Raw genomic sequence first — 57,671 nt, forward strand, 5'->3', positions numbered from 1 at the left:
AGCCGCTGGGCGCCCTACGGCAAGTTTGCGGCGGTCTCGGTGGAAAGCTCCGACGGCGAGATCACTGCGCACGGCAGAACATTTGAGGCCAACTACGACGGCAAGCGAGTCGAGTTCGGCCTGGGCACGAGCTACCGCATCGACGCGATCAGCCAAGTTTACATCGACTACGAATATGCGAAGGCCCAGTTCTACGAACGCCCCTGGTCCCTAAACCTCGGCTACCGCAGACTCTGGTAACGTGGAAGCGGCGTCCCGCCGCTTCCACCTTGCCGTCCGAACCGCCCCGACTCACCGGGACGGTTCGCCCTGCCGTGAAAGGCCCGAAAGCATAAGGAAGTTGAAGCCAGCTCAGTATTCCTTGTCCGCGTAGTCGCCGTATTTTTCCATGACGAAGTCGATGTCCTTGTCGCCGCGTCCGCTCAGGTTGACGAGAATGTCCTCCTGCGGGCGCTCCTTGGCGAGCTTCACGGCGTAGGCGACGGCGTGCGCGCTTTCGAGCGCGGGAATGATGCCCTCGAGTCGTGAGAGTTGGAAAAACGCATGGATGGCCTCCGCATCCGTGGCGGTCACGGTCTTGGTGCGTCCGATGGATTTTAAGTAGGCGTGCTCGGGGCCGCTCGACGGATAATCGAGTCCGCTGGCGACGGAATACACGGGCGCGGGCTCGCCTTTTTCGTCGGTGAGCATGATCGAGTTGAAGCCGTGCATGATGCCCTCCTTGCCGTAGGTGAGCGAGGCGGCGTGGTCGCCGAGTTTCGCGCCGCGTCCGAGCGGTTCGACGCCGTGGAGTTCGACGGGGTCGTCGAGGAAGCCGGAGAAAATGCCCATCGCGTTGGAGCCGCCGCCGACGCAGGCGACGACGTTGTTGGGCAGCTCGCCGGTCATCTCGATGAACTGCTCGCGCGCCTCGATGCCGACGACGCGCTGAAACTCGCGCACCATGAGGGGGAAGGGGTGCGGCCCCATGACCGAGCCTATGCAATAGATGCTGTTGACGGGGTCGCTCAGGTAGGCGTCGAACGCGGAATCGACGGCCTCCTTGAGCGTGCGGTTGCCGAAGGTGACGGGCACGACCTTGGCTCCGAGGATTTTCATGCGCACGACATTCGGATGCTCCTTGGCAATGTCGACTTCGCCCATGTGGATTTCGACGGGGATTCCGAAATACGCGCCCGCCGTGGCGAGGGCGACGCCGTGCTGGCCCGCGCCGGTTTCGGCGATGAGTTTTTTCTTGCCGAGGTATTTGGCTAGAAGCGCCTCGCCCATGCAGTGGTTGAGCTTGTGCGCGCCGGAGTGGTTGAGGTCCTCGCGCTTGAGGTAGATGCGCCCGCCGCCGACCTTGTCGCTGAGGTTTTTGCAATAATAGACCGGCGTGGGGCGGCCTTGGAAGTGTTTGCGGATGCTTCGCAGTTCGCGGATGAAATCGTGGCTTCGGCAGATGTGCTGGTAGCCGCGATAGATTTCGTCCATTTGCTTTTGGAGTTCGGGCGGGACGAACGAGCCGCCGAACTTGCCGAAGAAGCCGCGCTCGTCGGGCACCTGCAGGTGCATCGGGAGTTTGGGACGTGTGTATTGCGTGGATGTCTGTGTGTTCATGTGTGTGTTTGTTTTCTGTTGTTTGGTTTTGTTGAAACTGAAGCGCCGTGATTAGCCGGATGGAAAAAATAAAAAACCTGCCGGATAATGACGGCAGGCTTCATGTTTAAATGGAATCGGTGCGTTGATATTACAGTGCGTAAGCGTGCGTCATTGTCTCGTTGAGGAGCAACGCCAGCGCCAAGTATTGTTGATGTTTTTGTTCAAACGCATGTCTGAAAATTGAAGTTGCGCGGAAAATGCGCGGTGAGGGTTTGGGGAGTCAAGGGAAAATATTTTTGGGCAAAGGGCGCTTGTGTCGCTCCATCAGCGGCGCGGTTTCTTTCCCCTGAAAACTCCGCGCGCGTGCCAGAGGATCAGGAGCGCGTTGGTCGCGACCATTGGCCACGCGCGCGGGGTCGCGCCCGAAATTATCGCGACCGCAATTATCCACGCATGGATGCCGAGCGCGATTGCCGAGACGCAATAATCCGCCCGTCGCGCCGCCTGTTCGCGCCATTGAATATATGCCACGGCGCACCAGACGGCGAGCGCCACGACCGCGCCGGCCCGGCAGAATTGCGAGGCGCGCGCGATTTTTTCCTGATGCTCCAGCAGGAGCGTCAGCAGCCAGAACAGCAGTTGGTTGAAATAAAGAAAGCCGGTCACGAGCGCCGATATCAGGTGCGCGTTCACGGGGAACTGGCCTTTCTCATCGACCGGCACGCGCGAGAGCAGGGCGCAGCCGGCGCAGCAGAAATGGGTCGCCGGGGATGTCTCGTTCGCCGCGCTCGCGGCTGTCCTGAACGGGGTGCCGCAGCGGCTGCATGTTACGTTTTGCATGGTTGGGTCGTTCTTTGTTGGAAAAGAGGGGGGGAGTTTTTTCAGGGTTCAACGTGCCGGATTATCAATTCCTGCAGGGTGGCCAAAAACATGTAGGCCATGAGGGCGCGGCGCGTGTCGGGTTGCAGCGCGTCGAAATCGCCGATGCCCTGCTCCAATGTTTCGTCGGGGATGTCCGCAAGCTGGCGCAGGCGCATTTGCAGGCGCAGCGCGGTGCAGGCGCGGATTATTTGCATGCTTTCGTCGGTATTGATCGTGACGGTGCCTGTTTCAAAAAACTCGCCGTCGAATAGCGCGAGCAGCACGCCGACACTCTCGTTTTGCGTGGAGAGGAGCGAGTTCCGCCACATTTCGTCCATTTCGGCATCGTCGCCGTTTGCGGGCGGATGCAGTTGCACGGCGAGTTGGGTCTTGAGTTCGTTCGCGGTGGCATTGAGCAAGTCCATCAGCGGCGCGACGATTTTCAGGCTGAGCGTGATCTCGATTCGGCTCATTTGTCGTCGGCCTCCAGGATCGCCCGCAGGTGCCATTCGTGAAGCGTGTAGGCGTAGGCCTCGGCTTTTTCCCTCAGGCCGCACCACACGACGGATCGGCCCTGTTCGTGCACCTCGAGCATGTGCTTTTGCGCCGTTTGGTCGTCGAAGCCGAGAACCTTTTTGAAAACGAGCACCACGTATGACATAAGGTTTACGGGATCGTTGAGCACCACCACGCGCCAGTCGCCGTCTTTTGCGAGCGCGACGTGGGTGTCTGTTTTCGGGACTGTGAGCGTTTGGGCCGCCATGATTGCATTTCATGCAAACTCGCGCATTATTACAGCGCAACATCGCACTTGTCAGCCGCGCGCAAATAAAGCGGAAATGAGTGCCGCACCACGCGCACAACCCTCTTCTTCAACCATGACATCCACCCAACGCACAACCCACCGCTGGAAATTCGCCCGCATCGGCGGACTCGACCAAGTCATCCTCGAGACAGCCGATGATCTGCTCAACCTAGGCCAACTCGACCAGAAACTCTGGGTCGCGTTGAGCTGTCCGGTGAAAAGCCTCGAATATGACGAGGACACGCTGAAGCTGCTCGACACCGACAACGACGGACGCATCCGCGTTGACGAGATCACCGGCGCGATCAAATGGCTTTCCACGCGCCTCGCCGACGTGGGCGTCATCCTCAACCCGCAGCCGCAGTTGCCCCCCGATGCGATCAACGCCGGCACGCCCGAGGGCGCGCTGCTGCTCTCCACTGCAAATCTCCTCATCAGCGAGGGCAAAACCGGGCTCAGCGTCGCGGGCATCGCCGAAACGCGAAAGCAATTTCTCGACGGCCGTTTTAACGGCGACGGCGTCATTTCCGCCGACACCACGGACACGCCCGAGCTCAAGCAGCTCGTCGAAAACATCATCGCCACTCAAGGCGCCGCGCAGGATCTCAGCGGCAAGCCCGGCGTGACGCAGGAAAAAATCGACGCGTTTTACGACGCGGTCGCCGCGCACATCGCGCGCAACGCCGAGGCCGCGGCGACGCAGGTTTTCGTTTTCGGCAAAACCACGCCCGCGGCCCACGCCGCGTTCAAGGCGGTGCGCGAGAAAATCGACGACTACTTCGAGCGCTGTCGCCTGGCCTCGTTTGATCCGCGCACGCTCGCCGCGCTCAACCGCCCCGAGTCCGACTACGCCGCGATCATCGCGCGCGACCTCAAGCCGGGCGATTCCGACCTGGCCGGGTTTCCCCTCGCAAAAATCACGCCCGACAAGCCGCTGTCGCTCGCCGCCGGCATCAATCCCGCGTGGACGGCCGCCGTTGGGGCATTTCTCTCCGACACGATGCCGGTCGCGTTCAACGCGGGCAAAGCCGACATCACCGCCGCCGAGTGGGCGTCGCTGAAAACGAAGTTCGGGCCCTACGAAAACTGGCTCGCGGCAAACGCCGGCTCGCCGATCACCGCGCTCGGCGATGCGCGCATCGAGGAAATCCACGCGACCTCCGCCGCCGACCGCGACGCGCTCGGCAAACTCGTCGCGCAAGACAAGGCGCTCGAATCCGAATCGCTCGCGCTCAACGACATCAACCGGCTCGTGCGCTACTACAGCCAGCTCGGCGTGCTGTTGCGCAACTTCGTGAACTTCGCCGATTTTTATTCGCTGAAACACTCGGCGATCTTTCAGGCGGGCGTGCTTTACCTCGACAGCCGCAGTTGCGAACTGTGCATCCGCGTCGATGATCCCGCGGCGCATTCCGTGCTCGCCGCGCTCAGCCGCGCGTGCATCGCCTACTGCGAACTCAAGCGCGCGGGCGAGGCGCCGTTGAAAATCGCGGCCTGTTTCACCCAGGGCGACTCCGACTATCTGATGGTGGGGCGCAACGGCGTTTTCTACGACATGAAGGGGCGCGACTGGGACGCGACGATCACCAAGCTCGTTTCGAACCCGATCAGCGTGCGCGAGGCGTTTTGGTCGCCCTATAAAAAACTCATCCGCACAATCGAGGAACATCTCGCCAAACGCGGCGCCGCTGCCGAGGCCGCCACCGGCGCCAAGCTCGACAAGGTTGCGGAAAACACCGCCAATGCCGACAAGCTCGCCGCCGCGTCCGCGTCCGCGACACCCGAGGCGCCGAAAAAAATCGACGTCGGCACTGTGGCCGCGATTGGCGTGGCCGCAGGCGCGCTCACCGGCGCGATTGCCGCGATCGCAACCGGAATCGCCCGTCTCGCGCCCTGGCAAATCCTCCTCATTCCGGTGGCGTTGTTGCTGATCATTTCCGGCCCGTCGATGTTCATTGCCTGGTTGAAACTCCGCCAGCGCACACTCGGGCCGATTCTTGACGCGGCGGGATGGGCGGTCAACGGACGCGTAAAAATCAATGTCCCGCTCGGCACCTCGCTCACGGACATCGCCACGCTTCCTGACGGCTCGCAGCGCACGCTTCGCGATCCCTACGAGGACAAGGCGGCCAAGCGCCGCAAGCGCCGCATCGTGCTGGTCCTGGTTCTCGCCGCGCTCGCGGCCTTCGGCGCATGGGCGTGGATCGATCACATCGAGACGAACACATGGATTTGGGACCGGCTGTTGTCGTCGAAATAATCAAACGCGAAGGACGGCGCGGATTTTTTGCCGCGCCGTTTTCAATTTCCAAGTGAAGACCCCGGACCTGCTCAATATACGTTTATACAATCAATTGCTCTCCGGCCATGAGTTGAAGCAGCCGCGAGAGGTCGTGTCCCGGATGGGCGCGATGCAGTCGCAGTCGCTGGATTTGGCGAAGTGGGCGATCGGAACGCGTCTCGAATCAAAGACGGTTGCGGATGTCGAGAAGGCCTTGAACACGGGGAAAATCATTCGCACGCACATTCTGCGCCCGACGTGGCATTTTGTGGCGGCGGATGACATTCATTGGATGCGCGAACTTTCGAACCCGCAAATAAAGCCGATTTATCTCTCCTATTGCCGGATGTGCGGCGCGGACGAGGCGGTCATAGCGCGCGCCGTTCCCATTGTGGAGAAATCCCTGTCCAATGGCGGGCATTTGGAGAAGCAGGAAATCGGGGAGGCCCTGAAGGCGCGAAGAATAAAGGCGGATGCCACCTTGCTGAATCTTATTATACAACGCGCCGAGATGGAGGGGATTCTTTGCAACGGGAAAATACAGGGTAATAAACAAACCTATGCTTTGCTAAACGAATGGGTTCCCCGGAAACGAAACCAAACAATAAGCCGGGAGGCTGCGTTGGAACGCCTGGCGCGGAGGTATTTCACGAGCCACGGACCGGCGACGCTTCTTGATTTTGAGTGGTGGTCGGGCTTGTCGCTCACCGATAGCAGGCGCGCTGTCGAGATGATCAAAAACGATTTTGTATGCGAAAAGGCAAGCGGGCGCGAGTTCTGGATGCGAAATGACATTAAGACTCCGCCGAAAGGAAGCGCGTCGGCATTGCTGCTTCCGCCGTTCGACGAATTTGTGGTGAGCTACAAGGACCGTTCCGAGATGATTCACGATGCTCATTATGGAAAGGTGATGACGAGGAACGGCCTCTTTTCCCCGACCGTGATGCTCAATGGCGAAATTGTCGGCTCATGGAAAAAGACGAGCAGGAAAGGAGCTGTCCGAATAGAACTCTCCTTTTTCGAAAAAACGTCCAAGCGAAAACAACAGCTTTTCGAGCCGGAGATAAGGCGGTTGGAGAAGTTTTATTCGGACAGGGATGAATAGACATGCTTGGCAGCGAAGCGCGCGAACGGTTTGTTGATTATTAAAACCAGTGACACTGGTTCTCCAAGATGAACGATGTGTCGATATGAAATATATACATATTATAATAATCGACTATTCATTCTGTATATTCTGTTAATTCTGTCATGATCCTTAAGACAGGATTAATTGGATGCGCAGGATGCGGACGGGAGTGGAGACACAGACAGGAATGTCTGTGTTACCTTGATTTGAGGTTTCGATTTGGTTGGTAACGTTGGGGTAGGGCGCTGGAATTGCAAAATATCAATTGTCCGGCACACTCTTCCGCCTTCCCGGCGAGCGATTAATAAATTGTAAATTATTGCGAAAAATATAATTGTGAAAACCCGTTTGCGGTGCTGGGATTTCGGATGTTCATTTGGTTTCTTCCGCAATCATAACCCTGAAAATTCAAAAACGCCCACACTATGAATGCTTATGTCGCTGAATTCGTCGGAACCGCCATCCTCGTCCTTCTTGGTAATGGCATCGTCGCAAACGTGAATCTCACCAAGTCCAAGGGCAACGGCGGGGGCTGGATTTGCGTGGCCGCGGGCTGGGCCTGCGCCGTGGCCATCGCCGTCTATGCCACGGGGCGGTTTTCCGAGGCGCATCTCAATCCGGCCGTCACACTCGCGCTCGCCAGCATCGGGAGCTTCGGCTGGGGGCAGGTGGCCGGATACATCGGAGCACAAATGGCCGGCGGCATTATCGGCGCAGTTCTCGTTTACCTGACCTATTTTGCCCATTGGGGCGTGACAAACGACGCCGCCACCAAGCTCGCCTGCTTCTCCACCGCTCCCGCCGTGCGCCGGATGGGGCCCGCCTTTGTCACGGAGGTGATCGGGACCGCGGTTCTTTTGTTCGGCATCCTGGCCTTTGGAAAAGTGGCATTGGGCGCTCCCAGCGGACAGGAGGCGTGGGCCGCGGTTGTGGGCACTTGGTTTGGGCCCGCGTTGGTCGGCCTGCTTATTTTCTCCATCGGCCTTTCGCTCGGCGGTCCGTCGGGATATGCCATCAATCCCGCGCGTGACCTGGGGCCGCGCATCGCCCACGCCGTGCTTCCCATTCCCGGAAAAGGCTCCTCCGACTGGCAGTATTCCTGGGTGCCCGTCGTGGCCCCGATTGTCGGCGGCATCATCGGAGCGCAACTTTTCGTTTTGCTCGGGTTTTAGGGCTAAAAATTTAACCACGGAGAACACTGAGATACACGGAGGGAAAACAAGAATGCCAGAGAGCCAGAGGCCGGAAATCCAGGTCAAGCCCCAGACGTTCAGACGCTCCTCCTCCGTGCCGCTCCGTGCCATCCGTGGTTAAAAATCAGGACACAGTATTTCAGGATAACTTCTTAATCCACTCCACTCATCGTTAAAAAATCCATCGTCATTCAACATCATGAGCTCCCAAAAATATATTCTGGCCCTCGACCAGGGCACCACCAGTTCACGCGCCATCGTTTTTGACCATTCGGGCCGGATCGTTTCTGTCGCGCAAAAGGAATACCGGCAGCATTATCCGAAATCCGGCTGGGTTGAGCACGATCCGTTCGACATTTGGGCCAGCCAAAGCTCCACGGCGGCGGAGGCCGTTTCCAAGGCTGATCTTTCAACCGACGCCATCGCCGCGGTCGGCATCACCAACCAGCGCGAGACAACGGTCGTCTGGGATCGCGAGACGGGCAAGCCGGTTTACAATGCCATCGTCTGGCAGGATCGCCGCACGGCCGATTATTGCGCCGAACTTCAAAAGCAGGGCGTCGAGTCCATGATTCGGGAAAAAACCGGCCTGCGCATCGACCCGTATTTTTCCGGCACCAAAATCCGCTGGATACTTGAAAACGTGGACGGCGCGCGCGCCCTCGCCGACAAGGGCCGCCTGCTTTTCGGCACCGTGGACACATGGCTGATCTGGCAGCTCACGGAGCGCACGGTGCACGTCACCGATGCCACAAACGCCTCGCGCACCCTCCTGCTCAACATCCACACCGGCGATTGGGACGACGACCTGCTCAAGCTCCTTGGCATTCCCCGCTCCATGCTCCCCGAGGTCAAGTCCAGCTCCGAGGTGTATGGAAAAGTCGCCCCCGCGATTTATCCCGGCGGGGTTCCGATTGCGGGCATCGCCGGCGACCAGCAGGCCGCGCTTTTCGGCCAGGCATGTTTCGAGCCGGGCATGGTCAAGAACACCTACGGCACCGGCTGCTTTACCCTGATGAACACGGGGACGGAGGCCGTCACCTCGAAAAACAACCTTCTTACCACGATCGCCTGGCGCATCGGCAACCGCACCGAATACGCGCTCGAGGGATCGGTCTTTATCGGCGGCGCGGTCGTGCAATGGCTGCGCGACGAGCTCCGCATCGTTTCCACCGCGCAGGAAGTCGACCGGCTCGCCGCCACCGTGCCCGATGCCGGCGGCCTCTACATCGTGCCCGCCTTCACCGGACTCGGCGCCCCGCACTGGGATCCCTACGCCCGGGGCATCGCCGTCGGCATCACGCGCGGCACCAATCGCGCGCACTTCTGCCGCGCGGCCCTCGACGCCATCGCCTTCCAAACCGCCGACCTCATCTCGTGCATGGAAAAGGACAGCGGACTGACGCTCTCCGAGTTGCGCGTGGACGGCGGTGCCAGCCACAGCCAGCCCCTGCTCCAGTTCCAATCCGACTTGCTGGGCAGGCCCGTGATCCGCCCGGAATGTGTCGAAACCACCGCCATGGGCGCCGCCTACCTGGCCGGCCTCGCCGTCGGCTACTGGACCAGCCGCGACGACATCACGAAAAACTGGCAGGTTGACCAGGAGTTCAAGCCCGACACCGCGCGCAAGGACATCGACACCCTGCGCACCGGCTGGAACCGCGCCCTCGAACGCTCCAAGGGGTGGGAGAGCGGAAGTTAAGGCATCCAAAATACGCAAGTATTCAAGAGCCGACTCCGCATCCTGTAAATCCTGACCATTCTGGTTTAAATTTTCTGACAGGATTGGCGGGATTTACAGGATGAAGGCAGGAATGTCCGTGCTATTTTTCAGACGATAATCGCCCTTATCTTGACGTCATTTCAACCTGCTCCTGCGAGGCGTTTTCGGACTCAAGACGGCAACTTCTTTAATATTCTGGGTTCGGAAACAATGCGATTTTCTGGCTTCCCATGAAAGGTAGCCATTCCAATCATGGTGTGGCCGTCATTTTGAACACTAAACACATAGGAGCCTGAGTCGAATCCATCTCCTTTTTGATCCTCAAATAGAAGAGTAATTTGGTTATTTTGTATCTTTCCTTGATACACAAAGCTACGATTGGAATCAGTGCCATCTCGTTTTTTCCTTCGAGTGCTTTTCCCTGAAACCCTGTAACCATTTTGCTTTAGATCAATTTGACCAACATGAACTTCAACGCCATTGCGTGTTTCAATAATCGCCCAAGGACCTTCTATTCGAATGCCTTTTGAAAAGAATCGATACTGAGCAGCTGGCCAAACGAATCTAACAAATACTGCGACCGATCCGGTGGCGGTGAGGCTTGAAAAAAAACCGATAATGAAATTAATCACAGAAATTCCTTCTTTTTGGAGTGTAATACTTATCTATATTTCTTCCTAACGGTTACCATGAGTCATGCACGGTAGCGCGTTGCCTCAATGGTTTTGTTCGGTTTTATTTGCTATTCCTTACTAATGTCTAGATGTGACACCATGATAGTTGAATCGACACTAAACTCGCCCTGAATATTGTCATCACTCAAGTCAATAAACTCGCTGAGTCCAGCAGCTCTTAGCACTGCATTCGAAAACATCTCTGCTTCTCTATCTAACGTGTGATCAAATGCATAGACTATTTCACCAATCTGAAAAGATGTCCATGCTCGAATAAAGTCGTGTAAGTCGTGCAGTGTCCGTTGGGACGAAAAAAGAGGCGATATAAGTGAAATCAAAGGAAGGGGAAATCCGCGCTTGTGCCATATGCAAAAAATCTCGTGCAAGATCATAAGATCATCAGACCATGGAAAGACGCATGTATCGTTGCCACGCAAGTGTTGCCCAGCATTACTTGCCCCCGACGCTAGTGCTGTCTTTGTGAAGGATGAAGAGCCATTCAGGGTGTTACTCAAAACTCCAGCATTCACATGGATGAGTTCGCCAGGGGCTTCAAAGAACCCATACGCACCGAGACACATTTGAGTGTTCCGAAACACGACATCCTTCGCCCCTCGGAACATCCCTTTGCTTCCGCTAAACAGAGGAAAATTTTTCAGTAAAAAAAGCTGTTCCTCGTCTATATGAGCTTTGCCATTACGAAGCATCTTATTCTGCACAATACAAAGTTTCTGTAGTAAACGCCGCTTACCATCGGAGACAACTGTAACAAGAATCAAGTCCCCCAGTTCTTTGGAGGTCGGCTTGTTTCGGAAATTGAATGAAACGTAAGATTTTGAGCCGTGTATCTTCTCGCAGTGAATTCGTAGACCATGATATGATTGGCCCTTGAGGGTGTTTGCTATGCGTGTAACCAGTGCAACCTCACCTTCATTGTTCGTGTATCCCTGTCCCAGTTGATCATAGACTTCAGCGATACGGGCATGCTGGAACCTCAAGAATCCGGGATCGGCTAGGAGTGAATGATATTTTTGTATGAGTTTTCTCATTACATTGTATTTTTATTAATCGTTACGGGTGTAATGCCTCGTTGCTTGCGGCGGGGGCCTTTACTAAACACTTACGGGCGAATCTCGTGCAGGCAAGTGCTTTCACGTGGGACTGGAGCTGGTAATGCGGTCGAATGCCACGCACACCTTCACACTTGCACGTAGGGCGGTCAAAATTTGAGACGAAAGATAAAAAGGGATGAATACAACGCGACAGCGCCCGGGAGCGCGGGCATCTTGCCCGCAGATTTGGAGGTTTGTGCGGGCGGGACGCCCGCGCTCCCAGGATGGCGTCGCAATCGAAGCCCTTACAGTATCTGCGCTATGTAGCAAAAGGGGCGTCGTTTGCGACGCCCCTTTGTGTGTGTTTTGGTTGCTTGCTTACTTTTGCGCGGGCGCGGATGGCGCGGCGGGTGTCGGGGCGACGGCCGCTTTGACGTCGCCGCCGTTGTCGGCGAGGCGCTGGTAGAGGGCGAAGCGGTCGTTGACTCCTTTTTGCGCCTCGGCTTCGAACACCGCCACTTGCTCCGGCGACACGGAGCGGGCCACCAGTTTGTAACGGTTTTCGGCGCGGGTAAACGTGCTCAGCTCGCCTTTCGGCGCGGCGCTGTCGAGTTGCATCGGGTTCTTGCCTTCGGCGGCGCGGCGCGGGTCGTAGCGGAAGAGCGGCCAGTAGCCGGTTTCCACGGCGAGTTTCTGCCGGTCGAAGCCTTCATACATGGCCTTGAAGCCGTGCGAGATGCAGGGCGCGTAGGCGAGGATGAGCGAGGGGCCGTCGTAGGACTCGGCTTCGCGGATGGCGTTGAGCGTTTGCGCGTCGCGGGCGCCCATGGCCACGCGGGCCACGTAGACGTTGCCGTAAACGGTGGCGAGGAGCGCGAGGTCTTTTTTGCCAGTGGGCTTGCCGCCGCCGGCGAACTTCGCGGTCGCGCCGAGGGGCGTCGATTTCGAGCACTGGCCTCCCGTGTTGGAATAGACTTCGGTGTCGAGCACCATGATGTTCACGTTGCGCCCGGAGGCGATGACGTGGTCGAGGCCGCCGTAGCCGATGTCGTAGGCCCAGCCGTCGCCGCCGAAGATCCAGACGGATTTTTTCACGAGGTAGTCGGCGACTTTTTCGAGTTCGCGGGCTTGCGGGTCGTTGATGCCGGCGAGGGCGGTTTTCAGTTCCGCAATCTTGGCGCGGAGCGCGGCGATGGCGGGATCGTTCGACTGGTCGGCGGTGAGGATGGCGTCAACGAGCGGCTGGCCGATTTGCGCGGCGAGGGCGTTGAGGAGGCGCTTGGCGCGGTCGGCGCTGCGATCCATCGAGAGGCGCATGCCGAGGCCGAATTCGGCGTTGTCCTCGAAGAGCGAGTTGGCCCATGCGGGGCCGCGTCCGTCCTTGTTTGTCGTGTAGGGCGTGGTCGGGAGGTTGCCGCCGTAGATGGAGGAGCAGCCGGTGGCGTTGGCGATGACGGCGCGGTCGCCGAAGAGTTGACTGACGAGTTTGATGTAGGGTGTCTCGCCGCAGCCAGCGCAGGCGCCGGAGAATTCGAAGAGCGGGTCGAGGAATTGCACGTTTTTCGGCGTGTCGGCCTTGAAGCTGGCGCGGTCGATCGAGGGCAGGTCGAGGAAGAACTTGAAGTTGGCGCGCTCGCGTTCGCGGATCGGGTATTGCTCGACCATGTTGATGGCGCGTTTCTTCGGGTCGGCCTTGTTTTTGACCGGGCAAACGTGCACGCAGAGTTCGCAGCCGGTGCAATCCTCGACGGCGACTTGGAGGACGTAGTTGTTGCCCTTGTATTCCGTGGATTTGAAGGGCACGGACTTGAAGCCCTCGGGCGCCTTGCTGAGGAGCGCGGGGTCGAAGAACTTGGCGCGGATGGCGGCGTGCGGGCAGGCTTGCACGCATTTGTTGCACTGGATGCAGATGGAGGCGTCCCATTCGGGAACCGTGGCGGCCATGTTGCGTTTTTCGTATTGGGCGGTGGCGGAGGGCCAGGTGCCGTCAACGGGAAATGCGGAGACAGGGAGGTCGTCGCCGCGGCCGGCGAGGATCATGCCGGTGACGTTGCGCACGAAGTCGGGCGCGTCGGTGGGCACGGGGGGCTGGCGGAGCGCGGTGGAGTCGGCGGCGGCGGGAATCTTGACTTCCTTGAGCGCGGAGAGGGCGGCGTCGATGGCGCGGAGGTTTTGGTCAACGATTTCCTGGCCTTTTTTCGAGTAGGATTTGATCGCGGCCTTTTTGATGTTGTCGATGGCTTCGTCAACGGGGAGCACTTCGCTCAGTTTGAAGAAGCACACTTGCATGACGGTGTTGGTGCGGTTGGCGGGGAGGCCGGCGGAGCGGGCGACGGCGCTGGCGTCGATCGCGTAAACGCGGAGTTTTTTGGCGATGATTTCCCGCTGCGTCTCGGCGGAGAGGCGGTGCCAGGCGGTTTCGGTGTCGCCGGGGGCGTTGATGAGGAGGATGCCGCCCTCGGAGGCGCAATCGACGACGGGTTGCTGGTCGAGAAGGTTGAACTGGTGGCAGCCCACGAAGTCGGCGTTCTTGATGAGGTAGGGCGCGCGGATGGGGCGGTCGCCGAAGCGGAGATGCGAGACGGTGAAGCCGCCGGATTTCTTGGAGTCGTAAACGAAGTAGCCCTGGGCGTATTTGCCGGCGTCGACGCCGATGATTTTGATGGTGTTTTTGTTGGCGCCGACTGTGCCGTCGGAACCGAGGCCGAAGAAGACGGCGCGGGTGAGCGTTTCGTCGAGGCTTTCGATGTCGAGAGTGTTGTCGTAGGGGAGCGAGAGGCCGGTGAGGTCGTCGTTGATGCCGATGGTGAAGGTTTGTTTCGGTTTGTCCTTGGCGATTTCCTCGTAAACGGCGGCGACCATCGGGGGCGTGAATTCCTTGGAGCCGAGGCCGTAGCGGCCGCCGGTGATCTTGATGCGCGGGCCGGTGAGCGCGCCGTTTTCCTCGCCGTGGCGGACGGCGGCGACGACGTCGAGATAGAGGGGCTCGCCAAACGCGCCGGGCTCCTTGGTGCGGTCGAGGACGGCGATGGCCTTGGTGGTTTTCGGGAGCGCCTTGAGGAAGGCGTCGACGGGGAACGGACGGTAAAGGTTGACGGAGAGGACGCCGGTTTTTTGGCCCTTTTTGTTGAGCCAAGCGGCGGTCTCGGCGGCGGTCTCGGCACCGGAGCCCATGATGACGATAACGTGTTCGGCATCGGGCGCGCCCTCGTAGTTGACGAGGCCGTATTTGCGGCCGGTGGCGGCGGCGAACTTGTCCATCTCGGCCTGCACGATGGCGGGGACGGCTTCGTAGAATTTGTTGCAGGATTCGCGGGCCTGGAAAAAGACGTCGGGGTTTTGGGCGGTGCCGCGGATGGCGGGCGCGTCGGGGTTGAGGCCGCGGGAGCGGAAGGCGTCGAGCGCGTCGGCGTCGATCATCGAGCGGAGGATGTCGTCGCTGATGCGATGCACGGTGTTGATTTCGTGCGAGGTGCGGAAGCCGTCGAAGAAGTGGAGGAAGGGGACGCGTGACTTGAGGGTGGCGGCGTGGGCGATGGCGGCCATGTCGTGCGCCTCCTGCGGGGAGTTGGCGGCGAGCATTGCCCAACCGGTCTGGCGGCAGGCCATGACGTCGGAGTGGTCGCCGAAAATGGAGAGCGCGTGCGTGGCGAGGGTGCGCGCGGTGACGTGCATGACGCAGGGGGTGAGTTCGCCGGCGATCTTGAACATGTTGGGAATCATGAGCAGAAGGCCCTGCGAGGCGGTGAAAGTGCTGGTGAGCGTGCCGCCCATGAGCGAGCCGTGCATCGCGCCCGCGGCACCGGCTTCGGATTGCATCTCAACGACTTCGGGGATGTGACCGAAGAGGTTGGTCTTTTTCTGAACACCCCAGTCATCCATGAATTCCGCCATCGGGGTGGACGGCGTGATGGGATAGATCGTAAAGACCTCCGTCATTTTATAGGCGACATGCGCGACGGCTTCATTGGCGTCGATGGTGGCCGGTTTGGATTTGGTGGTTTCGGAGGCGGCTTGAGTTGCGTTCATTGTTTCTAAATTATGAATTAACCTGTTTGTTTTTAAAAAATTATGAAATTACGTGGAGATGATGAAAAACTGGGCTGATTGATGGCGGGTGTTTTTTGAAATCGGGGGAAAATATGTCGTAATTATTTAAATAGATATTCGGCAGAGTAGCAGAGTCAACCAGTGGGATGGTTTTTGGAAAGATAAAATGAAAAAAAATGAGCTGATTTTGACCAAATCCTGCGCATATATTGCTTTTTCGTTCTCAATGAACACCGAGTGCCTGACGTGCTGCTTAAGATTGGTATACGTGAATATGTATATTTTGTTCAAAATTGCCGGATTTAAGGCAATTTATGCGCAGTTTTCGGTAATTTGTGCTGGTTTTGACGCAGCGGCAGTTTGAGGAGAAATGCACGTGTCGCATCAAATGGGGGAGGGCGGTTTCGCCGTTCCGCGCAACGGCGATATTCCGACAACCGCTGTGTTTGCCACTCGTAATTCTCGGCGCGCTCGGCGAGCACCCCCCCACCTGTTGAAGACCAAGGCTGGTTTGTGAATTGTGTAACCCCAATAGGTTACGCTCCGGATGAAAACAGTCCCATTTAGGCTGTCGGAAATGGAATCCCGTTTTTGGTTGAAATTCGCTATACCTCGTCCAGCGCGGGCAGAATTTCCAGATTGGTGTCGCCGTTGGGAAGGGCGGCGAGATGCCAGCGCTGGCGGGTTATTTTTTTCAGGAAGGCGCGGTCGTGGCTGACGAGCAGCATGGCGCAGGGGCACTCGGCGAGCGCTTCCTCAAGGCACAGGATGCTAGGCAGGTCCATGTGGTTCGTGGGTTCGTCCATCACGATCAGGTGCGGGCCGCGCACGATGCCGAGCGCAAGCAGGAGCTTGCGAATTTCGCCGGGGCTGGGCTGCGCGCTTTCGAGCAGGCGCGCGGGGCGCGAGCCGAGGCGGCTGATCGTTGTCATGATGCGGCCGCGCTCGGCGTTGGGGAGCAGTTTGATTTTTTCCAACAGCGTGCGCGAATCCTCCGCGGAAATTTCCTGCGGCACACGCACGAGTTTGTCCCCGGGGATTTGCAGATTGGAGAGGATGTGCCGGATGAGCGTGCTTTTGCCGGAGCCGTTTGCGCCGGTGAGCGCGACGCGGTCGGCGCCCCCGATGGCGAGCTTGGGAAAATGCAGGTGGCGGTTTTCGTTTTCGCCGAGCGGGAGCTTGCCCGCCGGCAGGCGCAGCAGGAAGTCGCGCGGCGAGTAGGATGCGCCGTCGATCCAGATGCCGGTTTCGTAACGCTTGGTGACTTGGATGGAGGCGCGCTCTTTTTCGACCCGGGCGGCGCGTCCTCGCATTTGCCCGGCGAGTTTGTTGGCGTAGGCATCCTTGCCGGTGAGCTTGGCGAGGCCGCGCATGGCGCGTCCGTCAGGGTCGTTTTTGGTGAGCTTTTTCTGGTGCGAGCCGCGGGCGGCGGCGGCTTTTTGCTCGGCGATGACGCGGCGTCGCTGCGCCTCGGCGCGCAGACGGGCGGCGGCGTGCTTGAGCGCGTCGCTTTCGTTTTGCGCGGTTTGCTCCTCAATGTCCTGCTGGGCGAGCGCCTCGGTGATGTTTCCGGGACGGAGCGTGGCGCGCGGCGGCTCGAGCATGAGGCAGCGGGTGCAGAGTTCGTCGAGGAGCTCGCGGTCGTGGCTGACGAGGATGCCGGCGCCGTGGAAGTTTTGCAGGACGTTGACGAGGAGGGCGCGCGCGTCGGCGTCGATGTGGTTGGTGGGTTCGTCGAGCGCGAGGATGGCGGGTTCGCGCCAGAGCGCGGTGGCGATTTGCGCGCGTTTGCGCTCGCCGTGGCTGAGCGTGGTCCAGCGCTCGGGCCAGTCGTCGCCGATGCGGAGGCGGGATTTGAGCGCGGCGGCGTCGGGCGCCCAGAGGAAATCCTCGAAGAGCGGCGGCGGGTCGTCGGTGCGCTGGGCGACGTAGAGCGCGGCGCCTTGCGCGTGGACGGAACCGTGCGCGGGCGGGAGCGCGCCGGTGGCGATTTGCAGGAGCGTGGTTTTGCCGGAGCCGTTGGCGCCGACGACGCCGGTCCATGTGCCCGAGGGAAATTGCACGGTTAGGTTTTCGATGAGCGGCGCGGCCATGCCGGGCCAGGAAAATTCGATGTCGGTGAGTGTGAGCTGTGCGGAGGACATTGCGGAAAAGATGATCGGCTTAAATCGACTTAAGTCGACTCAAGTCGATTTAAGCCGGGGCGGATGATGAAGCTGGCGCGGAGGTGTTTACGCCGGTTTACAGCATGTTTTCCAAGAAGGCGCGGGTGCGTTTGTGGACGGGGTTTTTGAAAAACTCAACGGAGGTGTTCGTTTCGATGATTTCTCCGTTGTCCATGAAGATGACGCGGCTGGCGACTTCGCGCGCGAAGCCCATTTCGTGCGTGACGACGAGCATCGTCATGCGCTCGTCGGCGAGCTGGCGCATGGTGCGCAGGACTTCGCCGGTGAGCTCGGGGTCGAGCGCAGAGGTGGGTTCGTCGAAGAGCATGATCTCGGGGTGCATGGCGAGGGCGCGCGCGATGGCGAGGCGTTGTTTTTGCCCGCCGGAAATCTGCGAGGGGTAGGCGTCGCGCTTGTCGCGGAGGCCGACTTTTTCGAGGAGGGTCTCGGCCTCGGGGAGGATGTCGGCGCGGGCGCGTTTTTTCACGGTCATGGGCGGCGCGATGACGTTTTCCAGCACGGTCATGTGCGGGAAGAGGTTGAAGTGCTGGAAGACCATTCCCATGCGCGAGCAGATGCGGCGGATCTCGGGCTCGGGCGCGTAGCGGCAATGGCCGCCGGGCTCGGTGCGCGCGAGGGTCGCGCCCTCGATGTCGATGCGCCCGGAGTCGATTTTCTCAAGGTGGTTGAGGCAGCGCAGAAAGGTGCTTTTGCCGGAGCCGGACGGGCCGATGATGGCGACGACTTCGCGTTCGGCGAGGCTGAGCGAAACGCCCTTGAGCACTTGGAGCGCGCCGAAGCTTTTGCGGATGTTTTCCGCGCGGATCATGTTTCGTTTTTCGGGCGCGCTTTCAGTCATAGACGGCGTAGCGTTTTTCGAGGCGTTGGAAGACGACCGTGAGCACGAAGGTCATGCAGAGGTAAAAGACGGCGGCGACGATGAAGGGCGCGGCGCTGAACTCGCGCAGCACGATGCCGCGGACGACCTTCAGCAGGTCGCTGAGCGCGAGCACGTAGATGAGCGAGGTGTCCTTGACGAGCGTGATGGTTTCGTTGCTGAGCGGGGGGAGGATGCGCTTGACGACCTGGGGCATGACGATGTGGCGCATCGTTTGCGGGTAGGTGTAGCCGAGGACCTTGGCGCCCTCATACTGGCCCTTGTCGATCGACTGGATGCCGGCGCGGAAAATCTCGGCGAAGTAGGCGGCGTAGTTCAGCGTGAAGGCGACGACGGCGGTGAGAAAATCGGGGAGGATGATCGGGAGGCCGGGGAGGTTTGGCAGCGCGAAATAGATGAAGAACATCTGGAGCATGAGCGGGGTGCCGCGCATGAGCCAGATGTAGCCGTTGACGCCGGCGCCGAGCGCGCGGAAGCGCGAGATGCGCATGAGCGCGAGCGCGAGTCCGAGCGGCAGCGAGAGGAGCAGCGTGATGAAAAACAGCTTGAGCGTGACCCACGCTCCTCCGAGCAGCGGGCCGAGGTTGTTGATCACGGTGTCCATTCAGGCTGTGCGCGCGGGAAGGTGCGGTGGAATCGGGCGGCGGCGGGCGGGCGCGTTATTTGACGACGTCGGCGCCGAACCACTTCGTGGAGATTTTCGCGGAGGCACCGTCCTTTTTCATGTCGTTGAGCGCCTTTTGCAGTTCGGAGAGGAGGGCGGTGTCCTCCTTGCGCAGGCCGACTCCGTATTCCTCGGTGCCGAAGTCTTCCGTGAGCACGACGTATTCGCCGGGTTTTTTGGAAATGTAATAACGGCCGACAACCTCGTCGAGCACGACGGCGTCGAGGCGTCCGACACCGAGGTCCATGAGCGCGGTGACGTTGTCGGCGAAGGTTTTCATTTCTCGAAATGTCTTGCGTGTGGCGGCGTCGCGCTCGATGGCGTCGACGGCGGTGCTGCCCTCCTGCACGCCGACGACTTTTCCGGCGAGGCCGGCCTTGTTGCGGATGGGGGACTTGGCGGGGACGATGATGATTTGGTGGTTCTCCATGTAGGGGGCGGTGAAGGCGATTTTGGCCTTGCGCTGCTCGGTGATGGTGAGGCCGTTCCAGAGGACGTCGATGCGCTTGCTGGCGAGCTCGGCCTCCTTGGAGTTCCAGTCGATGGGCTTGAACTCGGCGCTGCGGCCCATGCGTTTGAACGCCTCGCGAGCCATGTCGATGTCGAAACCGACGATGTTGTGCTGTTCGTCGCGGAAGCCCATCGGGGGAAAACTGTCGTCGAGGCCAACGACGATTTTATTGGATTTTGGACTGCAAGCCGTGAAGAGGAGGCTGGCGGTGATTGCGACAAGTGCGGAGAGCGCGCGGAATTTCATTCGGGCAATAGGTCTGAAAAGCGGCGGAAAAGGTCAAGACGCGTGTTCAATTTGATATCGAGGAAACTGATGGAAAACTGTTATCAGGCCTGAAAATGATTGTGCGTTAGTAGCTTCTTTATTTATGCGAGCAACGACTTGAGGTCGGAGAGGGTGAGTTTTGCGCTGAGCGTGTCGCTTGCCTCGAAGACGTCGGAGAGCAGCGCGCGTTTGTTTTCCTGAAGCTGGAGGACTTTTTCCTCAACGGTGCCGCTGCAAATGAGTTTGTAGCTGGTGACGACTCGTTTTTGCCCGATGCGGTGGGCGCGGTCGGTCGCTTGCGCCTCGACTGCGGGATTCCACCACGGGTCGAAGTGCACGACGGTGTCGGCGGCGGTGAGGTTGAGGCCGGTGCCGCCGGCCTTGAGCGAGATGAGGAAAACGGGAGGTTCGGGCGCGCCGGCGGGCGGGTTGTTGAAGCGGTCAACCTCGGCCTGGCGCGCGCGAACGGACATGGCGCCGTCGAGATAGGCGAAGGGGATTTGTTGCGCGTCGAGCTCCTCGCGGACGAGCGCGAGGAGTTTTGTGAACTGGGAAAAAACGAGCAGGCGGTGTCCGTCGTCGATGGCCTCGGAGAGGATTTCACGGAAGGCGTTGAGTTTTGCGGAGGCGAAATTGGAGGAGTCAGGAGTCAGGAGACAGGAGTCAGGAGAAAATGCACCCCGGCATACTGAACCCTCTTTCACCGTCCTATCTTCTGAATTCTGACTCCTGACTCCTGTCTCCTTTGCTGCCGTCCTCGGCAGCAGCCTCGGATCGCAGCAGACTTGGCGGAGGCGGAGAAGCTGGGTGAGCGTGGCGAGGCGGATTGCGTTTTCACTGGCGCCGCTGGTTTCGAGGGCGAGGAGTTCGCGCTCGGTGTTTTGCTGCACGTTGCGATAGAGGGCGGCTTGGGCGGGCTCGAGTTCGCAGTAGATGACCTGCTCGATTTTCTCGGGAAGCTCGGGGGCGACGGCGGTCTTGGTGCGGCGCAGGATGTAGGGCGCGGTGCGGGCGCGGAGGCGCTCGTCGTGCCATGCGCGTTCGTCGCCGCGCGTGCCAGGCGGGACGGGGGCGAGGTAGCCGGGCATCAGGACTTCGAAAAGCGAGCGGAGGTCGTCGAGCGAGTTTTCGAGCGGCGTGCCGGTGAGCAGAAAACGCGAGCGGGCGCGAAGAGATCGGAGCGTGCGCGCATTTTGCGTGCGGCGGTTTTTGAGATGCTGGGCCTCGTCGGCGATGAGAATGTCGAATTCGATTTTTGAAAAAAACGCGCTGTCCCGGGCGAGCGTGCCGTAGGAGGTGATGATCAGGTCGTGCGAGGCCGCGTCGGGCGCGCGGGCGAGGCGGTTGTTGCCGTGATGGATGAATGCGCGCAGCCGCGGGGTGAAATGCGCGGCCTCGCGCCGCCAGTTTTCGACAAGGCTGGCGGGGCACACGACGAGACCGGGCGCCGCGCCGGAGTCCGGTGATTCCGAGTGCGCGGCGGCGAGCAGCGCGAGCGCCTGAAGGGTTTTGCCGAGACCCATCTCGTCGGCGAGGATTCCGCCGAGCTTGTGGTTGCGGAGATGCCAGAGCCAGGCGGCGCCGATGCGCTGGTAGGGGCGGAGCAGGGCGTCGAGTTGCGCGGGCAGGGGCGCGGGCGCGAGTTTGGAAAGATTGCGGAGCGCCTCGCTGCGCGCGCGCCAGGCGGCGGGCGGCTGGAAGTGCGGGGCGATTTCCTCGATTATGCTCTCGGCCTCGGCGAGCGCGGCGGCGGGGATGCGATGCGTGCGGCGCGCGGCGGGCGCAAGGCCGGTGTTGTCCGATGCGAGGGCGTTTTGCGCGCGCGCGAGCCGGTCGAGTTGCGCGGGCGGGACGAGGTAGATGCGTTTGTTTTCGGCGTCCTCAAGATAGGAGCGGCTGGAGGCGATGGCGTCGTGTATTTTGTTTTCGGACACACCCTCCGCGCGGAGTCCGAGGGTCAGGTCGTAGCCGCCGGAGGCGGCGGGCGTGGCGTCGCAGGCAACTTCGGCGCGAGTGATGCGGGCGGTGTTCTTCTTGAAGTTGTCGGTGAAACCGGCGTGGTAGGTGTCGCGGAGATCGTCGCCGTGGGCGGCGAGGAAATTCAGGACTTTGTGGCGGTTGCGCAGCCACCATTTGCGATTCGACGGTTCGAGCGCGAAGCCGTTGGTTTTGAGCAAATCGAGTATCGTGTGGTAGGAAACGGATTCGCGGCTTGGCAGCGAGATGGCGAGGTAGTGCTCGGAGCCGTCAACAAGCGGCGGCGTGAGCGCCGCTTGTTGTGAATGCGGAATGCGGAGTGCGGAGTGCGGAATGGGAGGAGGGGAGGGCGGTGGCGGTTGTGATTTTTCGACGAGGTGTTCGTTAATGCCGGGGAGGTTGATGCCGTTCCAGGGGAGTGGGGCGGCGGGTTTGTTTATCCAGAAAAACAGCGGTTGTCCGGCGAGGGCGGCGATGAGCTGGCGGAGTTGGGCGCGGGTGAGCTGGATGAAGGCGGGCGGTTTTTGCGAGTTGCACCACGTTTGGATGAGCGCGAGCGCCGGGAGCAGGGCCGCGGCTGGCGGCGCGGCGAGATCGATTTCGAGTTTGATCGGGATCGCATCGCGCGCGGCGGCGGCGGGAAGATTGGGCGGCAGGTAAATACGGAGCATCAGCGAGAAGAGAATTGGATATCAGGGTTTCCGGGCGAGCTGCCCGCGCCACTGCCGGAGTCAGGGAAAATATTTTTTTCGGGCTTTCACCTGCACGATTCGTTTTTCAGGAAGGATGTAGGCGGTGAGCGCGCCACCCATGACGCACGCGGTGTCGATGCCGAGCGACCATTTGAGCTTGTAGGTTTCAGGGCGCGGAGTGTGGCCGTAAACGACAAAGGGCGGGCCGCTCCAGAGATCGGCCCAAAAGGGCGCGTTGGGCGCGTCGGCGCGCTTGCGGGGTCGGCCCCCGGAGTCGATGACCTGGATGTTGGTGACGGTTTCGGCGGATTGTTTTTGCCAGGGGATTCCTGGAAGAAAACCGCCGTGCACGAAGACGGTGTTGAGCGTTTCCTCGTGGTGGGTGAGTGGCATTTGACCGATGTATTCCCAGTCGGCGGGTCGGAGCTTGGAGAAGGTGCCGATGTCGGTTTCGCGGAGATGCGAGGGATCCTTGGTTTTGTGGTAGGCGAGGAGGCGCAGCTCGTGGTTGCCGAGGAGGGCTGTGGCGTGGTGCTGGCGCGCGAGGTCGATGACCTTGCAGGAGTCGGGGCCGCGGTTGACGAGGTCGCCGAGCAGGATGAGCCGGTCGTCTTTCGCTAGGTTGAGAAGGGCGAGCAGGTCTGAAAATTCTTGGTGGCAGCCGTGGATGTCTCCGATGGCGATGATGCGTCCGGTCATTTTTTTCGATTTGCAGAAATTGACTGGCGGCACGGGCCGCCTCAAGTAAACAAGTTGGGTGATGGAAATATCGATACAGCCTCAGGCAACCGTTTGTTGGGTTTCGCAGCAGCCTTTCGTGGAGGGGCGGCGCGTGGTGAGCGTGCTGCTGCGCGGGCGGCAGAATCCGGATGAGATTATGAGGCGCGACATGCTGGAGTCGGAAGCGGGCAACTTCGTCGCCGACGGGCCGTTGATGTGCCGCTGGGTGCGCGAATACAAGCCGCGCAAAGCCAACGAAAACCCGGAGCGCGAGCTCAAGCTGACTGCGGAAAACCTGTTCATGACGCTGGTCGATCCGGCGACGGAATTGACGCCGGAGACGGGGCGGCTGGTGAAGTTTCTGGCGCTGATGCTGGAGCGAAAACGCGTGTTGCGCCCGAAAGGCCGCTCGGCGGACGGGGGCAAGAATCTCTACGAGCACGCAAAAACAAAACAGATGATCGAGGTGCCGGGCGGCGAGCTGACGCCGGAATTTTTCGTGCAAGTGCAGGAGCAGCTGAGCGTGCTCGTGGGCGGCGGCGAATCGAAGGAAACGGAGCCGGAGGCGGAAGTGAAAGCGGAGGCCGTAGCCGAAACGGAAGCCGAGCCCGCATCGCCGCAAGAACCGGAGGCGGAAGTAGCGCTTTCGCAGGACGTGCCGGAACCGCAGCAGGAGCCGGCGCAAGATTCGCAGGAACAGCAGGACGACGAGAAGCCGGTGACGCAGGAAGGGTAGGGCGTTCCGTCCCGGTGAGCCGCGAACAATGCGGCATATGAAACCGCCTCCGTCTGAGGCTTCTGAGGCTTCGTCCTACCGCGATTGCAGGCTGAATTTGTTCAGGCCGGTTTTGCGGCAGGCGTCCATCACGAATGCGAGTGTTTTGAGCGGGGTGTCCTCGTCGGCGCTGATCAGCACGGGAATGTCGCGGCTGACCTGTTTCACTTGTTGGAGCAGATCGACGAGTTGGGCTTCCGTGGCGGGTTTGGTATTAAAAAGAATGGTGCCGTCTTTCTCAATCGCAATGGTGACGCCCTCGACGTTGAACTGGTTGGAGCCGGCGGTGTCGACTTTTGGGAGCGTGAGGTTGAGCGTTTGCGTGTTGGCGAAACGCATCGTCACAAACGCAAAAAAGACGAGCAGCACGAGCACGTCGATCAGGGGCACCAGCGGCAGTTCGGGCCGGTGGCGGCGTTTGACGCGTAATCCCGTTGCGCTCATGCGGACTTGGTGAGTTGGTTGCCCCCGGAGGCGTCGCCGCCGTCGGTTTTGCGATACTGGAGCACGCGCTCGAGGAGCACGTCGAGCTTGGCGGCCTGCGCGTCGATGCGTCGCTGGAGGTAGCCGTTGCCGATGAGCGCGATGACCGCGACCACAAGGCCGAGCAGCGTGGCCGAGAGCGCGTAGCCGACGCTTTCGGTGAATTGCACCGGGTCGGGCATTTTTGTGACCGGGTCGATTTTGGAAAACGCGGCGAGCAGGCCGGACACCGTTCCGATCAGCCCGATGAGCGGCGCGCCTGTGTAAATGACATCCAGGTAGCTGACGCCGCGCTCCATTTTCATGACTTCGAGGCGGGCGTAGGCCTTGGCACCCTCCATGTCGCCGGGATGCCGTTCAACAAATCCGATGATGCGTCCGAGCGCCGAATGCACGCCGGAGACGATGTTTTGCCCGCCGAGCACGGAGTCGGCGAGGTCGATCGGGATGATGGCGGATTCGCGGAGCGCGATGCTGCGTTCGCAGATGATGAAGATTGCGGCGACGGAACAGAAACCGAGCGGGTAGGCGAGAAGGCCGGCTTCCTTGATGATGCGCATGCCATCAATGGCGGAAAGGAGGGTCGTCATTAACATGTATGTCGTGAATGTATGGCGTGATCTGACGCGGTTTTATAGAAAAATGTTCAGAATATTTTTTTGACCCTTCCCTGCGATAAGAAAAACGGCTTCCGCCAAAATCGCGCGCGACTCGAAATTCCGGCGCGAAACGCGTTTCGCTTCGCAAGCGCGCGCTTGCGCGGGCATCAAGCCGTTCCCGAGCGCATCCATTGTCGCGCTCGGTTCGCCAGAAAATCGACATACGCCGGCTGGTCGTTCAGGCACGGGATTTGTTGGAAGGACTCGCCGCCGGCATCGAGGAAGGTTTTTTGTCCGGCAACCATGAGTTCCTCGAGCGTCTCCAGGCAGTCGGTCACGAAGGCGGGTGAGAGCACGAGCAGGCGCTTGATGCCGCGGGCGGGCAGTTGCGCGAGCGTCTCGTCGGTGTAGGGCGAGAGCCACGGTTCGCCGACGAGGCGCGATTGGAAGGTGATCGAATACCGCTCCGGCGCGATTCCGGCGCGCGCGGCAAATCCGCGCGCGGTCCCGAGCACTTGAGCTCGATAACACGTCGCGTGCGCGGGCGAATCGACTTCGCAGCAGTCTTTCGCACACAGGCAATGCGCGCGCGATTTGTCGGCTTCGCGCAGGTGGCGCTCCGGGATTCCGTGAAAACTGATCAGCAGGTGATCGTGCGGTTGCGCGAGATACGGTTTCGCCGACTCGACAAGCGCGGCCAGATAATCGTCGTCCTTGTAAAACGGCTGCACGCAGTCGATGCGCATTTGCGGCGCGAGCCGCGCGGCCTGCGCATAAACCTCCACGACGAGCGTTTCCCACGACGACATCGCGTAGTGCGGATATTGAGGGAAAAGCAAAACGTGCCCCACGCCGTCCGCGGCCATTTGCGCGACCACCGACGCGATGGACGGCTTGCCGTAGCGCATGGCGAGATAAACCGTCGGTGGCGAGGGTAGGGCGAACCCTCCGGGTGAGCCGTTGCTTGGCGTCTCGATTGGCGCATTCGCATTCGCCGCCGATTCCGGCTCAGCCGGAGGCTTCGCCCTGCCATCGCAGCCCAGCGCCATCGCCAGTTTTTCACGCACCGACATCGAGGTCACGACCAGCGGCGAGCCTTTCTCCGTCCAGATCGATGCATACGCATGGGCCGAGTTTTCGACACGCCTCGGGATGATTATCCGGTTCACAAGCAACGACCGCAGCCATCGCGCGCGCGGACGGTCGATCACGCGCGGGTCGCCCAAAAACTCGGAGAGATACGCGCGCACATCGGCCACGGCGGGCGAATCGGGCGAGCCGAGGTTCACGAGGAGAACTGCGCGTTTGGAAGACATTGCGGATTGGTTTGAAACCATTGATTGGCCGTTGGATTGCCAAAAATGTCAACGGAGCGTCCTAAAAAAGAGTCGGAATTTTGCCTTTTGTTACGGCGGTGGCGTTGTTTTAATGCTCGTTTCTTAAATTCTTATGAGCAAACCACAGAAGCCCGTTGTTCTCATCATCCGCGACGGCTGGGGAAAAAATCCCCACGCCGAGCAGCACGCCTTTAATGCCGTCGAACTTGGCAATTGCCCGACCGACGCCATGTTGCATGCAAAATACCCCTGCACGCTTGTCAAAGCGAGCGGCCTCGACGTCGGCCTCCCCGACGGCGTGATGGGCAATAGCGAGGTCGGCCACGAAAACATCGGCGCGGGCCGCATCGTGGACCAGGAGCTCGTCCGCATCAACAAGCTCTTCTCCGAAAAACGCCTCGCCGAAAACACCGTTTGGAAGGAAGCCCTCGAGCGTGTCAAAACCCGCGGTTCCAACCTGCACTTCATGGGCATCGTTTCCGACGCGGGCGTGCACGGAATGCTCGAGCACCTTTACGGGCTTCTTGCGCAAGCCAAGGCCGACGGCGTCTCGCCGGACAATGTTTTCATTCACGCCTTCACAGACGGGCGCGACACGCCCCCGACCAGCGGCATCGGCTTTGTGAAACAAGTCGGGGACAAGTGCCAGGAGCTCGGCATCGGTCGCATCGCCACGGTGTGCGGACGTTTCTGGGCGATGGATCGTGACAATCGTTGGGAGCGTGTCAGCAAGGCATACGATTTGCTCACGGGCCGCGCCGCCGTCGCCACCGCGCCGGATGCGGTCGCCGCCGTCCAGCAATATTACGACAAGCCCCTCAGCGAAACGCAAAAGGGCGACGAGTTTGTCGCGCCGACCGCCATCCTCGGCGCCGATGGCAAACCGGTTGCCACGATTGCCGACGGCGACGCCGTTGTCTTCTATAACTACCGCGGCGACCGTCCCCGCGAAATCACGAAGGCCTTTGTCCTCGACAATTTCGACGGCTTCGACCGCGGCAAGAAACTCGACCTCTACTTCGCCACGATGGCCGAATATGAAACCGGCCTGCCCGTGCATGTGATTCTCCCTAAACCGCCCAAGCTGAAAAACATCCTCGGCGAAGTCGTCAGCAACGCCAACCTCGCGCAGTTCCGCTGCGCCGAGACCGAGAAGAACCCGCACGTCACCTTCTTCTTCAACAACTATCGCAAGGACCCGTTTCCTGGCGAGGAGCGCGCATGCCCCGCCAGCCCGAAAGTGCCGACCTACGACATGCAGCCGGAAATGTCCGCCTCCGAGGTCACGCGTCTTTCGAAGGAGGCGATTCTCTCGGGCAAGTTCTCGCTCGTCGTGGTGAACTACGCCAACCCCGACATGGTCGGGCACACCGGTTCGCTCCCCGCCGCGATCAAGGCGGTCGAGGCGACCGACAAGGGCGTCGGCGAACTCCTTGAGGCTGTCGCGCAAATGCAAGGCAGCGCCGTCGTCTGCGCCGACCACGGCAACTGCGAGCAAATGTATGACCCCACCGCCAAAGGGCCGCACACCGCGCACACGCTCAACCTCGTTGAAGTGTTTGTCGTCGGCGAAAAATACGCCGCGCGCAAAACCAAGATGCGCACCGGCGGACGCCTTGCCGACATCGCCCCGACGCTCCTCGCGCTCATGGGCCTGCCCAAGCCCGACGAAATGTCCGGCGTGAGCCTGGTTGTGGACGAGGAAACCCGCCCGCCGTATTGATTCGGATTCCGGAGGCGGCCGGCGCGATTACCGCGAGGCCGCCGTCCAAAAACATTTTGAACCGTTCAGTCGTGCGGTTTTCCGGCGATGTTTTTATCACCGAAAAACGCCTTTTTCAGGAGACTAAGCCGCAACATTCCCGGCTCACCGGGACGATGCCAAACTGTCGCTCCGCCCGAAACGCGACTGAACAAACCCAAACAGCCCCAACGGGCGCGAACTAGCGCGCCGGGGCGGCGGGAGCCACTTCAAAAACCTCCTCGGGCTTGAAGAACCGCTTGATTTCGATTTCCGCGTTTTCAACGCTGTCGGAGGCATGCACGACGTTGATCATGCCGGACTCGCCAAAGTCTCCGCGAATAGTGCCCTTGGGGGCTTTTGAGGAATCGGTGGGGCCGAGCATCTCCCGGACGCGGGCGATGACGTTTTCGCCTTGAAGCGCGACCACGACCACCGGACGCGAGCTCATGAACTGCTCGAGTTTCGGGTAAAATGGAAAATGGGTGACGTGCGCATAGTGAACGCGAAGCAGTGCCGGCGTGAGAATCATCATTTTGCAGCCGATAATGGAAAAACCAGCCTGCTCAAAACGGGCAAGGACAGTGCCGACAAGTTTTTTGTCGAGGCAGTCTGGTTTGAATATGATAAATGTTCTTTGCATGTAGGAAAGCCCATCACGCTACGACGCAAATCCGCACAAAGTGAAGCAATATCTGCGTATGTTAAGCCGAAAACCCCTTTTTTATTGCATTATTTGACGTAAAAATGCCCCGGACGCGGGTAATAATAATTCGTTTTCATAAAAGGCATGGTCATTTTCGGCAGGCGGTTGGCGGGCTTGAGCGTCGTTCCAAGCCTCCGTGTCCATTTCGCCAACCACTGTTTTTTTGCGATGTTTATTTGATGCATTGCGCAAGAAAGTCATGTGCGCGGAAGCGGATATGTTTTGGCGGGTCAACATAACCCGCGCCAGGCACACTTAATGGTGGTTTTCTCGAATGTTCTCAATGTGATGGACTTATCGGGGGGCGGCTCATTTTTTGCCCAAATTGGCAATAAATGCGCGGAATGTCGCCATGCTTGACAGGTCCTTGAGCATCTAGAATCTTTACACTCAAACCTCGGAATTGTTTGCGACAAACAAGAGTCTCTCCCGATTGGTTGCCACACCAACCCCGTCAGTCTGTTATTACCATGCTACCAACTACCGCTCGTATAACCCGCATGCTGACATTGGCCGCAATTACCATAGGTTTTGCGGTTTCAGCACATGCCCAAGCAATCAACACCGCGCCGATATCCGGTGTCGTTCGAACAGAGGATGGCCGCGCCATCAGCGGAGCCAAAATCACAATTACCCACAATCCGACCTCATCCGTAACGCGGGCCACCAGTGATTCCACGGGTTATTATGGCCGCGCCGATTTGCGCCCTGGCGGCCCCTATACGGTTTCCATCGCCGCCGACGGTTATGCCTCTTACGAGGTGACGGACGTGTATCTCGCCGCCGAGTCGGGCGCGCATGTGCCGGCCGTGCTTCCATCAGACGTGGTCACGATGGAAAAATATACGGTGTCCGCGAACTCGACATCGGCGCTGTTTGACCCGGGGGCAACGGACAAGAGCTCCTTTATAAGCACCCGCGACATTCAAAACATGGTTGCCGGGGATCGCACGCTGGGCAGCTTGCTGGCCAACGATCCCCGTGTTGTTTACAACCGCAATCCGGAGCAACAATACATATCGGTCAGCGGCATTAATAATCGCTACAATCAGATCATGGTTGATGGTGTGAGCGTGGCGGATCCTTTTGGCCTCAACTCAAACAACCTGGCCGCGCAGAACAATGTCATTCCGATCGAGGCAATCGAAAGCATTGCCGTCAGCACGTCCCCGTATAATGCGCGCAAGGGCGGATTTACCGGGGCGTATGTCAATGTTGTCACAAAGAGCGGCGGCAATGATTTTCACGGGTCGGTTTATTACACATTCCGCAATCAGGATTTGGTGGGCGAGCATTTGGACGGCAAGAGCTCGCCGGTCTCGAATTTCAAGGAGCAAACCTATGGAGCTTCGCTCCGCGGCCCAATTATACCCAAAAAGCTGTTTTTCATGGGAAACATAGAGCGAAAAGACTTCAACAAACCCATGCCCTCGCCCGCCTATCCCCTGGCGAACGACACGATGCGGCAGCTTTTGGACGGTATAGCCGCATTAAACTCAGGAACCGCCGCCAACGGAAACGTCATCAACACAGGCACGGTGCCGTTTGACGTGGGGACGACAGACGGCGAATCCAACAAGATCAAAAACACCGTCGCCACGGCCAAGCTTGAATGGCAGGTCAACAATGACCACCGGATCACGGCCGGTTACCAGTATTCCGAGGGCTCTCGCCCCAGCTTTCCCGGGTTTGGCTCGTCGGGCGGGTCATCCCAGAATAATTTTTCATTTAGTAACTCCTGGTATAACTTGAAAAAGAAAAGCTCCGCCATAACCGGTGCGTGGACGGCCAACTGGTCGGACAAATTATACACGGAGGTGAACGTCGGATATAAAAAATACGATGTTTCAAATGACTATGATATAATTCAGCCGTATGTTCAGATTCAGTATGTTCCCGTATACACGGACCTGACCGCGAGCGGCTCCAGCAACGCCGCCCATGTCATGCTGGGGACGGACAACAGCTATCAAACGAACGAGCTGAGCGTCAAGACGCGGACCATCGAGGCTTTTGCGTCATACAAACTCGGGCACGGGCACACGATTGACGCCGGGTTCCAATATAACACCAATGACGTGTATAACCTGTTCGTCCAGAACACGGCTGGATATTATGTTTTCAACAGCTGGAATCAATTCAACGCCTACGTGAGCGGGAGCGGCACGGATATATACACTTATCGCTACAACAAGATAGACCCGGACGTGGACGCCGCCGCGAATTTCACGGAGGCCAACGTGGGCATGTTTGTTCGCGATGTCTGGCGCGTGGGCAAGAGTCTCACGCTTGATATAAATTTGCGCATGGACATTCCCGTTATCGACGAAAAGCCGGCTTATAATCAAAAATTTTACGACGCCTTTAAAATTCGCAACGATTCCACTTACGACGGCCAAGTGGTGCTGCAGCCCAGACTCGGGTTCAACTGGCAGCCGAAAATCAACAGCGGCAAGCTAAAGACGGTCATTCGTGGCGGTGTCGGCCTGTTTTACGGCGGCATGCCCCGCGTGTGGCTGGGCAACAGCTACTCCAACACCGGGTTCAATTACACCACCTACGAATGCACGACGGCGGCCAACGCGCCCACGCTTTCCTCGGATCCGAACGCGCAACCGACATCGGGTGTGAACGTGCCCGCAACCCAAAGCGTGAGTTATATAAATTCGGATTTTCAGCTGCCAACACGATGGAAGGGCAACATCGCCTTTGAGCAGGAATTGCCATGGTGGGGGATGAAAGCCGCCGTCGAGATTGAGCACACGCGTGTTGATAAAGACGTTTTTTACAGGAATATGAACATTGTTGCCAATACCCACGGGGAGGCCGCGCCTGACGGGCGCCCCATGTATTGGGCAAGATATAACACGGCCACCGGCGTGGGTAATTCCACGCTCAACCGTATCAACACGAATTTCTCAAGCTCATGCATCGAGTTGACAAACAGCGACGAGGGGCAGAGCACCGCAGTCACGCTTTCGCTGGAGCGGCCCATGAAGTCGGACGGCTGGCAATGGATGGTGGCATACACCCACACCAACACGATTGAGGCGGTTTATGGCAATTCGTCTGTGGCGCTGTCCTGCTGGCGCAGCCGCACGGTTTTCGACCCCAATGCCGTCGAGCCGCATCGCGGTGACGGTGAAATCCGCCATCGCGTGCTGGTTAATATTACAAAAAGACTAAATCTGTTTTCCATCGGCGCGACAACCCTGACGCTCACCTATAACGGGCACAGCGGCCTGCCTTACAGTTTGAGAGCCTATAATGACGTGAATGGTGACGGACAATACAACGACATCATGTATATTCCCTCCTTCGGGGATACCAGCGTCGCGGGTGACGGAAACACGGCCAGTAATTACATTTTTGCGAGCGCCGCGGATCGTGACACCTTCTATAAACTCGTAAAGCACTACGGCCTCGCGGAAGGTCAAAAAACCAAGGTCAACGGACAGCGTTATCCGTGGGTGAATCAATTTGATTTGCATATTGCCCAGCAAATCAAGCTGCCCGGGTGGCGTCATAAGCTGGAGCTTGCCGTGGATGTTCTCAACGTCGGCAATATGCTCAATGACAAGTGGGGTCTCATTCGGGGCAGCGACCAAGCCTACGTGAAATCGGAGGCGATGGCCAATGTGGTTTACGACAATAACACAAAAAAATACACATATAGCCGCCCGGTTAACTATTCCCGCCAGGACCCCTGGATCAACTCTTATGCCGGGGAACCTGCCGCGACACGCTGGTCAGTTTTGCTTAGCGTGCGATATCTGTTCTGAGGATTCACGGCGTTTCACAAACAAGGCAGCCTCCGGTGAGGCTGCTTTTTGTTGCTTTGGGCAGGCATTCCGACGCCAGTCCAAATTCCGCCGGTCTGCCGGGAGGCCGGCGCCGGGCGACTCCAATGCCACGGGGCAAGTTTCTGTTTTGGGAGGGGAGGAATTTGCAACCAAAGGCAATGACTTGCCTAATGACGCGCCCCGAATCATTGGTCTCTTTATTTTATGAACTCATCCGCCGCCAGTTTTCGCCGAACCAAGATTGTCGTGACCATCGGGCCCGCCACCGAGAGCGAGGAGATGCTTGAGAAAGCCATTCGCGCGGGGGCGGATGTGTTCCGGCTCAACATGGCCCACGCCAGGCACGATTGGACGCGCGCAATCATCCGCCGCATTCGCGGGGTTTCGCAGCGCGTCGGGCGCGAGGTGGCGATCATGATGGACATCAAGGGGCCGGAAATCCGCACCGGCGATGTCGCCGCGCCCATCGAACTCAAGCCGGGCGAAATTTTCGACTTCACCATGCAGCCGGGCGACGATGGCGGAAGCAGCACGGAGATACGCTCCGTGCATGTGAATTACAAGGATCTCGTCAACGATGTGAAGGTCGGTGACACCGTGCTCGTCGACAACGGACTCATTCGGCTGGAAGTGCTCGAGAAGCGCGACGCGCGCATTCGCTGCCGCGTGCTGATTCCGGGCGAGCTGAAATCGAAGCGCCACATCAACCTGCCCGGCGTGCGCGTCAACCTGCCCTCGTTCACGGCCAAGGACAAGGACGACACGATCGTCGGCATCGAGGAGGGGATCGATTTTGTGGCGCTGTCGTTTGTGCGCGAGGCCAGGGACATCGGGACGCTGCGCGATTTTCTCAAGCAACGGGATTCAAAGGCGGGCATCATTGCCAAGATCGAGGACCAGTCGGCCATCGCGAACCTCGACGAAATCGTGATGGCGACCGACGCGCTCATGGTGGCGCGCGGCGATCTCGGCATCGAGTGTCCGGTCGAGGAGCTGCCGATCATCCAGCGCAACGCGGTGCAGGCCTGCCTCCGCCACGGCAAGGCGGTCATCATTGCCACGCACATGCTCGAGTCGATGATCACGCAGCCGATGCCCACGCGCGCGGAAATCACCGACGTGGCCAACGCCGTTTTCGAGCTCGCGGATTGCGTGATGCTTTCGGGCGAGACAACCGTGGGCAAATATCCGGTCGAGAGCATCGAATACCTCGACAAAATTTCGCGGCGCATCGAGCAATTGGAATCGGGGGATGCCAGCCTGGTCAAAGTCGAGATTCCAGCGATTCCCGAAAAGCTGAAAGTGCTGCGCTCGGCCGCGATGATGGCGGGCGAGATTCCCGGCGCGCGCATCATCACTTTCACGCGACAGGGCGTGATCGCCCGCGGACTGGCGGCGCTGCGTCCGGGCCGCGCGCCGATCATCGCGTTCACGCCGTATGAGGAAACGCTGCGCCAGTTGTGTTTGTTGCGTTCTGTCATTGGTGTGCTGATGCCCTTTGAGGCCGACCCCGACGATACGATCGACCATGCCATCGCGCATTTAAAAAACACCAGGCAAGTGGACATCGGGGACAAGCTGGTGGTGGTCACCGACATCCTTTCGCACGACCGGCTCGTTGACAGCGTGCAGTTGCGAACCGTGCGGTAAGCGCATGCGCTTTTCCCCGTTGCGCGTCCGCCATGCTCCCGTCCATGTTCGCATCTTGCCGTTGCCGCCTCAAAACAAACTCCCATGAAAACAAACCTGCTCAAAAAATTGCTCCTCCCCTCCGCCATGCTCGTGCCGCTCGCGGCGGTGGCCGCGCAGCCGCAGACGCCAAACGTCATCGTCATTTTTATGGACGACATGGGCTACGGCGACATCGGCACCACCGGCGCCATCGGATACGACACGCCCAACCTCGACAAAATGGCCGCCGAGGGCATGCACTTCACCCGCTTCTACGCCGCGCAAGCCGTGTGCACCGCCTCGCGCGTCGGCCTGCTCACCGGGTGTTATCCCAATCGCATCGGCTATTCCGGCGCGCTTGGCCCGTCGTCCCGCATCGGCCTTGGCGAGAAGGAGGAAACCATCGCCGACGTTTTGAGGAAAAAAGGCTACGCCACGGCCGCCTTCGGCAAATGGCACCTCGGACATCTTCCCCACGCTCTCCCCACGCGTCACGGTTTCGATGAATACTACGGCATTCCCTATTCAAACGACATGTGGCCGCGTCATCCCACGAGGAAATTTCCCGACCTCCCCTTGATCGAGGGCGACAAACCCGTCGAGCTGAACCCCGACCAGAGCCAGTTCACCGCCAATTTCACAAACAGGGCGTTGCAGTTTATAGATAAAAATAAAAACAAGCCGTTCTTTATATATCTCGCGCATCCCATGCCGCACGTTCCGCTCGCGGTCTCCGAAAAGTTCAAGGGCAAAAGCAGGCAGGGACTCTACGGCGACGTCATCATGGAAATCGATTGGAGCGTCGGCCAAATACTGGACAAGCTGCGGCGCGAGGGCCTGGAGGAAAACACACTCGTTGTCGTCACATCCGACAACGGCCCCTGGCTCAACTACGGCAATCACGCGGGAACCACCGGCGGCCTGCGCGAAGGGAAGGGCACCAGCTTCGAGGGCGGGCAGCGCGTCCCCTGCATCATGCAATGGAAGGGCGTCATTCCCGCCGCCACCATTTGCAACAAACTCTCCTCAACCCTGGACCTGTTGCCTACCTTCGCCCACATCGCAGGCGCGCCCCCGCCTCCGCACAAAATCGACGGGGTGAATATCATCTCGCTCCTGAGGCACGAACCCGATGCCAACCCGCGCGAGAGTTTTTGTTATTACTACCGCAAAAACAGCCTTGAAGCCGTGACCGACGGAAACTTCAAACTCATCTTCCCCCATCCCCATCGCACCTACGAAGGTTTCGCGCCCGGCGCCGACGGCAAACCCGGCCCTGTGAATGGAAACGCCAAGCTGGAAATCCCGCTCCTCTACGACCTCCGCCGCGACCCGGGCGAACGCTACAACGTCATCGGGCAATATCCCGAAGTCCGCGCCAAGTTGGAGCAAATCGCCGCCGCCATCCGCGAAGACATCGGCGACGACCTCACCGGCGTCGTCGGCAAAAACAACCGCCGCCCGTCCATTGCCTCCCGGTGAACACCGGGCATGATAAAAAAGCCGGGCATGTTGCCTCCTTGCGATTAAGACAATCCAACCATTATTAAAAGGCGTGCAAAGTAATACCGACATGGAAACACGACATTGCGGCTCGCGCATCCCCAACGGGGATGAATCCCATAGCCCGGGGTTGGCGCGAGTTGCGAGCGGCTACCCCGGGTGCTATCAAAAAGAAAACACAACCCCGAAGGGGTTGCGCCCCCTAAAAACGCACGCCGCGCGCACAGGCCGCAACCCCGTTGGGGTTGTTGGTTGCGCTCATTATTCCCAGGGTAGCTCGCTGCGCTCGCAACCCAGGGCTATAGGACGGAAGCCTGTTGGGCTTCAATCAATGGCCCTTTTATTCCGCACTCCTCAATAAATCAAATCACTCATCCATGAAAACCCGCATCATCACCCTTGCTCTCGCCATTACCCTCACGCTCGTTGCCACCGCCGCGCCGGCGCCGGTCGAACGCGATATCGTCATCTACGGCGACAACTCCGCCGCCGTCGCAGCCGCCGTCCAGGCGCGCCGCATGGGCAAATCCGTTGTCATCGTCGGGCACTCCTCCCGCGTCGGCGGCCTCACCACGGGCGGCCTCGGACAGACCGACATCGGCAACCGCCATGTCATCGGCGGCATCTCACGCGAGTTTTACCGCGCCGTCCGCGACCATTATCAAAAACCCGAGGCGTGGAAATGGCAGAAGCCGGAGGAGCTTCGCGCCTCCAAAAACCGCACCGAGGCCGATGTCTGGTGGATTTTCGAGCCGCACGTCGCGCTCGACATCTACAACGGCTGGCTCGCGCGCGACGGCATCGAGTATGTTAAAAACGCCCGCCTCGACCGCTCAAAAAACGGCATCGTGAAAAACGGCGCCCGCATCATCGCCATCCGCGACGAGGCGGGGCGCGAGTATCGCGGCAAAGTTTTCATCGACGCCACCTACGAGGGCGACCTCATGGCGCTCGCCGGCATCACCTACACTGTCGGTCGCGAGGCCAATTCGTTGTATGGCGAAACATTAAACGGCGTGCAAACCGCCATGGACAAATGGCACCAGTTTTTCCCGGGCGTTGACCCTTATGTAAGGAAGGGCGATCCGGCCAGCGGCCTGCTGCCGTTCATTGACCCGACCGGTCCCGGCGTCGAGGGCGCGGGCGACAAGCGCGTGCAGGCGTATTGCTACCGCATGTGCCTCACCGACCATCCCGAAAACAGAATCCCGTTTATAAAACCGGATGGCTACCGCGAGGATTGGTATGAGCTGCTTTTCCGCAACATCGAGGCCGCGCCCGACCTCGCCACCGTGAAAAAGTGGATATGGATAAACTCCCCCATGCCCAACCGCAAAACCGACACCAACAATCGCGGCGGTTTTTCCACCGATTTTATCGGCCAGAATTACGATTATCCCGAGGCCGACTATGCGACCCGCGAGCAAATCGCGCGCCGACACCTGCTATATCAACAAGGCCTCATGTGGTCGCTCGCCTACCATCCGCGCGTGCCCGCCGAAATCCGCGAATTCGTCTCGCGCTGGGGCATGACCAAGGACGAGTTCACCGAAGGCGGCGGTTGGCAGGGACAGTTGTATGTGAGGGAGGCGCGCCGCATGGTCTCCGACTTGGTGATGACCCAGCACCACTGCCAGGGACGCGAAACCGTGAGCGACTCCATCGGCATGGCCGCCTACACGATGGATTCGCACCACGTCCAGCGCTACGTCGACAAAAACGGCCACGTTCGCAACGAGGGCGACGTGCAGGTCGGCAAATTTCCGCCCTATCCCGTCGGCTACCGCTCGATCGTGCCGCGCGAAAGCGAGTGCGTGAACCTCATCGTGCCCGTGTGCATGTCCGCCTCGCACATCGCCTACGGCTCGATTCGCATGGAGCCGGTTTTCATGGTATTCGGCCAGTCCGCCGCCACCGCCGCCGCGCTTGCGATTGATGACAATGTTTCGCTGCAAAAAGTTGATTACAAGAAACTCCGCGCCCGCCTGTTGAAGGACGGCCAGATTCTCGAACGCCCCGCGGATTCAGGCACAAAAACAACCGCCGCGGCTACCGGCAAACTGGCGGAGAACCTCGCCGCGCTGCAAGCGCGCGGAATCATACAACAGCCCGACTACTGGCTGAAAAACGCCCGTCCCGGCAAGACCTGCGCAGGCCAGTCCGTCGCGACACTGATCGTAAACGCCGTCTCGAAGAAAAAGCCCGGCGTGACGCTCGACGAGGCGTGCGATTACCTGCACGCCGCCGGCCTGATGTCCCGTCCCGCCGACTGGAAGCGCTATGCGCAAAAAGGCAAAACCTGCACCGGCGCCAGCACGGAAAAACTCATCGCCGCATTGGAACAGCTCACGCGGCCGGAGAAGTGAGAATCAGAAAGCCAGAGGCCAGAATGCCAGAGAGCCAGCGATCGGAAGGTCTTTCCTCTCTCTTCGGCCTTTCCCGCATGACTAGAAATCAAACTAACATCTATGAAAATCAACAAAGCCCGGGCTGCCCTCTTTTGGCATACTTCCACTTTTATTCTTGGACAATATATTTTGACCCATGCCGTCAATTTTTTGGAAATTTATGCGAGTATTGGTGACGACCTATATAATCAGTTCAATAAGGAATAGCGTATGTTTTCTAAAATCAGTTTTTGGATTGGCACCATACTTGTTGTAGCAGGATGTAACGGGATGGTAATCACTATATTTTATTATACTCCGAAAAAGATTAGAGGATCCCCTACTATGCGCGGGCAAGACGGTGTGATTGCTGTTGCATTTATAATAATAGGAATATGTTTATTATGGTCATTGTATCGCGATAATCGCAAAGAGACCAATTTGCCAACAATGATGAAATGTTTTTTCATAGCTGGTGGACTAGTGTTCTTTCTTGGTATTTTTTTCGGACATATGAAAAGTCTCTATTTTGGAGAAGGTAGTTGGTTGTATGCAATTGTAACTGGATTAATGACGATACTGTTTGGATATTTTATCTTGAGAGGCAAAGGGGGCCGGCGAGAATAAAAGGGGGCGTCCGAGTTTTGTTGTTTTTTCCCTTTAGTCGCAACGCGAACGGACGCTCTTCGCCGGGGTAGTGTCCTATTGAGTCTGTCGGCGGGTTTTACGGGGCGCGGCGAAAGCGGTTTGTGGTCGTGGCGACGATGCTGCCACGGCGCGCGCAGCCCAGAGGGCCAGAAAAAACAAAAGCCAGAATACCAGCCCCGCGAAATGCGACGGCCTGGTTTTCTGGCTTCTGGTTCTCTGGCGCTCTGGCCTCTGGTATTCTGGCCTCTGTTCTTCTGAATTTCCTCAGAGCTGCACGAACTTCGCCATTTTGATGGCGGGGAGGGCCTTGATTTCCTTGCGGGCGGCTTCGCTCGGCTCGGTGTCAACGCGCACGACCATGTAGGCGGTGCCGCCGGGCGTGAGGCGCGAGAGCGACATGTCGGCGATGTTCACCTTGTCCTTGCCGAGGATCGTGCCAATCGTGCCGACCATGCCGGGCACGTCGGAGTTTTCCAACACGAGCAGTCCGCCCTCGGCCAGCACCTCGACCTCGCGGCTGTTGATGTTGACGATGCGCGGTTGTCCGCCCTTGCCGATGAGCGTGCCTTGCGCGGAATAAATTTTCCCGTCCGGCGTGATGACATCGACCGCCATGAGCTCGGTGTAACCGCAGTCGTTGTTGGACTTGATGGTTTCGACCTGCACGCCGAGGCGCTGCATGAGCGAGGGTGCGTTGACGAAGTTGACCTGTTCGCCGCTGATGCGGCGCAGGTAGCCGCGCTGGATGGAGCGCGTGATGGCGTTGGCGTCGAGATCGACGATCTTGCCCCAATAGGTGATGCGGAGCGTGGAGATTTGCTGCGGCGAGATTTGCTGCACGAGCGTGCCGAGCTTGGCGCCGAGGTCGAGGTAGGGCCCGAGAACCTTGATCGCGGCCTCGTCGATCGAGGGCATGTTGACGGCGTTGCGGATGACTCCGCCCTTGAGCACGTCGGCGATTTGCTCGGCGATTTCGATGCCGACCGATTCCTGCGCCTCCGCGGTCGAGGCGCCAAGATGCGGCGTGAGCACAACATTGGGCATGGCGCGCAACGGGCTGTCCTTGGCGAGCGGCTCGTCCTCGAAAACGTCGAGCCCGGCGGCAGCGACCTTGCCGGACTTGAGCGCCTCGACGAGCGCGCTTTCCTTGATGATGCCGCCGCGCGCGCAGTTGAAGATGCGCAGGCCCTTTTTGCATTTTTCAAAGGCCGCCTCGTCGATCATATACTTGGTGTCCTCGGTGAGCGGCATGTGCACGGTGATGTAGTCGGCCTGCGCGAGGATGTCGTCGAGCGTGGCGATTTCGACCTGCATGGCCTTGGCGCGGCTGGGCGCGAGATAGGGATCGTAGGCGAGCACGCGCATGCCGAACGCCTGGGCGCGCTTGGCGACCTCGCCGCCGATGCGGCCGAGCCCGATGACGCCGAGCGTCTTGCGGAAGAGCTCGATGCCGCTGAAAGCCTTGCGGTTCCACTCGCCGTTTTTCATGGACGCGGCGGCTTGCGGAACGGGGCGCGCGCCGCAGAGGATGTGCGTGAAGGTGAGCTCGGCGGTGGCGATGGTGTTGCCCGCCGGGGTGTTCATGACAACGACGCCGCGCTCGGTGGCGGCCTCGACATCGACGTTGTCAACGCCCACGCCGGCGCGTCCGACGACTTTGAGGAGCGGAGCGGCCTCGAGCACCTGCTTCGTGATCTTGGTTTCCGAGCGCACGGCGATGGCGTGCACGTCCTTGACGAGTTCGAGGACTTTTTCCGGAGAAGAACCGTAAGCCTCGATGACTTCAAAACCCGCTTGTTTTCGCAGGTATTCAACTCCTTTTGGTGATATTTTGTCGGCGACCAGGATTTTCATGGGAAAAAATGGAAACGAACAGGCAACAGGCTGGGGCAGCGCGGCGCAAGTGGTTTTTACAGAACAGCGGTTTTCCATTTACGCGGGGCGGCGAATGGTGTGTGTTTCCGCGCATAAATTTTCCTCATGGCCACTTTCATTCATCCCACTGCCATCATCGAACCGGGCGCGCAGATCGGCGCGGATTGCGAGATTCTCGCGGGGGCCGTCATCAAGGAGGGCGTCGTGCTTGGCGATCGCGTGGCCGTGGGTGAATACTCGGTGATCGGCGGCGCGCCGCAATCAATCGGTTTCGACCGGTCTCTAAAGACGGGCGTGCGGATCGGCGCGGACACGGTCATTCGCGAGCACGTCACGATCAGCCGCGCGACACACGAGGGCTGCGCCACCGTGATCGGCGAAAAATGTTTTATCATGGCGACGGCGCACGTGGCGCACGATTGCGCGCTGGCGGACAATGTCATCATGGCAAACGCGGTGCTGCTGGCGGGGCACGTGAGCGTGGGGACGAGCGCGTTTATCGGCGGGGGCGCGGTCGTGCACCAATTTGTGCGCATCGGCGAAAGCGTGATGATAAGCGGCAACGCGTCGATTTCGCAGGACCTGGCGCCGTTTACACTCGTGGCGGAGCGCGACGGCGTCGTGGGGCTGAATCTCATCGGGCTGAAACGGCGCGGCTTTTCGCGCGAGGCGATTCGCGAAATCAAGGACGCGTTTCGCGAGGTGTATCACGCGCGGACCAACATCCGCAATGTGGCGGCGGATGCGCTCGCTTCGGGGCGCTACGCGACTCCCGAGGCGGGGCTTTTCCTGCAGTTTTTCTCGGGCGGGAAACGCGGTTTTGCGCGCCTGATGCGCAAGCACGGCGAGAGCGAATCCGGCGCGCCCGCCGCGGATTAATGTGGAACGCCGGCGCCGAAAAATTTGTCCCAAGAGCATGCACGAAAAACCGCGAAGCCCGATTGTTCCCGCGCTGATCACCCTGGCGCTGATCGGTTTTATGGCGTGGACGCTCGTGAAACACCAGCGGCGCGCGGAGGGGATGGCCGCGGCTGAAAAAGCGCGGACCGAGGCAACGGATGACCGGGCGGCGTTGACCGCGGCGGCGCAAAAAGCCCGCGCAAATGCGTTGACTGCGGAGGCGCGGCGACTCGGCGCGGCGGCGTTTAAGGAGCAACTGGCGGCGCACCTCGACAACGACCATGTCCGGCGAAACGAGGCCGTGCTCGCGTTCAAGGACGCGGGGGCGCTGCAACGTTTTCTGGCGCGGGCGAAAGACGCGGGGCTGATGGTGCTGTCGAGCTCGGAAAAGTTGCTGTCGGCGCGCGTGCGTTATGCGTCGCTCGACGGACTGGCGTCGGAGATCACGGACAACTCATCCGACTACGAGGAGGTTGGCGGCAACTTTATCGCGGAGATTCCAACCGTGCCGGAGACCGAGGCGCGCACGGCGCGCTCGCAGGTTCCCGTGCGCGACAATTTGCTTGGGGCGATCGGCGTCGCGGGCGCGGACAACAGCCAGTGGGGGCGCGGCGTGACGATCGCGGTGCTCGACAGCGGCGTGGCGGCCGACGCGACATTCGGGCAGCGCGTGCGCAGGCTCGACGCCGGCCACGGCGTTTCAATTGAGGCGGGGGAGGGGCACGGCACCGCCGTGGCATCACTCGCCGCGGGCGCCGACGCCGACGCGCCCGGTGTCGCCCCCGCGGCCGACATCCTGAGTCTCCGCGTGACGGATTCAAACGGTCTCGGCGATCTCTACACCATTTCGGAGGCGATCATGCTGGCGGCTGACTCCGGCGCGCAGATCATCAATGTGAGCCTCGGCAGCTACGGGACGAGCGCGGTGTTGTTGCGCGCGATTGAATACGCGATGCAGGGAGGCGCGGTTGTCGTGGCGGCGGCGGGCAACGACCAGGCGGCGCAGCTCATGTGGCCCGCCGCCTATTCGCGGGTGATTTCGGTGGGGGCGACGGACGCGATGCAGCAGCAGCTCATTTTTTCCAACTCGGGCGCGCAGTTGCAGATAACCGCGCCGGGTTACGCCATACTGGCCGCGTGGGCGGATGAGTCGCGGGTTGGTTTCACGGGCACATCGGCGAGCGCGCCGGTGGTGTCGGGCGCGATTGCGGCGCTGATGTCGGCCTATGGCGGAATCAGCGCGCAGGAGGCGTGGGCGATTTTGGTGGCGCACGTCAACGACGCCGGCGCGGAAGGGCGCGACGATGATTACGGCGCGGGCGTGATCGACCTTGGCTGGGCGTTGGAAAGCAACGATCCCACGCGCATGGACACGGCCATTTCGAGCCATTATTACAACAGCAAGGACGGCACGGTCGATGTGGTTGTGCAAAACCGCGGCGCCACGGCCATGTCGGGGATGACGCTTGTGGTGGAGGTCAACGGAGCCGTCTCGAATGTCGCGCTGCCGTGGGTCGACGCCCGCGCAACGACTGTCGTGAAAGTGCCGGTGCCCGAGGGCGCGGAAACAGTTGTGAACACAACGCTGCTCAACGCCGGTGGCGTGACCGACAAAAATCCGTCGAACAATCACAAGGCCAGCGTCGTTTCCCTGGGTGGCGGCGAGTGAGATTTGTTGCGCAAACCGAGAGTCGGCCCGAGGGACTCCTTCGTTGCTTTGCAGACTTGGCATGCGGCGCGAGTTGGTTTTTGTTGCTCGTTTCACGTTTTCAATGAGCACACGTCCAAAACGCGCTTACGACGCATCCTTCAAAGTCACCGACGCCTATCGCGCGTCGCTGCCCGACGTGATGAAGTGTCCGAACGACATCGAGGGCGCGCGGGTCGCCATCCAGCAGGTCGGCATCGACGGGTTCAAGCTGCCCATGCGTTTCGCGTTGAAGGCGGGCGCGGGGAAAAAGGGTGGGGCGGCGGCGAAACATGGCGCCGGCCCGGCCACGCTCGAGGCTCGCGTCACCGGCACCGTTTCCCTCGACGCCGCGCGCAAGGGCATCAACATGAGCCGCATCGTGCGGACGTTTTACGAGCACGGCGCCGATGTGTGTTCGCCGGAATTGCTCGGGCGTATTTTGAAAAAATATCGCCGCGCCCACGCCGCGCTCGAGGCGCGGTTGCGCGTGGCGTTTTCCTTTCCCGTGTGGCAGGCCAGCCTGCGCAGCGGCCTGGGCGGCTGGCAGTATTACGACGCGGCGTATGAAGTGGCGCTCGGGCGTGCCGGCGAACTGCGCCGTTATGTGGAGATTGATTTTGAGTATTCGTCGGCCTGTCCGTGCTCGGCGGAACTTGCGGAGCATGCGCGCGAGGCGCGCGGCGTGTTTGCGATGGGGCACTCGCAACGCTCCCGCGCGCGCGTTCGCGTCGAGATCGCGTCGCGCCGGACGCTCACCGTCGATGTCCTCCTCTCGCATTGCCGCGCAGCGCTCCGCACGGAGACTCAGGTGATGGTGAAGCGCGAGGACGAGCAGGCGTTTGCCGAGCTGAACGGGGCGCATTTGAAGTTTGTGGAGGATGCCGCGCGCCTGCTTTACGCGCGCCTGGCGGCGGATGCGCGCGTGCGCGATTTTCGCGTGATGTGCGCGCATTACGAATCGCTTCATTCGCACGATGCCGTGAGCGTCATTTGCAAAGGCATTCCTGGCGGCATGAACGCCGATTCGCTGAATTTTCGGATGTAGCAACTGCGCGCGCCCGAGGTTGGCGCGCGATTTTGCTCCACGCTTGTCGTGCGCCGGCCTGCTTTTGGATATTGCAACTTGCAATTCAGTGTTGCCCGCGGGCTGTTGCAAATTGCAATGAGCGATGCGGGATATATAAATAGCAAGTTTTGTTTTATGTTAATGAACATGCTCTTATGGATTAAGTGAGAAGTTGGCACGCATGTAGCTTAAAGGGGAGACACATAAAACATCATGAACATTCTAAACGCACTCAGCTTTTTGACCTTCGGGCTTATCATGCGCTTTCTGCCGGTGTTAGTGCCGACATTTGTGGCGCCTGATGCGCTTAATGCCGCGGCGGCCGAGGCGACGACACGTGGAACGCTGCTTGTGGCGGCGGGTTATGCGTTTGGCGCGTTGGGTGCGTGGTTGCTCATAAGAAAAATAACACGCATTACCAAGCATGCGGCGGCGGAGGTTCGCCGCGAACTTCAGGCCGCCCGCGAAACTTGCGAGACCGCCGACGAGCGCAACCCCTGCGCGCGCGGCCTGGCGGGGCAGGTGGAAGTGCATGTGCAATATTGAGTTGTGCGCAATATGCGCATGATTGTCCGGCGAGTGAAGTTCATGAAATTGAGTTTTATCCCGACACGAAATGCTCAAATCGGTTGACCGCGAGCCGCGCGAGGCTACTGTTTTTCGTTTGATCCTCTGCAGTGTTCGAGGTGCTTTTCAATAACCGCTCTCGGCCTTTGAGTCATTACGGGAGCCAAACCCGCCGTGGAAGATGCTAGGCCGCACACCGGAAAGCAGACGCCGCGTAGGAGGCGCCCACCTTAACATAAAAAGGACTAGAGCCTTTGGGCATACGGCACAGGTGGAGGATCAATCCTTTTTAAAAGAATCCCAAGTTTACACGACTTGGGATTCTTTTTTTCATAAAACTCTCCTGCTGTCTGGAGGTCATTCTCGCCTGTTTGACGATGAATCACTCCCAATCAACAAGAAAGCCCTCTCCGATGAGGAGAAGGCTTTTCTGGTAAAATGGTCGGGCCGGAGAGGCACGGCAATTTCCCTATGAAGAGGTGTCTTGGTTGCTGTTTGGTTGCAAAAACTGCGGGCTTTTTCTGATGAACCAACGTAATTTTTGACAAACATAACCAAGCCCAATCGCGAGGCAATCATTCACGAGAAGATGACGATGGTAAGCGAGCAGCAATACGTGGACCTCAAATTTACGGCCCACGACAATCTGCGTTTTCGAGGCTAGGAGTTTTACTTGCGCCCGGCGTTGTATTCGGCGAGCGCGGCTTGCATCGCCAAAATATTTTCGCGCGGGGTGCCGGGGCTGGTGCCGCCACCGACCGAAAGGATTATGTTTTCGCCGCCGCTTTTTTCCAGCACATCCAACGTCGCTGCACGGACTTGGTCGGGCGCGCCTTTCGCCATGACTTCGAACGGGGTCACGTTGCCCATCAGGCAGAGGCGGTTGCCGACGCGGTGTTTCACGTCGGCGATGCTCGTGTGCTTGCCCCAGTTGAGAACGTGGAAGCCGACATCGGGCAAGTATTCCAGGCACTTCTCTATGGAGGCGTCGTTGTGATAGATTTTTATCCAGTCCTTCGGGAACGCGTCGCAGATGCGCTTCAAATACGGGGGGCAGAATTCTTTGCAGTCGAACTGTGTTCACCGATAAGTGATATTTTCATGGTGTAGCTGGAAGTTGTTTCAACGAAGTCACGATATTTGGTTTGGCAGGTGCGATCATATCTTCGCCGAGATAAAAGCTCGGATGCGGGGGTTGATTGTAGCCCGTGTTTTGCCACGCGATAGCCAAACGATACTGGCGGTCATGCATGAGGGTATGAAAGCGATGTTTGGTCGGAATCGTTGTTGTGTAGATACGCAGTTCGCGGTTGTCCTTCGTCTTAAAAATCACCTCCTCGCGCCAGTCGCCAAAAAGGTCGCCGCTGAGTATCGGTGTAGCCTTGGTTCCGTTGCCCGATTCGCACTCGGGATCGGTGAGCAGGGTCTCAGCTTTGTCCCTGTTCCAATTCCACTTCGAGATTGTCACATGGTTGAGCAGTTCGCGCAGGAGATCATCGTCCCACCAGACAAGAAAACTCTGTTGCTTCAGTCGTGCGGTCGAAATGATCTCACCCTTGCAATTATAGAGTCCGCCGACCGAAGCCCACATTTCATAACCTTTGTGACGGGGGTCTATATCGCCGGCGACGCCGCGGCCTATGTCGCCCCATTTCTCATTGGAGTAACCGAATATCAATTCCCCCGTCCGCGCATCGCGAAACTCAAGGCCTGCGTCACCGTAAACTTTTTTCTTCTCGTGCACCATGAAGACCTGCTGGCCCTCGCGAGTCGGGTCCATCACGGTCATGTGCATTGCGTCACCGTGCCCAAGTCCGGTCGAATACAGGCCCTTGCCGTCATCGTCGATCGCGCAAGCGCCATAGATTATTTCGTCGCGACCGTCGCCATCGACATCGCCAACGCAAAGGCTGTGCGCGCCCTGCCCCCGGTATTTTTCATTTCCAGGCGTGCCGTCGTCGCTGTCAAAAACCCAGCGCTGCGTGAGTTTGCCATCGCGCCAATCCCAGGCGGCGAGCACAGAACGGGCGTAATAACCTCGACACATGACAAGGCTGGGGCGTTGCCCGTCGAGATAGGCGACGCACGCAAGAAACCGATCAACGCGATTCCCGTAATCATCGCCCCAACCTGCCACCGAACCGCGCGCCGGCACATAATCAACCGTCGCCAGCGCCGCGCCGGTGCGTCCGTCGAAAATAGTCAGATATTCCGGACCATCAAGAATCTTGCCGGCAGGTTTGCCAATGTTGCAGCGATAGTCGGCTTTGGGATCGCCAATGATTTTGCCAACACCATCAACCGTGCCATCGGCCGTCTTGCATGCGATTTCAGCAATGCCGTCGCCATCGAGATCGTAAACCATGAATTGTGTATAATGCGACCCCGAGCGAATGTTTATACCAAGATCAATGCGCCAAAGAAATTTACCATCGAGTTTGTAGGCGTCGAGATAGGTGTTGCCGGAATAGCCCGTATGGGCGTTGTCCTTCCAGTTGGTTGGTTTCCACCGCAACACAATTTCGTATTCGCCGTCGCCATCAAGGTCGGCGGCAGAGGCTTCGCATGCCTCATAAGTGTAGGCGACACCATCGGGCGAAACACCGCCCTTCGGAATGCGCAACGGTATGGTTAGATACTGGCGCATGGCGCAATTTGCCGGAAGTGTGTTGAGCGGAGTGGCGCCTTTCCTGTCACTCACCGTGTTGCCCGCCGGCATCTCCTTGCCGTTACTTCCAACGGCGCGGACCAAATACACATTGTTTTTTGAAAAATCGACCTTGGCGTCCGTGAAGTTTGTGCCTCGCGCGACTGGCGATTTGTTCAGCTTTACCGGAGCTCCATCATCAGTCTTTCGATAAACATTGAATGACGTTTCAGCCGATTCCGTTCCGAGCAACCGCCAGCTCACAAAGGCGTTTTTGGCACCCGTTCGCACGGCCACAACGCCGCGATCCAGGTTTTCCATCAACGAAGGCGGTTTTATATCAGCCTGGCAGGTTGCGGCCAAAAGAATCGTTATAATAAATATGAAATTATATTTCTTCACAGAATGTAGTTGGTTGCTGCAGTTTTTACTTTTCCATTTTGTCCCCGACAAGCGCGAGACATTGAATGGCGGAGAGGCCCCATTGCGCGCTGAGGTTGGTTCCAACCCATTTGGCCTCGTCAACAGGATTCAATATCGTCGGGCCCTTGATGCGTTCGGTGGCAAGGACAACCTTGGCCCAGTCGCCCGAATAACCAGGGTAGTCGGTCACGGCAAACTTCTCCCATGCGCGCGCCGCCAGCTTGTTATCGCCAGACATTTTGGCGGCGTAGGCAAGAAGTCGCGAGTGCGCTTGGACAAGTGCGCCGTTTTTGAAGTTCACCCCGAGGGCGGCAATGCGCTCTTCCTTTGGCGCGGAGTAAAGCACGCAGTATTGTAACCAAGCTTTTTTAAATCCTTCGTATTCGGGTCGCCCTTCGGTGAGCTGTATAAGTTCGGAAAAGATTTCAACCGCACCGAACATGGAATCGAGATGCGAAACGGATATCGGTTTGTTTTCAGCGGTGAGCTTTCCGCGAAGGCTCAACGGTTCAATGCTGCCATCGGCTATTCTATAGCCGTAACGATCGCTTGTGAAAAAGCCCAGAGGCATGTTGCCCCAATCCCGCATGCCGCGCAAAAGCTTGTCACGATATTTCATATCCCCGCCCCTCTCCCACTCGGTGAGCCAGGCGGCGGCAAGGTTCGCCCAATCAATTCCAAAACTCACGCGCGCGTCATAATCGCCAAGGGGCGAGGCGTCGCCGAGCTTGCGGGCGGGATCGACGTCGTTGAATTTTTTATCCACGTCGAGAAGTTCGCGCATGAGATCGCCGACGCGTTCATCGGCGGTAAGATAATAATATATGCGCCGATAAGCAGCGGTGCTAATGCGGACTTGCTTCGCGGAGCAGCCCCAGTGTTGCACATTGTGGCGCGTTCCGAGCCCGGCGAAACGTCCGAGATGATACGTGTCCACCTCGCCGGTGTGGCGAGTCATCGCCTCGGCGAGGCGGAAAACATCAGCGCGCCCCGTGCGCAAATAATAATACCAAAGCCAAAGATCGGTGGAGAGCTCGGAATTGTCCCAGGCATTGCCGCCGATGTCATATTTCCACACATGGCGGTCTCGGTCGTAGCTGTGCATCACATCGCCATAATTCCAAAAACCATACCAGTGTCGTTGGTCGATTTGATTTTTGTAATAATCGACCTGCCACTTGAGACGGTCTTCAATGGCGGATTTCCCAGGAGTGGAGCGGTCCGGCAGCGACCAGACGTTTCCAAAAACATTCGCGGCAAGAATACGCGCCGGCGGGCACACTAGGCGCGCGGGATCGCGAACAAGCGCAGCCATGTCAACAATCGCATCCCGCGAGGGCGTGGCGGCAAGAGCCCAGAGGTAAATCTCACTCGTGCGCGCAATGCCGTGCGCATCGCCAAAACCGGGCTCGTAATCCTCATAGGTGATCTCGAGGCCGCCTTTATATTGTTTTTCAAAAGTATCCATGCCCATGCCGTCATGGTAAAAGCGCAGATCCATCGCGGGTGCCTCGGGTGAATAGAGCCAGATGGTAACTTCGGCGGCATCTGTGTGGGCGTTGCGAATATCGAGTTGCGAAGGGTGACGTTGCCAAAAATCGCGCAACCCAAACACAATGCCGCCGCCCTTGGCGCCGCCAATGTAACCGACGCCGGACGCGCGTCCGCCTTGATCAACATCGATCCAACCGTGTCCGGCCTTGGTGCGTTTGCGAATAGTAAAACCATTGGCCGATAGCTGGGAAAGCGTGGAATCACCCCATGCCGGAATATATTGCAGTCGCTCGCTGACTTGGGGGTTAAAAGTCTCGACTGGCGGACATGCAAGACCGGCGATTTGCGCGTCCTTTACTGGGTTCCCTTTGTTTTTGGCATCGGGATCGCGACGCAGACCGGTAAGCCCGCGTATGGCCTCGGCCCAAAGACCTCGACCTTCGCCGACATAGCGCACGTGCCGGTCGTGCATAAGGTCGGTCATCGGCACCTCGAATCTCACGCCAAGCCCGCGGATGAAATCTTTCTCCGCATCACCATCGAAAACGAACGAGTGCATGATGCGAAGCGTTTCACCTCCTGCATAAAAATAGAGGCGAAGCGTGAACGGCAACCACTCGCGATTCGCATCGGCATGATAACCTTCAATTTTCACAGTGGCGCGAACCGGACCGCGTTGCTCAATTGTAACACCGGTTATTCTGCTCTGAAAAATATCCGCCGCACCGCCCAGTTCGGGCGTTTTGGAACTGATCGCAACAAGACGACCGTTGGACAAAACCGGATTTCCGGCGCGCGTGATTTTCGAAATTAATACACGACCTGATTTTTCGACAAAACAGCGCATCACGCCCGTATCGATTTCGACGTTTGCGGCAGTCTCGCGCACGGTGATCGATTTTTCCGGAACCGCCGGGGCGCCGTGGACAACCTTGAGATTATTATCAATTGCGATGCCCGCCGGCACTGCGTGAGCCGTCCACTTGATGGAGCCATCCGGCCACCACGCGGTTGTCCATGTCTGGACTGGTATTGATTTTCCCGAGGAATCGCGAAGCGCGAACGCGGCGTCTTTGGGCGTGGAGCCCGCCGGCCACGGCACGCCCCAAGTCGCGCCGATGTTGATGGCGGGTGCGGAGCCATCCATCCATACGGCGTCCGCACACAACAAGCCGGTGAGCGGCATCAGTGCAACCGCACCAAGGAGAACTGTCGTGACGTATTTCATTAAAGTGCTGGCCATTTTTATTTATTCGTTGGCGCGGGCTCGTAGAATTCCGCCTCTATAATACTCAGCGCCATTTTCCCGACACGCTCCGAACCGGTGGCGGCATTGGCTTGGTTGGCAAGCTCGGTCATTGTGAACGCATCGCCTGACTTGGAGACGCCGAGCAGCTCAATGCGCACCGTGCGCCCGGCAGCGGGCGCGGACTTCAACGGCAGCGTCACGTAACCAAGACTCTTTGGCGTGATGCCGCGAAAAACTTCCGCGCCGTCAAGCGTGATGCGCACCGGGTAGCTGCGATTGCGCCAGCCGGTGAGCCGAAGCGCGATTTCATGCAGCGCGGCAGGGCGCTCCAGCGTGTATTCAATCCACGCCTCATCAATTTTGTTGGTGCTCGACCATGCGGTTGTTTCGTTGTCGTCGTAAGTATTTGCAACGTCGTCGGTGTTTGAACCGGCGCGCGCGGAGGCAACTTCGACGGGGATGCGCGTGATTTTATACGAGGGAGTCGCGGGCGTGGGGCCGCGGTCGATGCGCGGGATGTCCGGGACGGGTTGGAGCGCGGCGAGTCCGTTAGGCGCGGGATATTCCGTGGTTTGGAAAGAAAGCTCGGCGGCGCGCAACGCGCCGGATTTTGCGCGAACTGTGATGACGCCGGGCGTGCGCGCGGTGCGGATGAAGACGCGATTCACACCGCATTCAACAGGGAGTTGCTTGGCGAGAATGTAATTATCCGGGCGTCCTTGCGCGAGTCCGCCGCGCCATTCAGCGGGGCCGTCGAGTTCGAAATCAATCATGTCGAGCGCGGTCGGGCAGCGACGGCCTTGGGCATCAATGACTTCGATTTCGATCAACGCGAGATCGTGGCCGTCGGCGTAGTAGGATTTTTTACCGAGATTGGTCAGACGCAATGCAGCCGGTTCGCCGGCGGTTTGGAGCGTCGCGGACGACACAGAGACCTGACCTCCATTGGCGTAACCTTCAGCGCGAAGTTCGCCGGGCTGCCAGGCTATATTTTCAAATGTATAGAGGAAGCGGTGGCTTTGTTCGCCGCGGCCGAGTGATTTGCCGTTGAGAAAAAGTTCAACAGAGTCGGCGCTGGAAACGACGTATATGTTTTTCACCGTGCCGGGCGCGTAATTCCAATGGCCGACTATGTGGGTGCGCGGGTTTTCAACATCCACCCAGCCGTCCCACATGACCTGATGCACATAAAAGGCATCCTTCGGAATGCGCATGGGATCGACGGAACCGCTGCGGCGGTAGTTTTCCGCGCCGCGCTGGTGCGTGTTGGAGTCGGAAAATATTATTTTCGCGCCGCCGCTGTTCACGCGACGTCCAGTGCCGGGGCGCTCGCGCCAGTAGTCATGCCAGCGAACGACATTCTCAATGGCTAGGGTGTCCTGGTTGCGGTTATAAGGACTGGCATCCTTGCCCCTATAAAGCGGGCCGTCGCCGTCCTTGTGATATGGCGGGGAATATTCATCCCAATATTTGCGCAATCCCTCGTCGCGTGAATATTCCATCATCCAAAGCGGAATGCGCGCGCTTTTGTTTATATAAAGCATGTGGCCGCCATACTCGGCGACTTTACTGTCGAGCATATCCCGACTGCCGCTGGCGCGCCCCCCGTGCGGGTCATATTTGTCGCGGAGGTCCTTCATTTCCTGCATGTGGCTTTCCCGGACTCCCGAGTTCCCTGTTTCGTAAAAAAGAATACTCGGGTTATTGCGATTGTATATGATGGCATCGCGCATGAGCTCGACACGCTGCCCCCACCAACGGCCAACCGGGTCTTTCTCCGCATCGCCCGCGGGCATTGCGTGAATGAGCCCGACGCGATCGCACGACTCGACATCCTGCTTCCACGGCGTGATGTGCATCCAGCGCATGATATTGCCGCCGCTCCCGACCACAAGGCCGTTGCTGTAATCGCTCAGCCAGGCGGGAACGCTTTGGCCGATGGCGGGCCATTCATTTGTGGAGCGCGGCGCGTAGCCATGCATCTGGATAACCCGGTCATTGAGTTTGATCATGCCGTTGGCAAATTCCGTTTTGCGAAACCCGGTCCGGGTCGTCACAGTATCGACCGCCTTGCCATCGACAAGAAGCGAGGTGCGCACGTCGTAAAGCGAGCCATGCCCCCAGCTCCAGAAATCAATATTGGCGGCGCGCGCGCTGGTTTTAACGACACCTGTTTTACCGGAGCCGAGCTTGAGCGGTTTTTCGGCGACAGCCTTTACGCCGAGCAAGGGGATATTCATCGCATATGAAACCGTCTGCGTCTTTCCGGTTTCGTTACGGACTTCCGATTCGGCGTGGATCGTGGCGGTGCGGTTTTTTATATCAAAATCGGTCGCGTAAATATAAACGCCTGTAGTCTTGAGATTCGAATACAATGGAAGCGTCTGGTAGAGCCTCCTTGTGATGTGAAGCCGAACATTTTTAGTGATGCCTCCGTAGTTGGCGTTAAAATTATGATCCGCCCACTGGTAACGGCTTCCCGTGGCTTTCTCCTTGTAGCCCCAAGCATTGTCGGTGCGCACGGCAATGGCGTTTTCACCGGCGACCAACACATCGGTGATGTCGAATCCAAACGCCATGACGCCGTTTTCGTTGAGACCGACATGCTTGCCGTTCACATAAACCTCGGCCGCCTGCCGCACGCCCTCGAACTCAATGAACACCTTTGAGTCCCCGAGTTGCGCGGCAGTCAGCGTGAAGTTTTTTCGATACCAAGCAATGCCGGTTGAGTGATTCTTGATGTCCTTGCCGAACGCATCGTCCTCGTTCCACGCGCGCGGGAGAGTGACGAGTTTCCACTGCGAGTCATCGAAATTTTTAGCATCCGCGCCCTCCGGGTCGCCAACATGGAGACGCCAGTCGAGGTTGAGGTTATAAGTGGCGCGCTCCGCATATGTTGAAGGTGCAGTGGCAAGGCATAACAGAAGAACAGTCAATCTTCCATAAATACGGACATTAGTAATTTTTCGCATCGAATTGTGATAGGGGGACGGATCTCGTTCCGTCTGACAGCGACAATAAAAGTTTATTTTAAAAAGGACAACACGGAGGCCGCCCCTTCATTATTTTGTCACTGATATTGGACCGATTTCGACAGGGTCGCCATTGGTGCGCGTGGCTTTCAACCAATACCAATACGATTTACTGGCATCAGGAACGGTATCCACGTAGTCTTTGCGTTTGTTCGGATTTACCACATTGACCTTGACGCGTCCCTTGGGTTTTTCCTGGTCATTACGACTCAAGGTAATCATGCGCCACTGGTCTTTGGGGAGTGTCCAACTGATGGTGATTTTGTCCCCGTTTTGAGTGGCCTTGACCTCCGCGCCTTCCAAAGTTTGCGCGGCGGGTGGTTTTGAGTTTTTGGTCGATTTTTTCTTTTCTGGCGCCGAATAAACTGCCGTCGAAAGGGCCATTGTGATCAATCCGATTAGAACGAGGATATGTTTTGTTATTTTCATTGTATTGTTAGTTTTGACTAAAAATTGGTTTTAAAAACGATAGCCAACGCCGCCGCGAATCGCGAGGGTTTGGTCGACAATTATATTGCTGTGGTTGCCATAACTGGCGAAGAGGGAGAGGCCATTTGCATAATCAAGCGACATGCCCGCCTCAATGTGCCAACCATTGCGATCAGGTTGTGTGGTTTTCAACGTAACCGCCTCGCCCATCACGCTCGCAGTAATACTACGCTCACCCGAGCTGACTCGGTATGCCCAGTAGGCGTTGAGATACGGGCGAATCACCGCCTTGCCTCGCAATATCGGAAAATCGCGAAATAGCTGCATCCCAAAAGTAGCTATTGTTGATTCGGCCTCCTGCTTTTCCACAATGAGCGTTGCCTCGTTGGCGTTGCCAGCCTCAGTGAAACCGTCTGCCTTCCATTTCACATATTGCAAGCCAAGCGTCGGGGCAAAATCAAGTGGTCCCGGCTCAAATGTGTAGCTGACAAGCGCACGTGCGCCGTAGCGCGTGCCGTCGGTGTCGGCCTTGGCATACGTGCCGAGCTTGGTGAGCGCGACACTGCGGTTGGCAGTGTGGTCGTCGGTGCCGTAGAAGCCGATCAGGCTGGCTTGCAAAGGTCCACTGCGATAGCGTCCGTAAACACCAAAAGTGTTACTCTTGGATTCGCCGCGACTGCCGGAATCGTCGAGTGTGTATTTGGTTTTGTCGTAGGCGTAAACAACACCGAGCAGATATTTTTTTGAGAAGGCATAATCAGCTCCGATAAGGATTTCCTCGGGGTCAATTTCATAGTATTCATTATTCGCCGACTCATTCTTGGTGGAGGTATTGCGCGAAGCTTGTGTATAGAAGTTGAACTTTTTAGTTTCACGGAGTTTTTCATCGTTGATCGCGAGGCGATTTTCGATACTCGCGCCCAAGGATGAAAGCTGAACAATCGCGGCAGGAAACCACGATTGATAGGATTGCGGGCCCAGCTGGTTGAGAACCTTACCGTAAGCGGCAATGGTTTTTTGCGAGTCCACACTCATGATGAGCGCGTCGGGCAATATGGCTTGGATTCTGTCCAATGTATTGGCTATCACGTATTGATTTGATGTCAGGCCGGTAACGCTCGAAAAATCGCCATGCACTATGTTCACCCAAACTTCATAGCCGCCGACTGTCGGCACGATCTCCCAATAACTTTCCTCGGCGAGAGGTCCGAAATTATGAACCAGTTTCTCGTTAAACTGCCCCTCGATTTCGCCATCTACCGTGGCTACTTTGTAGCGGCTGTCCTTCACAACAAAATTGGTTTCGTCACGAGTGACGCCCAGATTCACGCCCGCCCCCGAGCCTGTCATTGCAAGGGAGAGCGTTCCGACGATGCTCAAGTGATCGGTTTGAGTGGTGCTGAAAAAATTCAAATTGATTGCAGAGCCGTCCAGCATGTTAGCAGTGCCGGTGATTGTCAGATTTGAGGCATTTGTGCTAGAGCCGGGGGCAATTGCCGCGGCGCTATTGGCGGTGACGGTTCCAACAACAAAGCCCGATCCGCCAAGGATTGCATTGGCATTGCCTTGTAAGTTTACGTTACCATTGAAAACGCCATCGACACGAAATTCGTTATTGCGGACCAAGATATAACTGCTGCCAGCCAGCGTGATGACGCCTGTTGAAGTGAGAACGGACAGGGTGCCTCCGTTGCCGTTCACACGCAGCGCCTCACCGCTAGTTTTTGAACTTGTGATGATTCCGCTGAAGGTGGAGTTCCATAACATGGAAAGGGTATTTGAGCCCAAGCTCATGCTTGTGCCCATATCCATTCGCAGTTCCCTTAAAATAAGACTGCTTGTAGCAGCGGAAAAATCAGCAGTGGAATTGCCGTGCATAGTCAAACTCATGCCAAAGAGAGTGGCCCGACCTGTTGCGTTTTTAATTTCAGGATATAATGTGGCATTATTCGCGCCTGAAAATGTAATTTTTGAATAGTCGTTTAGCACTACGTTGATTGGCAGGTCATTGTCGGTATTTCGGACCGAGTAGAATCCGCCGCCAGTCACATTAAGGATTGCGAGGCCTGCGCTGCTGCCTTGCAGGGTGATGGTGTAATTGCTCGTATTGCCGGTCGCGGAAAGTCCGGCAATGGCATACGCCACGTCGCCCGCGCCTGTGTTTATTATATCAAGGCCATGGCGTGCGTTTTCACCCATCCCTATATAATCGGTCGATGTGGGAATGCGACCAAGATTCCAATTCGCAGCATTCCTCCAGTCCGAATCGGAAGTTCCCGTCCATATAATCGTGGATGAGTCGAGAGTATCGGCCGTGACGGTGGAAGATGTGAGAAAAAGGCAGAGCACCGGAATAATAGCCGGCCAAAACTTCGCGTGACGTGATATGATGTCTTGTTTCATATAAATTGGCGGGTAGAAGATTTATTTTTTAACGATTTTCAGAGATTGCACTTAACGACGAGGTTCAGGAGTGTGCCGTTTTCGACATAGCGCACGAGGCGTCCATAACGCACACGGTATTCTGGCTCGCCGAGGATGTTGCGCCAGTCGAGGGAGACTGCCCACGTGCGAGAAAACTGGTAGGTGAAGCTGAAGTCGATGCGCCGGGTGATGTTCATGTAGATACCATCGCTACCCATTGTGAGAGATCCGTCGGCGTTGGTGATACTATGGGTCGGCTGATTTTTCAGGTATTTGTCACACCAGTAATAGGACAACTGGGCAGACCAACTTCTAGCACGATATTTCAGTTGCGTATTGGAAACCATTTTTTTGTGCCCGGTCATTTCTATGTCGCCCCCAGGGTGCGCGTAACTAAAGGCTTCGTAAATTTCGAAATTCTTGAGGAATGATGGCAGAAAACTGAATTTTTGACGGTAACTGATTTCGAAACCGTCCATGGTAGCCTTGCCCACGTTGAACGCAGTATCGAGTTCAATGTAGTAGCCCGGATAGTCCTCGTAAAGATAGGAATAGTATTCGACCAATTCCGGCGCCAGTTCGTCCAGCGGGCCGCTAACACTGACAATATAGTCCCTGATATCCTTTCGAAAAACTCCGGCGGTCAAAACGCCCGCGCCAAAGCGTTTTGGAATATAATATTCTGCGCTGAGATCGAAATTGTGACTGTATTGTGGTTTGAGCGCAGTGTTTGGTCTCGTGACGGTCACAGTCAAGGCGCTGGAATTCGATGATTCGTTGTCCCTTGGATACAGGTATTGGAGCCCCGGGCGACCGATTGTCATTGTATAGGCAGCGCGGAGTATCAAGTCCTTGGTTAGGTTATATTTTAGCTGAAGGTTCGGGAAAATATCGCCATACTTTTTGCTTCTTTCCTCCCATTGGGCATCGCCGCTTCTTTTATATGCACCGGCTGTTGTGTGTGTGTATTCATAACGAG

Annotated in this window: 40 protein-coding genes, 1 other RNA gene and 2 pseudogenes (1 of these 43 running past the window's edge); 17 read left to right on the forward strand and 26 right to left on the reverse strand. The window is 58.4% G+C overall.

What is annotated here, in order from left to right; translation table 11 throughout:
• Positions 1–240, forward strand: a 240-nt coding sequence (locus tag M2447_RS09635; RefSeq protein ID WP_277558432.1) for an autotransporter outer membrane beta-barrel domain-containing protein, incomplete at its 5' end; no start/stop codon positions are given.
• Positions 241–351: 111 nt separating this feature from the next.
• Here the strand turns inward: M2447_RS09635 and trpB are convergent.
• From trpB to M2447_RS09655, 4 genes are all read right to left on the reverse strand, one after another.
• Positions 352–1,599 (reverse strand): tryptophan synthase subunit beta, encoded by a 1,248-nt coding sequence (gene trpB / locus M2447_RS09640; RefSeq protein ID WP_277558433.1) that lies wholly within the window; start codon positions 1,597–1,599, stop codon positions 352–354.
• Positions 1,600–1,905: 306 nt separating this feature from the next.
• Positions 1,906–2,421 carry a hypothetical protein gene (locus M2447_RS09645; RefSeq protein ID WP_277558434.1) on the reverse strand — a complete coding sequence of 172 codons (516 nt, stop codon included), beginning with the start codon at positions 2,419–2,421 and terminating at the stop codon, positions 1,906–1,908.
• Positions 2,422–2,462: 41 nt separating this feature from the next.
• Positions 2,463–2,915: a hypothetical protein gene (locus tag M2447_RS09650; protein ID WP_277558435.1), complete on the reverse strand. Its 453-nt coding sequence runs from the start codon at positions 2,913–2,915 to the stop codon at positions 2,463–2,465.
• Complete coding sequence (locus tag M2447_RS09655; protein ID WP_277511132.1) at positions 2,912–3,205, reverse strand: ATP-dependent Clp protease adaptor ClpS; 294 nt, start codon at positions 3,203–3,205, stop codon at positions 2,912–2,914. Before M2447_RS09655 ends, M2447_RS09650 begins: the two co-directional genes overlap by 4 nt.
• Before the next feature lie 115 nt (positions 3,206–3,320).
• Between M2447_RS09655 and M2447_RS09660 the strand changes: the two genes are divergently transcribed.
• From M2447_RS09660 to glpK, 4 genes and pseudogenes are all read left to right on the forward strand, one after another.
• The gene (locus M2447_RS09660; protein ID WP_277558436.1) at positions 3,321–5,507 is read left to right on the forward strand and encodes a hypothetical protein; all 2,187 of its coding nucleotides are present in this window, start codon (positions 3,321–3,323) and stop codon (positions 5,505–5,507) included.
• A gap of 52 nt (positions 5,508–5,559) precedes the next feature.
• Positions 5,560–6,633, forward strand: coding sequence for a winged helix DNA-binding domain-containing protein (locus tag M2447_RS09665; RefSeq protein ID WP_277558437.1), 1,074 nt, complete (start codon positions 5,560–5,562; stop codon positions 6,631–6,633).
• A gap of 443 nt (positions 6,634–7,076) precedes the next feature.
• Positions 7,077–7,829 (forward strand): annotated as a pseudogene (locus tag M2447_RS09670) (MIP/aquaporin family protein); the annotation flags it as partial.
• Positions 7,830–8,049: 220 nt separating this feature from the next.
• The gene (gene glpK, locus M2447_RS09675) at positions 8,050–9,552 is read left to right on the forward strand and encodes a glycerol kinase GlpK (protein WP_277558439.1); all 1,503 of its coding nucleotides are present in this window, start codon (positions 8,050–8,052) and stop codon (positions 9,550–9,552) included.
• Positions 9,553–9,743: 191 nt separating this feature from the next.
• Here the strand turns inward: glpK and M2447_RS09680 are convergent, their stop codons facing one another.
• The 9 genes from M2447_RS09680 to M2447_RS09720 all read right to left on the reverse strand — a co-directional run bounded on the left by M2447_RS09680 (position 9,744) and on the right by M2447_RS09720 (position 23,222).
• Positions 9,744–10,205 (reverse strand): hypothetical protein, encoded by a 462-nt coding sequence (locus tag M2447_RS09680; RefSeq protein ID WP_277558440.1) that lies wholly within the window; start codon positions 10,203–10,205, stop codon positions 9,744–9,746.
• A gap of 110 nt (positions 10,206–10,315) precedes the next feature.
• Positions 10,316–11,296: a hypothetical protein gene (locus M2447_RS09685; protein WP_277558441.1), complete on the reverse strand. Its 981-nt coding sequence runs from the start codon at positions 11,294–11,296 to the stop codon at positions 10,316–10,318.
• Positions 11,297–11,677: 381 nt separating this feature from the next.
• Positions 11,678–15,328 carry a pyruvate:ferredoxin (flavodoxin) oxidoreductase gene (gene nifJ, locus M2447_RS09690; protein ID WP_277558442.1) on the reverse strand — a complete coding sequence of 1,217 codons (3,651 nt, stop codon included), beginning with the start codon at positions 15,326–15,328 and terminating at the stop codon, positions 11,678–11,680.
• A 626-nt stretch (positions 15,329–15,954) separates the two neighbouring features.
• A complete protein-coding gene (locus M2447_RS09695) occupies positions 15,955–17,493 on the reverse strand; it encodes an ATP-binding cassette domain-containing protein (protein WP_277558443.1) in 1,539 nt (512 codons plus the stop codon).
• A gap of 97 nt (positions 17,494–17,590) precedes the next feature.
• Positions 17,591–18,343, reverse strand: a complete 753-nt coding sequence (locus tag M2447_RS09700) for an amino acid ABC transporter ATP-binding protein (RefSeq protein ID WP_343215391.1) — start codon at positions 18,341–18,343, stop codon at positions 17,591–17,593.
• A 22-nt stretch (positions 18,344–18,365) separates the two neighbouring features.
• The gene (locus M2447_RS09705; RefSeq protein ID WP_277509887.1) at positions 18,366–19,016 is read right to left on the reverse strand and encodes an amino acid ABC transporter permease; all 651 of its coding nucleotides are present in this window, start codon (positions 19,014–19,016) and stop codon (positions 18,366–18,368) included.
• Between the two features lie 55 nt (positions 19,017–19,071).
• Positions 19,072–19,833, reverse strand: coding sequence for an amino acid ABC transporter substrate-binding protein (locus M2447_RS09710; protein ID WP_277509888.1), 762 nt, complete (start codon positions 19,831–19,833; stop codon positions 19,072–19,074).
• A gap of 122 nt (positions 19,834–19,955) precedes the next feature.
• Positions 19,956–22,502: a DEAD/DEAH box helicase gene (locus tag M2447_RS09715; RefSeq protein ID WP_277558445.1), complete on the reverse strand. Its 2,547-nt coding sequence runs from the start codon at positions 22,500–22,502 to the stop codon at positions 19,956–19,958.
• Between the two features lie 60 nt (positions 22,503–22,562).
• Positions 22,563–23,222: a metallophosphoesterase gene (locus M2447_RS09720; protein ID WP_277558446.1), complete on the reverse strand. Its 660-nt coding sequence runs from the start codon at positions 23,220–23,222 to the stop codon at positions 22,563–22,565.
• Positions 23,223–23,283: 61 nt separating this feature from the next.
• On the opposite strand from M2447_RS09720, the gene M2447_RS09725 reads away from it, so the two are divergent.
• Positions 23,284–23,979: a hypothetical protein gene (locus tag M2447_RS09725; RefSeq protein WP_277558447.1), complete on the forward strand. Its 696-nt coding sequence runs from the start codon at positions 23,284–23,286 to the stop codon at positions 23,977–23,979.
• Between the two features lie 75 nt (positions 23,980–24,054).
• On the opposite strand, the gene M2447_RS09730 is transcribed toward M2447_RS09725, so the two are convergent.
• From M2447_RS09730 to M2447_RS09740, 3 genes are all read right to left on the reverse strand, one after another.
• On the reverse strand, positions 24,055–24,462 hold the full coding sequence (locus tag M2447_RS09730) for a biopolymer transporter ExbD (protein ID WP_277558448.1): 408 nt from the start codon (positions 24,460–24,462) through the stop codon (positions 24,055–24,057).
• On the reverse strand, positions 24,459–25,091 hold the full coding sequence (locus M2447_RS09735) for a MotA/TolQ/ExbB proton channel family protein (RefSeq protein WP_277558449.1): 633 nt from the start codon (positions 25,089–25,091) through the stop codon (positions 24,459–24,461). Before M2447_RS09735 ends, M2447_RS09730 begins: the two co-directional genes overlap by 4 nt.
• Before the next feature lie 176 nt (positions 25,092–25,267).
• Positions 25,268–26,416, reverse strand: a complete 1,149-nt coding sequence (locus M2447_RS09740; protein WP_277558450.1) for a ferrochelatase — start codon at positions 26,414–26,416, stop codon at positions 25,268–25,270.
• A 133-nt stretch (positions 26,417–26,549) separates the two neighbouring features.
• Between M2447_RS09740 and gpmI the strand changes: the two genes are divergently transcribed.
• The gene (gpmI, locus tag M2447_RS09745) at positions 26,550–28,160 is read left to right on the forward strand and encodes a 2,3-bisphosphoglycerate-independent phosphoglycerate mutase (RefSeq protein WP_277558451.1); all 1,611 of its coding nucleotides are present in this window, start codon (positions 26,550–26,552) and stop codon (positions 28,158–28,160) included.
• 220 nt (positions 28,161–28,380) lie between these two features.
• Here the strand turns inward: gpmI and ndk are convergent, their stop codons facing one another.
• Positions 28,381–28,821: a nucleoside-diphosphate kinase gene (gene ndk / locus M2447_RS09750; RefSeq protein ID WP_277509899.1), complete on the reverse strand. Its 441-nt coding sequence runs from the start codon at positions 28,819–28,821 to the stop codon at positions 28,381–28,383.
• Between the two features lie 81 nt (positions 28,822–28,902).
• Positions 28,903–29,085, reverse strand: a complete 183-nt coding sequence (locus M2447_RS09755) for a hypothetical protein (protein WP_277558452.1) — start codon at positions 29,083–29,085, stop codon at positions 28,903–28,905.
• A 269-nt stretch (positions 29,086–29,354) separates the two neighbouring features.
• On the opposite strand from M2447_RS09755, the gene M2447_RS09760 reads away from it, so the two are divergent.
• From M2447_RS09760 to M2447_RS09775, 4 genes are all read left to right on the forward strand, one after another.
• On the forward strand, positions 29,355–32,666 hold the full coding sequence (locus tag M2447_RS09760) for a TonB-dependent receptor (RefSeq protein ID WP_277509901.1): 3,312 nt from the start codon (positions 29,355–29,357) through the stop codon (positions 32,664–32,666).
• Between the two features lie 225 nt (positions 32,667–32,891).
• A complete protein-coding gene (gene pyk / locus M2447_RS09765; RefSeq protein ID WP_277558453.1) occupies positions 32,892–34,337 on the forward strand; it encodes a pyruvate kinase in 1,446 nt (481 codons plus the stop codon).
• 84 nt (positions 34,338–34,421) lie between these two features.
• Positions 34,422–35,840 carry a sulfatase gene (locus M2447_RS09770; RefSeq protein WP_277558454.1) on the forward strand — a complete coding sequence of 473 codons (1,419 nt, stop codon included), beginning with the start codon at positions 34,422–34,424 and terminating at the stop codon, positions 35,838–35,840.
• A 398-nt stretch (positions 35,841–36,238) separates the two neighbouring features.
• A complete protein-coding gene (locus M2447_RS09775; protein WP_277558455.1) occupies positions 36,239–38,227 on the forward strand; it encodes an FAD-dependent oxidoreductase in 1,989 nt (662 codons plus the stop codon).
• Positions 38,228–39,160: 933 nt separating this feature from the next.
• On the opposite strand, the gene serA is transcribed toward M2447_RS09775, so the two are convergent.
• Positions 39,161–40,750, reverse strand: a complete 1,590-nt coding sequence (gene serA / locus M2447_RS09780) for a phosphoglycerate dehydrogenase (protein WP_277558456.1) — start codon at positions 40,748–40,750, stop codon at positions 39,161–39,163.
• A 126-nt stretch (positions 40,751–40,876) separates the two neighbouring features.
• Between serA and lpxA the strand changes: the two genes are divergently transcribed.
• From lpxA to M2447_RS09810, 6 genes are all read left to right on the forward strand, one after another.
• Complete coding sequence (gene lpxA, locus M2447_RS09785) at positions 40,877–41,650, forward strand: acyl-ACP--UDP-N-acetylglucosamine O-acyltransferase (RefSeq protein ID WP_277558457.1); 774 nt, start codon at positions 40,877–40,879, stop codon at positions 41,648–41,650.
• A 37-nt stretch (positions 41,651–41,687) separates the two neighbouring features.
• Positions 41,688–43,340: a S8 family serine peptidase gene (locus M2447_RS09790; protein ID WP_277558458.1), complete on the forward strand. Its 1,653-nt coding sequence runs from the start codon at positions 41,688–41,690 to the stop codon at positions 43,338–43,340.
• Between the two features lie 103 nt (positions 43,341–43,443).
• Positions 43,444–44,406, forward strand: coding sequence for a GTP cyclohydrolase FolE2 (gene folE2 / locus M2447_RS09795; protein ID WP_277558459.1), 963 nt, complete (start codon positions 43,444–43,446; stop codon positions 44,404–44,406).
• 234 nt (positions 44,407–44,640) lie between these two features.
• Positions 44,641–44,973 carry a hypothetical protein gene (locus M2447_RS09800; protein ID WP_277509917.1) on the forward strand — a complete coding sequence of 111 codons (333 nt, stop codon included), beginning with the start codon at positions 44,641–44,643 and terminating at the stop codon, positions 44,971–44,973.
• Between the two features lie 120 nt (positions 44,974–45,093).
• A non-coding RNA gene (gene ssrS / locus M2447_RS09805) (6S RNA) lies at positions 45,094–45,276 on the forward strand.
• Positions 45,277–45,535: 259 nt separating this feature from the next.
• Positions 45,536–45,658, forward strand: coding sequence for a hypothetical protein (locus M2447_RS09810; protein ID WP_277558460.1), 123 nt, complete (start codon positions 45,536–45,538; stop codon positions 45,656–45,658).
• Between the two features lie 5 nt (positions 45,659–45,663).
• On the opposite strand, the pseudogene M2447_RS09815 reads toward M2447_RS09810, so the two are convergent.
• From M2447_RS09815 to M2447_RS09850, 7 genes and pseudogenes are all read right to left on the reverse strand, one after another.
• Positions 45,664–46,047 (reverse strand): annotated as a pseudogene (locus M2447_RS09815) (uroporphyrinogen decarboxylase family protein); the annotation flags it as partial.
• Between the two features lie 46 nt (positions 46,048–46,093).
• Positions 46,094–47,962, reverse strand: coding sequence for a rhamnogalacturonan lyase (locus tag M2447_RS09820; RefSeq protein WP_343215392.1), 1,869 nt, complete (start codon positions 47,960–47,962; stop codon positions 46,094–46,096).
• A gap of 106 nt (positions 47,963–48,068) precedes the next feature.
• Positions 48,069–50,801 (reverse strand): Tat pathway signal sequence domain protein, encoded by a 2,733-nt coding sequence (locus M2447_RS09830; RefSeq protein ID WP_277558461.1) that lies wholly within the window; start codon positions 50,799–50,801, stop codon positions 48,069–48,071.
• A 2-nt stretch (positions 50,802–50,803) separates the two neighbouring features.
• Positions 50,804–53,743 carry a DUF4982 domain-containing protein gene (locus M2447_RS09835; RefSeq protein WP_277558463.1) on the reverse strand — a complete coding sequence of 980 codons (2,940 nt, stop codon included), beginning with the start codon at positions 53,741–53,743 and terminating at the stop codon, positions 50,804–50,806.
• Positions 53,744–53,869: 126 nt separating this feature from the next.
• The gene (locus M2447_RS09840; RefSeq protein ID WP_277558464.1) at positions 53,870–54,268 is read right to left on the reverse strand and encodes a hypothetical protein; all 399 of its coding nucleotides are present in this window, start codon (positions 54,266–54,268) and stop codon (positions 53,870–53,872) included.
• Positions 54,269–54,298: 30 nt separating this feature from the next.
• A complete protein-coding gene (locus M2447_RS09845; RefSeq protein ID WP_277558465.1) occupies positions 54,299–56,671 on the reverse strand; it encodes an autotransporter outer membrane beta-barrel domain-containing protein in 2,373 nt (790 codons plus the stop codon).
• A gap of 38 nt (positions 56,672–56,709) precedes the next feature.
• Positions 56,710–57,671: the 3' end of a TonB-dependent receptor gene (locus tag M2447_RS09850; protein ID WP_277558467.1), read on the reverse strand. 8,146 nt of this gene lie beyond the right edge of the window; the window shows 962 of its 9,108 coding nt (coding positions 8,147–9,108); its start codon lies off the right edge, out of view; the stop codon is at positions 56,710–56,712.

The sequence above is a fragment of the Ereboglobus sp. PH5-10 genome (assembly GCF_029504735.1).
Classification (GTDB): domain Bacteria; phylum Verrucomicrobiota; class Verrucomicrobiia; order Opitutales; family Opitutaceae; genus Ereboglobus.

Coding starts and splice junctions, on each gene's coding strand:
- M2447_RS09760 (WP_277509901.1), top strand. CDS start 29,355: ATGCTACCAACTACCGCTCGTATAACCCGCATGCTGACATTGGCCGCA.
- M2447_RS09725 (WP_277558447.1), top strand. CDS start 23,284: ATGGAAATATCGATACAGCCTCAGGCAACCGTTTGTTGGGTTTCGCAG.
- pyk (WP_277558453.1), top strand. CDS start 32,892: ATGAACTCATCCGCCGCCAGTTTTCGCCGAACCAAGATTGTCGTGACC.
- M2447_RS09740 (WP_277558450.1), bottom strand. CDS start 26,416: ATGTCTTCCAAACGCGCAGTTCTCCTCGTGAACCTCGGCTCGCCCGAT.
- M2447_RS09790 (WP_277558458.1), top strand. CDS start 41,688: ATGCACGAAAAACCGCGAAGCCCGATTGTTCCCGCGCTGATCACCCTG.
- M2447_RS09840 (WP_277558464.1), bottom strand. CDS start 54,268: ATGAAAATAACAAAACATATCCTCGTTCTAATCGGATTGATCACAATG.
- M2447_RS09800 (WP_277509917.1), top strand. CDS start 44,641: ATGAACATTCTAAACGCACTCAGCTTTTTGACCTTCGGGCTTATCATG.
- M2447_RS09730 (WP_277558448.1), bottom strand. CDS start 24,462: ATGAGCGCAACGGGATTACGCGTCAAACGCCGCCACCGGCCCGAACTG.
- folE2 (WP_277558459.1), top strand. CDS start 43,444: ATGAGCACACGTCCAAAACGCGCTTACGACGCATCCTTCAAAGTCACC.
- glpK (WP_277558439.1), top strand. CDS start 8,050: ATGAGCTCCCAAAAATATATTCTGGCCCTCGACCAGGGCACCACCAGT.
- M2447_RS09660 (WP_277558436.1), top strand. CDS start 3,321: ATGACATCCACCCAACGCACAACCCACCGCTGGAAATTCGCCCGCATC.
- M2447_RS09695 (WP_277558443.1), bottom strand. CDS start 17,493: ATGTCCTCCGCACAGCTCACACTCACCGACATCGAATTTTCCTGGCCC.
- lpxA (WP_277558457.1), top strand. CDS start 40,877: ATGGCCACTTTCATTCATCCCACTGCCATCATCGAACCGGGCGCGCAG.
- M2447_RS09700 (WP_343215391.1), bottom strand. CDS start 18,343: ATGATCCGCGCGGAAAACATCCGCAAAAGCTTCGGCGCGCTCCAAGTG.
- M2447_RS09820 (WP_343215392.1), bottom strand. CDS start 47,962: ATGGAAAACCTGGATCGCGGCGTTGTGGCCGTGCGAACGGGTGCCAAA.
- M2447_RS09755 (WP_277558452.1), bottom strand. CDS start 29,085: ATGACTTTCTTGCGCAATGCATCAAATAAACATCGCAAAAAAACAGTG.
- nifJ (WP_277558442.1), bottom strand. CDS start 15,328: ATGAACGCAACTCAAGCCGCCTCCGAAACCACCAAATCCAAACCGGCC.
- M2447_RS09830 (WP_277558461.1), bottom strand. CDS start 50,801: ATGGCCAGCACTTTAATGAAATACGTCACGACAGTTCTCCTTGGTGCG.
- gpmI (WP_277558451.1), top strand. CDS start 26,550: ATGAGCAAACCACAGAAGCCCGTTGTTCTCATCATCCGCGACGGCTGG.
- ndk (WP_277509899.1), bottom strand. CDS start 28,821: ATGCAAAGAACATTTATCATATTCAAACCAGACTGCCTCGACAAAAAA.
- M2447_RS09655 (WP_277511132.1), bottom strand. CDS start 3,205: ATGGCGGCCCAAACGCTCACAGTCCCGAAAACAGACACCCACGTCGCG.
- M2447_RS09845 (WP_277558465.1), bottom strand. CDS start 56,671: ATGAAACAAGACATCATATCACGTCACGCGAAGTTTTGGCCGGCTATT.
- M2447_RS09650 (WP_277558435.1), bottom strand. CDS start 2,915: ATGAGCCGAATCGAGATCACGCTCAGCCTGAAAATCGTCGCGCCGCTG.
- M2447_RS09710 (WP_277509888.1), bottom strand. CDS start 19,833: ATGAAATTCCGCGCGCTCTCCGCACTTGTCGCAATCACCGCCAGCCTC.
- M2447_RS09775 (WP_277558455.1), top strand. CDS start 36,239: ATGAAAACCCGCATCATCACCCTTGCTCTCGCCATTACCCTCACGCTC.
- M2447_RS09770 (WP_277558454.1), top strand. CDS start 34,422: ATGAAAACAAACCTGCTCAAAAAATTGCTCCTCCCCTCCGCCATGCTC.
- M2447_RS09645 (WP_277558434.1), bottom strand. CDS start 2,421: ATGCAAAACGTAACATGCAGCCGCTGCGGCACCCCGTTCAGGACAGCC.
- M2447_RS09715 (WP_277558445.1), bottom strand. CDS start 22,502: ATGCTCCGTATTTACCTGCCGCCCAATCTTCCCGCCGCCGCCGCGCGC.
- M2447_RS09705 (WP_277509887.1), bottom strand. CDS start 19,016: ATGGACACCGTGATCAACAACCTCGGCCCGCTGCTCGGAGGAGCGTGG.
- trpB (WP_277558433.1), bottom strand. CDS start 1,599: ATGAACACACAGACATCCACGCAATACACACGTCCCAAACTCCCGATG.
- M2447_RS09735 (WP_277558449.1), bottom strand. CDS start 25,091: ATGACGACCCTCCTTTCCGCCATTGATGGCATGCGCATCATCAAGGAA.
- serA (WP_277558456.1), bottom strand. CDS start 40,750: ATGAAAATCCTGGTCGCCGACAAAATATCACCAAAAGGAGTTGAATAC.
- M2447_RS09685 (WP_277558441.1), bottom strand. CDS start 11,296: ATGAGAAAACTCATACAAAAATATCATTCACTCCTAGCCGATCCCGGA.
- M2447_RS09720 (WP_277558446.1), bottom strand. CDS start 23,222: ATGACCGGACGCATCATCGCCATCGGAGACATCCACGGCTGCCACCAA.